53 protein-coding genes, 1 tRNA gene, 1 pseudogene and 1 riboswitch (1 of these 56 running past the window's edge) are annotated in these 57,671 nt (G+C 60.2%); of the genes and pseudogenes, 35 read left to right on the top strand and 20 right to left on the bottom strand.

Going from position 1 to position 57,671, the window contains the following annotated elements:
* Positions 1–1,159 carry the final stretch of a YhdP family protein gene (locus AC1D06_RS19865; RefSeq protein WP_477987574.1) on the top strand. Its footprint begins 2,231 nt before the window's first position, so only the last 1,159 of its 3,390 coding nucleotides appear in the window; the start codon falls outside the window, past its left edge; its stop codon occupies positions 1,157–1,159.
* Positions 1,160–1,188: 29 nt separating this feature from the next.
* Here AC1D06_RS19865 and tyrS read toward each other — a convergent pair whose 3' ends face one another.
* On the bottom strand, positions 1,189–2,442 hold the full coding sequence (gene tyrS / locus AC1D06_RS19860) for a tyrosine--tRNA ligase (RefSeq protein ID WP_477987573.1): 1,254 nt from the start codon (positions 2,440–2,442) through the stop codon (positions 1,189–1,191).
* A gap of 95 nt (positions 2,443–2,537) precedes the next feature.
* On the opposite strand from tyrS, the pseudogene AC1D06_RS19855 reads away from it, so the two are divergent.
* A pseudogene (locus AC1D06_RS19855) lies at positions 2,538–3,644 on the top strand (anhydro-N-acetylmuramic acid kinase); the annotation flags it as partial.
* Complete coding sequence (locus tag AC1D06_RS19850; protein ID WP_477876740.1) at positions 3,624–4,151, top strand: GNAT family N-acetyltransferase; 528 nt, start codon at positions 3,624–3,626, stop codon at positions 4,149–4,151. The pseudogene AC1D06_RS19855 and the gene AC1D06_RS19850, both read left to right, overlap by 21 nt.
* Positions 4,152–4,205: 54 nt before the next feature.
* On the opposite strand, the gene AC1D06_RS19845 is transcribed toward AC1D06_RS19850, so the two are convergent.
* Positions 4,206–4,364 carry a hypothetical protein gene (locus AC1D06_RS19845; protein WP_477876666.1) on the bottom strand — a complete coding sequence of 53 codons (159 nt, stop codon included), beginning with the start codon at positions 4,362–4,364 and terminating at the stop codon, positions 4,206–4,208.
* 133 nt (positions 4,365–4,497) lie between these two features.
* Entirely contained in the window at positions 4,498–5,175 is a 678-nt protein-coding gene (locus AC1D06_RS19840; RefSeq protein ID WP_477876665.1) for an alpha/beta hydrolase, read from the bottom strand.
* 213 nt (positions 5,176–5,388) lie between these two features.
* Here AC1D06_RS19840 and AC1D06_RS19835 point away from each other — a divergent pair, with 213 nt between their 5' ends.
* The 9 genes from AC1D06_RS19835 to sufA all read left to right on the top strand — a co-directional run bounded on the left by AC1D06_RS19835 (position 5,389) and on the right by sufA (position 13,176).
* Positions 5,389–6,552 carry a cysteine desulfurase family protein gene (locus AC1D06_RS19835; protein WP_477987572.1) on the top strand — a complete coding sequence of 388 codons (1,164 nt, stop codon included), beginning with the start codon at positions 5,389–5,391 and terminating at the stop codon, positions 6,550–6,552.
* Positions 6,553–6,705: 153 nt separating this feature from the next.
* Positions 6,706–8,175 (top strand): Fe-S cluster assembly protein SufB, encoded by a 1,470-nt coding sequence (sufB, locus tag AC1D06_RS19830; protein WP_477876663.1) that lies wholly within the window; start codon positions 6,706–6,708, stop codon positions 8,173–8,175.
* Between the two features lie 5 nt (positions 8,176–8,180).
* The gene (locus tag AC1D06_RS19825) at positions 8,181–8,465 is read left to right on the top strand and encodes a hypothetical protein (protein WP_477987571.1); all 285 of its coding nucleotides are present in this window, start codon (positions 8,181–8,183) and stop codon (positions 8,463–8,465) included.
* A 13-nt stretch (positions 8,466–8,478) separates the two neighbouring features.
* Complete coding sequence (locus AC1D06_RS19820; RefSeq protein ID WP_477987570.1) at positions 8,479–8,835, top strand: RNA-binding protein; 357 nt, start codon at positions 8,479–8,481, stop codon at positions 8,833–8,835.
* A 59-nt stretch (positions 8,836–8,894) separates the two neighbouring features.
* Complete coding sequence (gene sufC / locus AC1D06_RS19815; protein ID WP_477876660.1) at positions 8,895–9,650, top strand: Fe-S cluster assembly ATPase SufC; 756 nt, start codon at positions 8,895–8,897, stop codon at positions 9,648–9,650.
* Positions 9,651–10,925 carry a Fe-S cluster assembly protein SufD gene (gene sufD / locus AC1D06_RS19810; protein ID WP_477987569.1) on the top strand — a complete coding sequence of 425 codons (1,275 nt, stop codon included), beginning with the start codon at positions 9,651–9,653 and terminating at the stop codon, positions 10,923–10,925.
* 105 nt (positions 10,926–11,030) lie between these two features.
* Positions 11,031–12,263, top strand: coding sequence for a cysteine desulfurase (locus AC1D06_RS19805; RefSeq protein WP_477876658.1), 1,233 nt, complete (start codon positions 11,031–11,033; stop codon positions 12,261–12,263).
* A 12-nt stretch (positions 12,264–12,275) separates the two neighbouring features.
* Positions 12,276–12,653 (top strand): SUF system Fe-S cluster assembly protein, encoded by a 378-nt coding sequence (locus AC1D06_RS19800; protein WP_477876657.1) that lies wholly within the window; start codon positions 12,276–12,278, stop codon positions 12,651–12,653.
* Positions 12,654–12,783: 130 nt separating this feature from the next.
* Positions 12,784–13,176 (top strand): Fe-S cluster assembly scaffold SufA, encoded by a 393-nt coding sequence (sufA, locus tag AC1D06_RS19795; protein ID WP_477987568.1) that lies wholly within the window; start codon positions 12,784–12,786, stop codon positions 13,174–13,176.
* 15 nt (positions 13,177–13,191) lie between these two features.
* On the opposite strand, the gene AC1D06_RS19790 is transcribed toward sufA, so the two are convergent.
* On the bottom strand, positions 13,192–13,518 hold the full coding sequence (locus AC1D06_RS19790; RefSeq protein ID WP_477987566.1) for a flagellar basal body rod C-terminal domain-containing protein: 327 nt from the start codon (positions 13,516–13,518) through the stop codon (positions 13,192–13,194).
* A 378-nt stretch (positions 13,519–13,896) separates the two neighbouring features.
* Here AC1D06_RS19790 and AC1D06_RS19785 point away from each other — a divergent pair, with 378 nt between their 5' ends.
* On the top strand, positions 13,897–14,691 hold the full coding sequence (locus AC1D06_RS19785) for a class I SAM-dependent methyltransferase (protein ID WP_477987564.1): 795 nt from the start codon (positions 13,897–13,899) through the stop codon (positions 14,689–14,691).
* A 149-nt stretch (positions 14,692–14,840) separates the two neighbouring features.
* Here the strand turns inward: AC1D06_RS19785 and AC1D06_RS19780 are convergent, their stop codons facing one another.
* From AC1D06_RS19780 to gcvT, 4 genes are all read right to left on the bottom strand, one after another.
* A complete protein-coding gene (locus AC1D06_RS19780) occupies positions 14,841–16,724 on the bottom strand; it encodes an ABCB family ABC transporter ATP-binding protein/permease (RefSeq protein ID WP_477987562.1) in 1,884 nt (627 codons plus the stop codon).
* A 130-nt stretch (positions 16,725–16,854) separates the two neighbouring features.
* Entirely contained in the window at positions 16,855–19,719 is a 2,865-nt protein-coding gene (gcvP, locus tag AC1D06_RS19775; RefSeq protein ID WP_477876652.1) for an aminomethyl-transferring glycine dehydrogenase, read from the bottom strand.
* Complete coding sequence (gcvH, locus tag AC1D06_RS19770; protein WP_477987561.1) at positions 19,716–20,081, bottom strand: glycine cleavage system protein GcvH; 366 nt, start codon at positions 20,079–20,081, stop codon at positions 19,716–19,718. Before gcvH ends, gcvP begins: the two co-directional genes overlap by 4 nt.
* Positions 20,082–20,157: 76 nt before the next feature.
* On the bottom strand, positions 20,158–21,294 hold the full coding sequence (gene gcvT, locus AC1D06_RS19765) for a glycine cleavage system aminomethyltransferase GcvT (RefSeq protein ID WP_477987560.1): 1,137 nt from the start codon (positions 21,292–21,294) through the stop codon (positions 20,158–20,160).
* 156 nt (positions 21,295–21,450) lie between these two features.
* Positions 21,451–21,539: riboswitch (glycine riboswitch) on the bottom strand.
* Between the two features lie 2 nt (positions 21,540–21,541).
* On the opposite strand from gcvT, the gene AC1D06_RS19760 reads away from it, so the two are divergent.
* Together AC1D06_RS19760 and AC1D06_RS19755 are read left to right on the top strand one after the other, a co-directional pair.
* Positions 21,542–22,114: a hypothetical protein gene (locus AC1D06_RS19760; protein WP_477876649.1), complete on the top strand. Its 573-nt coding sequence runs from the start codon at positions 21,542–21,544 to the stop codon at positions 22,112–22,114.
* Positions 22,115–22,142: 28 nt separating this feature from the next.
* Positions 22,143–22,709, top strand: coding sequence for a copper chaperone PCu(A)C (locus AC1D06_RS19755; protein WP_477876648.1), 567 nt, complete (start codon positions 22,143–22,145; stop codon positions 22,707–22,709).
* Between the two features lie 24 nt (positions 22,710–22,733).
* On the opposite strand, the gene AC1D06_RS19750 is transcribed toward AC1D06_RS19755, so the two are convergent.
* From AC1D06_RS19750 to AC1D06_RS19730, 5 genes are all read right to left on the bottom strand, one after another.
* The gene (locus tag AC1D06_RS19750) at positions 22,734–23,168 is read right to left on the bottom strand and encodes a hypothetical protein (protein WP_477876647.1); all 435 of its coding nucleotides are present in this window, start codon (positions 23,166–23,168) and stop codon (positions 22,734–22,736) included.
* Between the two features lie 114 nt (positions 23,169–23,282).
* The gene (gene cueR, locus AC1D06_RS19745; RefSeq protein WP_477876646.1) at positions 23,283–23,741 is read right to left on the bottom strand and encodes a Cu(I)-responsive transcriptional regulator; all 459 of its coding nucleotides are present in this window, start codon (positions 23,739–23,741) and stop codon (positions 23,283–23,285) included.
* A 262-nt stretch (positions 23,742–24,003) separates the two neighbouring features.
* Entirely contained in the window at positions 24,004–26,277 is a 2,274-nt protein-coding gene (locus AC1D06_RS19740; RefSeq protein WP_477987558.1) for a heavy metal translocating P-type ATPase, read from the bottom strand.
* A gap of 190 nt (positions 26,278–26,467) precedes the next feature.
* Positions 26,468–26,824 carry a hypothetical protein gene (locus AC1D06_RS19735; protein ID WP_477987557.1) on the bottom strand — a complete coding sequence of 119 codons (357 nt, stop codon included), beginning with the start codon at positions 26,822–26,824 and terminating at the stop codon, positions 26,468–26,470.
* Between the two features lie 311 nt (positions 26,825–27,135).
* Positions 27,136–28,374 (bottom strand): YbfB/YjiJ family MFS transporter, encoded by a 1,239-nt coding sequence (locus tag AC1D06_RS19730; RefSeq protein ID WP_477987555.1) that lies wholly within the window; start codon positions 28,372–28,374, stop codon positions 27,136–27,138.
* Positions 28,375–28,443: 69 nt separating this feature from the next.
* Here AC1D06_RS19730 and AC1D06_RS19725 point away from each other — a divergent pair, with 69 nt between their 5' ends.
* Positions 28,444–29,406: a LysR substrate-binding domain-containing protein gene (locus tag AC1D06_RS19725; RefSeq protein WP_477987554.1), complete on the top strand. Its 963-nt coding sequence runs from the start codon at positions 28,444–28,446 to the stop codon at positions 29,404–29,406.
* Here the strand turns inward: AC1D06_RS19725 and AC1D06_RS19720 are convergent.
* Positions 29,366–30,601: an MFS transporter gene (locus tag AC1D06_RS19720; protein ID WP_477987553.1), complete on the bottom strand. Its 1,236-nt coding sequence runs from the start codon at positions 30,599–30,601 to the stop codon at positions 29,366–29,368. The two genes, AC1D06_RS19725 and AC1D06_RS19720, sit on opposite strands and share 41 nt — an antisense overlap.
* A gap of 115 nt (positions 30,602–30,716) precedes the next feature.
* Here AC1D06_RS19720 and AC1D06_RS19715 point away from each other — a divergent pair, with 115 nt between their 5' ends.
* The 3 genes from AC1D06_RS19715 (at position 30,717) to AC1D06_RS19705 (ending at position 34,033) form a co-directional block, all read left to right on the top strand.
* Positions 30,717–31,541, top strand: coding sequence for an AraC family transcriptional regulator (locus AC1D06_RS19715; protein ID WP_477987551.1), 825 nt, complete (start codon positions 30,717–30,719; stop codon positions 31,539–31,541).
* Positions 31,542–32,083: 542 nt separating this feature from the next.
* Entirely contained in the window at positions 32,084–32,662 is a 579-nt protein-coding gene (locus tag AC1D06_RS19710; RefSeq protein WP_477987550.1) for a class I SAM-dependent methyltransferase, read from the top strand.
* 507 nt (positions 32,663–33,169) lie between these two features.
* The gene (locus tag AC1D06_RS19705) at positions 33,170–34,033 is read left to right on the top strand and encodes a calcium-binding protein (RefSeq protein ID WP_477987549.1); all 864 of its coding nucleotides are present in this window, start codon (positions 33,170–33,172) and stop codon (positions 34,031–34,033) included.
* Here AC1D06_RS19705 and AC1D06_RS19700 read toward each other — a convergent pair.
* The 3 genes from AC1D06_RS19700 to AC1D06_RS19690 form a co-directional block, all read right to left on the bottom strand.
* Positions 34,030–34,275, bottom strand: coding sequence for a DUF982 domain-containing protein (locus tag AC1D06_RS19700; RefSeq protein WP_477987548.1), 246 nt, complete (start codon positions 34,273–34,275; stop codon positions 34,030–34,032). The two genes, AC1D06_RS19705 and AC1D06_RS19700, sit on opposite strands and share 4 nt — an antisense overlap.
* Positions 34,276–34,408: 133 nt before the next feature.
* Positions 34,409–35,758 (bottom strand): metallophosphoesterase family protein, encoded by a 1,350-nt coding sequence (locus AC1D06_RS19695; protein ID WP_477987547.1) that lies wholly within the window; start codon positions 35,756–35,758, stop codon positions 34,409–34,411.
* A gap of 146 nt (positions 35,759–35,904) precedes the next feature.
* Positions 35,905–36,099 (bottom strand): hypothetical protein, encoded by a 195-nt coding sequence (locus AC1D06_RS19690; protein WP_477987546.1) that lies wholly within the window; start codon positions 36,097–36,099, stop codon positions 35,905–35,907.
* Between the two features lie 242 nt (positions 36,100–36,341).
* On the opposite strand from AC1D06_RS19690, the gene AC1D06_RS19685 reads away from it, so the two are divergent.
* From AC1D06_RS19685 to AC1D06_RS19675, 3 genes are all read left to right on the top strand, one after another.
* Positions 36,342–36,791, top strand: a complete 450-nt coding sequence (locus AC1D06_RS19685; RefSeq protein ID WP_477876634.1) for a hypothetical protein — start codon at positions 36,342–36,344, stop codon at positions 36,789–36,791.
* Between the two features lie 317 nt (positions 36,792–37,108).
* Positions 37,109–37,990 (top strand): helix-turn-helix domain-containing protein, encoded by an 882-nt coding sequence (locus tag AC1D06_RS19680; protein ID WP_477987545.1) that lies wholly within the window; start codon positions 37,109–37,111, stop codon positions 37,988–37,990.
* A gap of 288 nt (positions 37,991–38,278) precedes the next feature.
* Positions 38,279–38,959, top strand: a complete 681-nt coding sequence (locus AC1D06_RS19675; protein ID WP_477987544.1) for an alpha/beta fold hydrolase — start codon at positions 38,279–38,281, stop codon at positions 38,957–38,959.
* A gap of 277 nt (positions 38,960–39,236) precedes the next feature.
* Here the strand turns inward: AC1D06_RS19675 and AC1D06_RS19670 are convergent.
* Positions 39,237–39,322 (bottom strand) — tRNA-Leu (locus AC1D06_RS19670).
* A 107-nt stretch (positions 39,323–39,429) separates the two neighbouring features.
* Entirely contained in the window at positions 39,430–40,029 is a 600-nt protein-coding gene (gene wrbA, locus AC1D06_RS19665) for an NAD(P)H:quinone oxidoreductase type IV (protein WP_477876616.1), read from the bottom strand.
* A 227-nt stretch (positions 40,030–40,256) separates the two neighbouring features.
* Here wrbA and AC1D06_RS19660 point away from each other — a divergent pair, with 227 nt between their 5' ends.
* From AC1D06_RS19660 to AC1D06_RS19600, 13 genes are all read left to right on the top strand, one after another.
* Positions 40,257–41,036: a competence/damage-inducible protein A gene (locus tag AC1D06_RS19660; RefSeq protein ID WP_477987542.1), complete on the top strand. Its 780-nt coding sequence runs from the start codon at positions 40,257–40,259 to the stop codon at positions 41,034–41,036.
* Positions 41,037–41,110: 74 nt separating this feature from the next.
* Positions 41,111–41,941: a universal stress protein gene (locus tag AC1D06_RS19655; RefSeq protein ID WP_477987541.1), complete on the top strand. Its 831-nt coding sequence runs from the start codon at positions 41,111–41,113 to the stop codon at positions 41,939–41,941.
* A 148-nt stretch (positions 41,942–42,089) separates the two neighbouring features.
* On the top strand, positions 42,090–42,587 hold the full coding sequence (gene gpt, locus AC1D06_RS19650; protein WP_477876613.1) for a xanthine phosphoribosyltransferase: 498 nt from the start codon (positions 42,090–42,092) through the stop codon (positions 42,585–42,587).
* Between the two features lie 203 nt (positions 42,588–42,790).
* Positions 42,791–44,671, top strand: coding sequence for a methyl-accepting chemotaxis protein (locus AC1D06_RS19645; RefSeq protein WP_477987539.1), 1,881 nt, complete (start codon positions 42,791–42,793; stop codon positions 44,669–44,671).
* A gap of 57 nt (positions 44,672–44,728) precedes the next feature.
* The gene (locus AC1D06_RS19640; RefSeq protein WP_477987538.1) at positions 44,729–45,310 is read left to right on the top strand and encodes a hypothetical protein; all 582 of its coding nucleotides are present in this window, start codon (positions 44,729–44,731) and stop codon (positions 45,308–45,310) included.
* A gap of 254 nt (positions 45,311–45,564) precedes the next feature.
* Positions 45,565–46,182 (top strand): cache domain-containing protein, encoded by a 618-nt coding sequence (locus AC1D06_RS19635; RefSeq protein WP_477987536.1) that lies wholly within the window; start codon positions 45,565–45,567, stop codon positions 46,180–46,182.
* 628 nt (positions 46,183–46,810) lie between these two features.
* Positions 46,811–50,581 carry a vitamin B12-dependent ribonucleotide reductase gene (locus tag AC1D06_RS19630; RefSeq protein ID WP_477987535.1) on the top strand — a complete coding sequence of 1,257 codons (3,771 nt, stop codon included), beginning with the start codon at positions 46,811–46,813 and terminating at the stop codon, positions 50,579–50,581.
* 398 nt (positions 50,582–50,979) lie between these two features.
* The gene (locus AC1D06_RS19625; protein WP_477876608.1) at positions 50,980–51,420 is read left to right on the top strand and encodes a helix-turn-helix domain-containing protein; all 441 of its coding nucleotides are present in this window, start codon (positions 50,980–50,982) and stop codon (positions 51,418–51,420) included.
* 24 nt (positions 51,421–51,444) lie between these two features.
* Positions 51,445–53,388, top strand: a complete 1,944-nt coding sequence (locus AC1D06_RS19620) for a tetratricopeptide repeat protein (RefSeq protein ID WP_477987534.1) — start codon at positions 51,445–51,447, stop codon at positions 53,386–53,388.
* Positions 53,389–53,427: 39 nt separating this feature from the next.
* Positions 53,428–53,673, top strand: coding sequence for a hypothetical protein (locus AC1D06_RS19615; protein WP_477987533.1), 246 nt, complete (start codon positions 53,428–53,430; stop codon positions 53,671–53,673).
* 2 nt (positions 53,674–53,675) lie between these two features.
* Entirely contained in the window at positions 53,676–54,917 is a 1,242-nt protein-coding gene (locus AC1D06_RS19610) for a YcaO-like family protein (RefSeq protein WP_477987532.1), read from the top strand.
* Positions 54,917–55,621, top strand: coding sequence for a TfuA-like protein (locus AC1D06_RS19605; RefSeq protein ID WP_477987531.1), 705 nt, complete (start codon positions 54,917–54,919; stop codon positions 55,619–55,621). The genes AC1D06_RS19610 and AC1D06_RS19605 overlap by 1 nt, the downstream gene beginning before the upstream one ends.
* Before the next feature lie 96 nt (positions 55,622–55,717).
* Positions 55,718–55,957 carry a hypothetical protein gene (locus AC1D06_RS19600; protein WP_477876603.1) on the top strand — a complete coding sequence of 80 codons (240 nt, stop codon included), beginning with the start codon at positions 55,718–55,720 and terminating at the stop codon, positions 55,955–55,957.
* A 155-nt stretch (positions 55,958–56,112) separates the two neighbouring features.
* On the opposite strand, the gene AC1D06_RS19595 is transcribed toward AC1D06_RS19600, so the two are convergent.
* The coding region (locus AC1D06_RS19595) for a COG3904 family protein (protein WP_477987530.1) at positions 56,113–57,671 on the bottom strand (1,559 nt) is incomplete at its 5' end.

Genomic DNA, 57,671 nt, shown 5'->3' with positions numbered 1-57,671 from the left:
CGGTGATGAAGGCCAGAAGGCAAAGATAGACCTGACGTCGGCCAGCCTGTCGATCCCGATCATCGGTTGGCGCAAGGGGCCGGGAATACCGGCGACCGCGGAGTTCACGCTGATCGAGCGTGACGGGCAGACCGATATCCGTGATCTTGAGTTCAATGGCGACGGTTTTGGCGCCAAGGGCAGTTTGACGGTGGACAAACGCGGCCTGGTGTCAGCGAAATTCTCTCGGGTGAAGCTTGCCAATTCCGACAGCTTTGCACTCAACCTGACGCGTAAATCCGGCGGGCTGTCGATCGAAGTCAGCGGGCAGTCGATCGATCTCAGGCCATTTCTCGACAAGATAAAATCGCCGGATTCGGCGACATCCACCTCGACCGACAGTGATTCGAAGACGACGACCACGATCGTCGCCACCATCGGCAAGGCAACCGGCTACAACCAGGAGAGCCTGTCGTCAGTCATCCTCAAGCTCTCGACTGCCAAAGGCAAGGTGCAGACGCTGAACTTCAGCGGCGTCACCCGATCCGGACAGGCCGTGGTCGTCAAACGCGACGAGTCCGCCGGTTCGATCGATATTACTGCGGGCGATGCCGGCGCGGTGGCGCGTTTCACGGATTTGTACCACAACATGGATGGCGGGTTGCTCAATCTCAGCCTGCGCCGTAGCAGCGCCACCTCCTGGCAGGGTTCGATCGATATTCATAATTTCGAGCTCATCAACGAGCAGCGGCTGAAGTCGATCGTGTCGGCACGGACCGGCTCCGACGGCCGCAGCCTTTCGGATGCGGTGAACACCGATATCGATACGAGCACGCAGAAATTTCGCCGCGGTTTTGCCCGCGTCCTGCTGGACGGCAAGATCGTCAAGGTCGACAATGGCATCGTCCGCGGCGATCAGGTCGGCGCCACTTTCCAGGGCACGGTCCGCGATGCAAGGGGACGCACCGACATGACCGGCACCTTCATGCCTGCCTATGGGCTCAACAGCCTGTTCGGCCAATTGCCGCTGATCGGCAATATCCTCGGCAATGGCCGCGACCGGGGACTGCTCGGCATCACCTTCAAGCTCGAAGGGCCGTTCGACCATCCGAAGCTGACGGTCAACCCGTTGTCGCTGATCGCGCCGGGGGTGTTTCGCAATATCTTCGAGTTTCAGTGACGGGTAGGTCTCTCCACCCGCCAAGCAGCTTACGCTGCTTTCACCAGCACATGCTTCTTCTTGCCGAGCGACAGCTTGATCACCTGGTCGGCGGTAAGATCGCCGCTGCCGATCACACGCTTCTCGTCGCTGACCGGCTGATCGTTGATCCGCACCGCGCCGCCCTGGACATGCCGGCGGGCTTCACCGTTCGACGCAGCCAGGCCGGCCTTGACGAACAGCGCCAGCAGGCCGATGCCGGCATCGAGTTCGCTGGCAGCCACTTCCACCGTCGGCAGGTTGCTGTCGAGCGCGCCTTCCTCGAACACTTTGCGTGCCGTCTCGGCAGCCTGTTCGGCCGCGGCGCGGCCATGCAGCATCGCCGTGACTTCGGTGGCGAGGATCTTCTTCACCTCGTTGAGCTCCGAGCCGCCGAGCGCCGAAAGCCTGATGATTTCATCCATCGGCAGCGACGTGTAGAGCTTTAGGAAGCGGCTGACATCGGCGTCTTCGGTGTTGCGCCAGTATTGCCAGAAGTCATAGGCCGAGAGCATGTCCGGGTTCAGCCAGATGGCACCGGTCGCCGACTTGCCCATCTTGGCGCCGGAAGACGTGGTCAGCAGCGGCGAGGTCAGCGCGAAGAGCTGCTTCGTCCCCATGCGGTGGCCGAGATCGATGCCGTTGACGATGTTGCCCCACTGATCCGAGCCACCCATCTGCAGACGGCAATCGTAGCGCTTGGCGAGTTCGACGAAATCGTAGGCCTGCAGGATCATGTAGTTGAATTCGAGGAAGCTGAGCGACTGCTCCCGATCGAGCCGCGTCTTGACGCTGTCGAAGGACAGCATGCGGTTGACCGAGAAGTAGCGGCCGACATCGCGCAGGAATTCGAGGTAATTGAGCGAACGCAGCCAGTCGGCATTGTTGATCATCAATGCGTCCTTGGCGCCTTCGCCATAGGCGAGGTAATTGGCAAAGACACGCTTGATCGAGGCGATGTTGCCCTCGATCGTGTCGACGGTCATCAGCTGCCGGGCTTCCTCCTTGAAAGAGGGGTCGCCAACCATGCCGGTGCCGCCACCCATTAGCGAGATCGGCCGGTGGCCGGTCTTCTGCAGCCAATGCAGCATCATGATCTGGATCAGCGAGCCGGCATGCAGCGAGGGTGCTGTCGGATCAAATCCGATATAGGCAGTCACCGTCTCCTTGCTCAGAGCTTCGTCAAGACCGGTCTCGTCGGAGATCTGATGGATAAAGCCGCGTTCGGAGAGCGTGTGCAGGAATTCGGATTTGAACTGGGACATGAGGATGGCCTTCGGATAATTTGACGGCGCCTTTAGCAAAGTTTTTCGCTATATGCATCCCTCTCAATGACCAATGTTTGGAATGAGATCGATCAATGGCAGACTTGAAGACCGCGATCGGGCTGATGAGCGGCACGTCGATGGACGGCATCGACGTTGCGCTGTTGAAGACGGATGGGGAGGGCAGGGTAGAGCGCGGGGCGTCGCTCGGCGTCGCCTACCCGCCGGAATTTCGCGAGGCGCTGGCTGAAACGCTCGAAACCGCAAAAGCAATCGAGCAGCGCGACCAGCGGTCGGGGAACATGGCGGACGTCGAGCGCGAGCTGACGCTACGGCATGCCGCAGCGGTAAAGGATTTTCTCGCCAGGGAGAAGCTTGGCTATCAGGATGTCGATCTTATCGGCTTTCACGGCCAGACGGTGCTGCACCGGCCGCATCAGGCGCTGACGGTGCAGATTGGCGATGGGCCGCTGCTTGCGCGTGAAACCGGCATTCCCGTCATCTACGACATGCGCGCCAACGACATGGCCCATGGCGGGCAGGGCGCACCGCTGGTGCCGGCCTATCATGCGGCGCTGGCGGCGGGGATTGCCGAATTTGCCGGGCGTCCGGCAATGTTCGTCAATATCGGCGGGATTTCCAATCTCACCTATATCGGTTCCGATGGTTGCATCGTCGCTTACGATTCTGGTCCGGGCAATACGCTGATCGACCAATGGGTGGAGGCCCAGGCTGGACTGGCGTTCGATGAGGGAGGCGCAATTGCTTCGCGTGGGAGGATGGTCACGGCAATGGCCGACCGTTACCTGGCGCATCCGTTCTTCACGTCGAATATGCGTATCTCGCTAGATCGCAACGATTTCCGGCCGCCTCAGCCGGACGAGGCCAGTCTCGAAGACGGCGCCCGGACATTGGCGCATGTGACGGCGGGGGCGATCGTCAAGTCGATGCGACACCTGCCAGAACCGCCGAAACTGATTGTCGTCTGCGGCGGCGGACGACTGAATGCTGCGATCATGGCTGATCTCGATCAACTCGCCAAGGGCGCAAAGGTCGTTCCGGCTGAGGCGCTCGACTTCAACGGCGACAGTATGGAAGCGGAAGCCTGGGCCTATCTGGCTGTTCGCGCAGTGAAAGGCCTGCCGCTGACCTTCCCCGGCACGACCGGTGTAGCCGAGCCAGTGAGCGGCGGCGTGCTGGCGAAGCCGGTGATCGTCGAAACGGAGCGGCTGCAACTCGTTCCCTGGCAGAAAGGCGATGCGCCGCTGATCCACCGCCTGCACGATACGCTGGAAACAGGACGCTTTGTCGGCGAAGGCCTGCCATGGACCTTGCCTTATGCAGAATACCGCATGGAGGGTTGGCTGGCCGATTTTGAACGGCAAGGCATGACCAAGCTCAAGCTGATCCACAAGAACGACGGCAGGTTCATGGGCCGGGCCGGCTTCTCGTTCTTTGCCGAGAGCGGTTGTTTCGAACTGGGCTATTCGATCCAGCGCGAGGAATGGGGCAAGGGCTATGCGACGGAAATCGCGACGGCCTTGGCGAAATGGTTCTTCGCCAATCGGCCCGAACGGCGTTTCGTCGCTTTCGCCTATGCGGAGAATACCGCGTCAATTCGCGTGCTGGAGAGGATCGGGATGAGCGATCAGGGCATAAAGCCCTTGCACGGCAAGCCAGCGCGGTTTTTTGAGTTGGTGGTGGAATAGGCGGAGCTAGCGGCGGAGAAATTCAAGCGCTGCCTCGACTTCGCCTTCGCCCTGTCATGCGATTTCGAGGAAAGCCTGCCGCGCTTCGAATTCTTTCACGGCACTGGCAGTCATTTCGCTCAGAAGCGTTTCGACCGTCACGCCCTTGTCTTCAGCGATCCTATCGATCTGCTCGTGGACTTCATCAGGGATATTAAAGGTTACGGCGTTCATCGGCTGAGTCCCTCGAGAAACTCTCTCGGCTCGGCGATCTCCGAGAGTTCCGGCGATCAGGTCCGACCCAGCACCGCGGCCGATACAAGCGCTAACGAAAACGTTCGTATCGACTACGATTCTCACCCAGCAACTATCTGATCCGCTTCGCCGCCGGCTCCGGCACCAGTTCGCCCGCCATCCGGCGGTCGAGATAGTCACCGCATTCGTCGATCAGCATTTCCATCTGGCCGGAGAAGAAGTGGTTGGCGTCCGGAACCACTTTGTGGGTGATCAGGATGCCCTTTTGCTGCTTGAGCTTGTCGACCAGGCCGGCGACATCCTTCTCGGGCGCCACCTTGTCGGAATCGCCGTTGATGATCAGGCCGGAGGACGGGCAGGGGGCGAGGAAGGAGAAGTCGTAGACATTCGGCTGCGGTGCCACCGAGATGAAGCCTTCGATTTCCGGCCGGCGCATCAGGAGCTGCATGCCGATCCAGGAGCCGAAGGAATAGCCCGCCACCCAACAGCTCTTGGAATCAGGATGCAGGCTCTGCACCCAGTCGAGCGCCGAGGCGGCGTCGGAGAGTTCGCCGGCGCCATGGTCGAATTCGCCCTGGCTGCGGCCAATCGAGCGGAAATTGAAGCGCAGCGTGGTGAAGCCGCGCTTCTGGAACATGTAGAACATCTGATAGACGATCTGATTGTTCATCGTTCCGCCAAATTGCGGATGCGGATGAAGAATGATCGCGATCGGGGCGCTTTTCTGTTTGGACGGCTGATAGCGGCCCTCCAGGCGTCCGGCGGGACCATTGAAGATGACTTCAGGCATTCTCACTCCAGGTGTTGAAAGTTCCAAAAACGGCTCGCAAGAGCCATTCCAGTCTTGACGAAACCAGTCAGCTTTTCTATGAGCTAGTTTAGAACCATTCGAAATTTTGGGCATCGCCCTATTCGTTGGAACGCTTCATAGGACAGGCGAGACCGAAATTTCAAGAAAAATGCGATTCGCCAACGGCGATCTCGCGATGGACGCTGTTTTAGCATGGTCGATAGGCGCATTTACATGGACTGGAATGCCACGGCGCCGCTTCTCGAAGAAGCGCGCGAGGCATTTCTGCGTGTAGCGCTGATGGAGGGCAATCCGTCCTCCGTGCATCGCGAGGGCCGGGCTGTCCGCGCGGAGATCGAAGCGGCGCGGCGAACGATTGCGACTGCGCTCAATACCAAGCCGGCGCATGTCACCTTCACCAGTGGCGCCACCGAGGCCGCCAATCTGGCGCTGACGCCGGATTACAGGATGGGCCGCGCAGTGCTGCCCATCGGGCGGCTCTATGTTTCGGCTATCGAGCACAAGGCTTTCTTCGAGGGCGGCAGGTTTGGCGCCGCACAGATGTCTGTCTATCCTGTCGGTGCCGATGGCGTCGCAGATCTGGCTGCGCTGGAAGCGATGCTGGCTGCGCATGACAAGGCAGAGGGCCTGCCGCTGGTCGCGCTGATGCTAGCGAACAATGAAACCGGTGTCATCCAGCCGGTGCGCGAAGCGGCGGCGCTGGTGCATGCTCAAGGCGGCATCCTGATCGTCGATGCGGTACAGGCTTTCGGCCGGCTGCCGGTCGATATCGAAGCGCTGGAAGCCGATTTTTTGGTCGTCTCGTCACATAAGATCGGCGGGCCGAAAGGGGCCGGTGCCTTGATCTCGCGCGGCGAGACGTTGATGCCGGTGCCGCTGATCCGCGGTGGAGGGCAAGAGAAGGGCCATCGCTCGGGCACGGAAAATGCAGCGGCGATCGCCGGGTTCGGCGTTGCGGCTGAGATCGCGGCGTCTGGCATTGGCATACGTTCGGCGGCAACAGCCGCCTTGCGCGACAGGATGGAGGCCGAGATGCTGGCGATCGTGCCGAAGACGGTGATCCATGGCCGTTGGTCCGGGCGGTTGCCGAATACCACTTTCTTCTCTGTGGAAGGCCTGAAATCCGAGACCGGCCAAATCGCCTTCGATCTCGAAGGTGTGGCGCTGTCTGCCGGTTCGGCCTGTTCGTCTGGGAAGGTGGGCGAAAGCCATGTGCTGAAGGGCATGGGCCTCGATCCGCGCATGGGAGCTTTGCGCATTTCCATCGGGCCTTCGACCACGGAAACGGATATGGAACGCACGATCGCGGCATTCCGTCGCATTACAGGCCGTATTGCCAAGGCGCATGCGGCATGAATTCTGGCGGCTGGGTAACTTCCGTCGGCTTGCCGGGATAACAATCCCGGCCGGGTAACACTATATAGGCAGCAAACGCATTGCACGACTGCAAGCAACGAAGCTGTCAGACAACAAGCCGCCGGCCTTGACCCGGCGAGATTGGAGATCGACATGGCTGCGGTCCAGGAGACCATAGACCAGGTTCGCGCGATTGACGTGGACCAATACAAATACGGGTTCGAGACAGAGATCGAATCCGACAAGCTGGCGCCCGGCCTCAACGAGGACGTCATCCGGCTGATTTCCGCCAAGAAGAACGAGCCCGATTGGATGCTCGAATGGCGACTCGACGCCTATCGCCGCTGGCTGACCATGGAAGAGCCGAGCTGGGCGCGCGTCGACTATCCGAAGATCGATTTCAACGCGATCAGCTACTATTCGGCGCCCAAGAGCGCATCGGGTCCGAAGTCGCTCGACGAGGTCGATCCGGAACTGCTCAAGACCTATGAGAAGCTCGGCATTCCGCTGAAGGAACAGGAAATCCTGGCGGGGGTCACGTCTTCCAGGATCGCCGTCGATGCGGTGTTCGACTCCGTCTCGGTGGTCACGACGTTCAAGGATGAGCTGAAGAAGGCCGGTGTGATCTTCATGTCGATCTCGGAAGCCTTGCGCGAGCATCCGGATCTGGTGCGTAAATATCTCGGTTCGGTCGTGCCGGTCACCGACAATTTCTATGCGACACTGAATACGGCCGTGTTTACCGACGGCTCGTTCGTCTACGTGCCGAAGGGCGTGCGCTGCCCGATGGAACTCTCCACCTATTTCCGCATCAACGAGAAGAATACCGGGCAGTTCGAGCGGACGCTGATCATCGCCGAGGAGGGCGCCTATGTGTCCTATCTCGAAGGCTGCACGGCGCCGCAGCGTGACGAGAACCAGCTGCATGCGGCGGTGGTCGAGCTGATCGCGCTCGATGATGCCGAGATCAAATATTCGACGGTACAGAACTGGTATCCGGGCGACAAGAACGGCAAGGGTGGCATCTACAATTTCGTCACCAAGCGTGGCGATTGCCGCGGCAAGAATTCCAAGATCTCCTGGACCCAGGTCGAAACCGGTTCGGCGATCACCTGGAAATATCCGTCATGCATCCTGCGTGGCGATGGTTCTCGCGGCGAGTTCTATTCGATCGCTGTGTCGAATGGCTATCAGCAGGTCGACAGCGGCACCAAGATGCTGCATCTCGGCAAGAACACGTCGAGCCGCATCATCTCCAAGGGCATTTCGGCCGGTCGGTCGAACAATACCTATCGCGGCCAGGTGTCGGTGCATCGCCGGGCGGAGAATGCGCGTAATTTCACCCAGTGCGATTCATTGCTGATCGGCGACAAATGCGGCGCGCATACGGTTCCCTATATCGAAGCGAAGAATGCCTCGGCACAGTTAGAGCATGAAGCGACGACGTCCAAGGTTTCCGAAGACCATCTCTTCTACTGCATGCAGCGCGGCATTCCCGAGGAGGCAGCGCTGGCGCTGATCGTCAACGGCTTCGTCCGCGATGTCATCCAGCAGCTCCCGATGGAATTTGCGGTGGAAGCGCAGAAGCTTATCGGCATTTCGCTGGAAGGCAGCGTCGGCTAGTTGCGATGACCGATCCGTTGCCGCCGCACATATGGTTTCTCGTGTGGCGAGGACGGTTCTGGGCGATTCKCAGGCAGGGCGACATCATGATTGCCAAGCTCGCGGTGAGCACTCTGGCGGTTGCGATTGTCGGATTGCTGCTCGCCGGTTTCGTTCACTGGACGGTTGGGGTGGCAGCCAGCGTCACCGGGATTGGCGCAACGCAATGGCGCTTAAACAGCGTCGGCAAGCAGCATACGGACTACACGACGACGTTGGAAGAGTGGAAGCGAAGGTTGGCCGAGGACTGAAGGGGTGGGGATGATGACCGGTGTGACCACGCCGTTTCGGCCAGTCGGCGCCGAAGAATTGAAGTTGATCGAGGCGAGCGGCTGGAAGGCATTTCCGCCGCGGCTGCCGGACCAGCCGATCTTCTATCCGGTGACGAATGAAGGCTACGCGGCGCAGATCGCCAGGGATTGGAATACCAAAGTCAGCTCGCGCCAAGGCTTTGTGACGAAATTCGATGTTGATGCGGCCTATGTGTCGAAATTCGATCGAAGGATCGTCGGTGGTCGGGAACATGAGGAATTGTGGGTCCCGGCCGAGGAATTGGAAGAGTTCAACCGGCATATCGTCGGCGAGATCGTGGTGACGCAGCGCTTCGTGCCGGAGGGCTGAGAGCGCAGGATATCAAATAGGCGGGTCCTTGAAACTCGTCATATGACAGGAAGAACAAAATGCTGGAAATCAGAAATCTGCATGCCCGGATCGCCGAGGACGGCACCGAGATCATCCGCGGCCTCAATCTCGCCGTGAAGGCCGGCGAAGTCGCGGCGATCATGGGTCCGAACGGCTCGGGAAAATCGACGCTCTCCTATATTCTCTCCGGCCGTGAGGATTATGAGGTCACCGAGGGCGACATCCTGTTTAATGGCGAGAGCATTCTGGAGCTCGACCCGGCCGAGCGTGCCGCCAAGGGTATCTTCCTCGCTTTCCAGTATCCGGTTGAAATCCCGGGCGTGGCCACCATGCAGTTCCTCAAGGTCGCCATGAACGAGCAGCGCAAGGCACGCGGCGAGGCGGAATTGACGACGCCGGACTTCATGCGGCTGGTCAAGGCTGCCGCCAGCGATCTGCAGATCAACCAGGATATGCTGCGCCGGCCGCTCAATGTCGGTTTCTCCGGCGGCGAGAAGAAGCGCGCGGAGATCCTGCAGATGGCGCTGCTGCAGCCGAAACTTTGCGTGCTCGACGAGACCGATTCCGGTCTCGATATCGACGCGCTGAAGATCGTCTCCGACGGCGTCAATGCGCTTCGTTCGCCCGACCGCGCCATCGTCGTGATCACCCACTACCAGCGCCTGCTCGATCATATCGTGCCGGATTCGGTGCATGTGCTTTACAAGGGCCAGATCATCAAGAGCGGTCCCAAGGAACTCGCGCATGAGCTCGAGGCCAATGGCTATGCCGATATCATCGGCGAGGCGGCGTAAATGACCATTCAGACTCCCATCAAGCTGACGGCGGCGGAAAGCGCGTTGCTGGATGCCTTCGGCGGCGCGATCGGCTCGCTGCCGGGTGATACTGCCGTCACGACGCAGCGCTCGACGCTGATCGGCGCCATCAAGTCCGCCGGCCTGCCGACCCGTCGCCGCGAAAGCTGGCATTATACTGATCTGCGCGCGATGATGACGGGCGTGCCGGCTGAGGCGCCGGTTTCCGTTTCGCCGATTGCAGCACTGGTTGAGGGCGCGCCGGTGCTGCCGGTTGTCAATGGTGTCGCCGAGAAGGGCGTGCAGGCCGCCGGCGTGACCGTGAAGCGCTACAGCGACAGCTTGCTCGACGGTTCGGCACTGAAGGGCTTGGCGGTCCGCGATGCGGACGACTTGATCGGCCGGCTGAACGGCAGCTTCGTTCGCGACGGCTATTCCGTCTATTTCCCCGATGGCTTCGACAGCGACAAGCCGGTCGAACTGCAGATCGTGCAGGGTGGCGGTTTCGTCAATACCCGCCTGCCTGTCGGCTTTGGTGCGGGCGCCAAGGCGACCGTTATCGAGCGTCATGTGGCCGGGAGCGGCGATCGGGCGCTTGTGTCTTCGGTCAGTGATATCACGCTGTCGCAAGGTGCTGATGTCGTCTGGATCATCGTGCAGCAGCAAGGCCCGGCCGATACCCATCTCGGACAGATCCGCGTGAAGTTCGGCAAGGACGCCAAGCTCAAGCTTTACGTCATCAATGCCGGCGGCAAGCTGGTGCGSCAGGAAATCCTTATCGATGTCGACGGCGAAGGCTCGGACCTGACGCTGCGCGGTATCAATCTGCTCGGCGGCGACAGCCATACCGACGTGACTTTGGTCCTCGGCCATAACGTCGAGAACACGACGTCGACCGAGATCATGCGCAATGTCGTCTTCGATCGTGCCAAGGGTATTTTCCAGGGCCAGATCCGTGTCGCCCCCGGCGCGCAAAAGACCGATGCGAAGATGTCCTGCAACACGCTGCTGCTCTCCGACGAGGCCGAATTTTCGACCAAGCCGGAACTGGAGATTTTTGCCGACGACGTGGTCTGTGGCCATGGCGCCACGGTTGCCGATATCGATCACAATCATCTCTTCTATCTCGCTTCGCGCGGCATTCCGGAGAAAAAGGCGCGGGGGCTGCTGGTACAGGCCTTCGTGCAGGAAACCGTCGAAGAGCTTGAAGACGAGGCGCTGATCGAGGCACTGGAAGGTGTCATCCAGGGTTGGTTGGAGAAGCACGCGGATTGAAGGGGATCGCCCCTCGCATAATCCTTTCCCGTTCGATGCGGGAGAGGAATACTCGTATTCGACCAGCTGCTGGGACCGCCTCAGCGATCGGAAAGATGGTTCAAAATGTCCGCCAATGGTACCTATGATGTCGAGGCGATTCGCAAGGATTTTCCCATCCTGTCGAAGACCGTCTATGGCAAGCCGCTCGTCTATCTCGACAATGGCGCCTCGGCGCAGAAGCCGCAGGTGGTGATCGACGCGGTCGCGCATGCCTATTCCTCAGAATATGCCAATGTGCATCGCGGCCTGCATTTCCTTTCCAATGCCGCGACCGACGCCTATGAGGCGGCGCGTGAAAAAGTGCGGCGCTTCCTGAACGCGCGGTCTGTCGACGACATCGTCTTCACCAAGAATTCGACCGAGGCGATCAACACGGTCGCCTATGGCTGGGGCATGCCGAATATCGGTGATGGCGACGAGATCGTCGTGTCGATCATGGAGCATCATTCCAATATCGTGCCCTGGCATTTCATCCGCGAGCGGCAGGGTGCCAAGCTTGTCTGGGCGCCGGTCGATGATGAGGGCGCTTTTCATCTCGACGATTTCGAGAAATGCCTGACCGACAAGACCAAACTGGTCGCCATCACCCATATGTCGAATGCATTGGGCACGGTGGTCAATGTCAAGGAGGTCTGCCGCATCGCCCACGAACGCGGCATTCCGGTGCTGATCGATGGCTCGCAGGGTGCGGTGCATATGCCGGTCGACGTTCGCGACATCGATTGCGACTGGTATGTGATGACCGGCCACAAGCTCTACGGTCCCTCCGGCATCGGCGTCCTCTATGGCAAACCCGAGCGGCTCGCTTCCATGCGGCCGTTCCAGGGCGGTGGCGAGATGATCGGCGAAGTCACGCTCGACGCGATCACCTACAATGATCCGCCGCATCGTTTCGAGGCCGGCACGCCGCCGATCGTGCAGGCGATCGGGTTGGGCTATGCGCTGGATTACATGGAGAAGATCGGCCGCGCGGCGATTGCCGAACATGAAGCCGGGCTGGCGGCCTATGCGGCGGAACGTCTCCGGTCGGTGAATTCGCTGAAAATCTTCGGCAATGCGCCGGGGAAGGGTGGCATCTTCTCTTTCGAACTCGAAGGCATCCACGCCCATGACGTGTCGATGGTGATCGACCGTGACGGCGTGGCGGTCAGGGCCGGCACGCATTGTGCGCAGCCGCTCTTGCAACGCTTCGGCGTCACCTCCACATGCAGGGCGTCGTTTGGGCTTTACAACACAAGGGCCGAGGTCGATGTTCTGGTCGACGCTCTCGAGCATGCCCGCAAATTCTTCGCATGAAAGTGCCGCGCCATGACCACGACTGAAGCCGAGAAGATCGATGTCCGCGACGGGCTGATCAAATCCACCATTGCGCCGGAGGAACTCGACCGGCTGACCGACGACATCATCGCCGCGCTGAAGACTGTTTACGATCCGGAAATTCCGGCTGATATCTATGAGCTCGGCCTGATCTATCGCGTCGACATCGAAGATGACCGCATGGTCAAGATCGTCATGACGCTGACCGCGCCGGGCTGCCCCGTGGCCGGCGAAATGCCGGGCTGGGTGGAAAATGCAGTGGGTGCGGTGGAAGGCGTTTCGGGCGTCGACGTGTCCATGACTTTTGATCCGCCCTGGTCGGCTGACCGCATGAGTGAAGAGGCGCAGGTTGCGCTTGGATGGTATTGAGGCGAGCTTGTCGCTCGCGATTGGCTGAAGCCGCTCCAATCCAACACTATTGAACCGTTAACCCGGCTCGACTACATTGGAATCGTGAAACATCGGGCCTTGAACCCGGTCGTTGAAGGAGAATGGGCCTATGGGCTTTGCAGTGATGACCATGACGGAGACGGCTGCGGCGCGCGTCCGCGAGATCGTGGGAAATTCGACGGGAGATGCCCGGGGCATTCGCGTCGGCATCAAGAAGGGCGGCTGTGCCGGGATGGAATATACCATCAACCTGGTGACTGAGCCGAATGCCAAGGACGACGTGATCGAGCGCGATGGCGCGAAAGTCTGGGTGGAGCCCGCGGCGGTGCTCTATCTGCTCGGCACCGAGATGGGCTTCGAGACCACGACCTTGCGTTCCGGCTTCACATTCACCAATCCGAACCAGACCTCGGCCTGCGGCTGCGGCGAATCCGTCGAGCTCAAGCCAGCCGACCTCGCTGCCTTGGCCGCGCGCGGCGACGCTGTGGTCCGTGCCGGCTGACGCCTGGCGGCGTCCTTAATCGCGCTTGATGCTTGCCAGAACCTGCCAGAGATCGGCAGCGGTCTCGAAAGCGGCTGCGTTGGCGTCGAAGCCCGCCTCCGACTCTATCATGTCGGTGATTTCCGTGGTCGGATCCACGTCTGATGCACCGGGGACGGTCGCTGGCGTGTCCTGCGTGACCGTCGCCTGGACGCCGGTTGGCGAAAAACTGGAAAAATTCGTCACCTCGCGGCCGTAGCCGGGCGTCTGCAGGTTGGCGATGTTGTTTGCGACGGCGCCGAGGAGCGTGTCCTGCGCCAGCAGGCCGGAAGCGGCGGTGTTCATGATCGTCGAGATGCTCATCGCTTCGTCCTTGGCTGAGTACATCCTGTGTAGGCTCATTGTTTTAGAAAAGCCTGAACCAGCAGGGTTCACGCGTCGCTAAGGCTTTCCAAAAACCGTGCCATAACGGGATTGAGCACAAAATGCCGCAGCTCTATGCCAATGCGGCAAGCCCGCACCTCCTCAGACGGTCAGTAGAGTCTCCGAGAGGCGCGGCCGCGGATGATACATGTCCCGCGTTCCTAAAAAGCACAGCCTGTGTCGCGGCAAAGCAGAAATCGGGCCGAAACACGGCAATTAACCTTGTCGGAGCCCCGTAAGCGGCTGGATTTTGCGCGGGGATCGCAACGGAGTACCGTGCAATCAACGAACTAACCTCCTTCGACAAGAGATGCCGCAATGCATGCGATGGAAGAGATCAATCGTGAGACCTGGAGCGCTCCCCTGTCGCTGCGCGGCTATCGGCATATCCACGGCCATATCGACGCCGGCGAAAGGCGCATCTTCGGCATGGCGTTGAACCGCTTTGGCGGCGGGCGCTTCCTCGACATCGGCGTAGGCGGTGGGCGGACTGCGGCGCTGCTCTCCGGCCGGGCCGGTTCCTATCTCGGCATCGACTATACGCCGGAAATGGTCGAAGTCGCGCGCGCCAACCATACCCACCTGAATTTCCAGCTCATGGATGCGCGCGACATGCGTGCGCTCGATGACAATAGCTTCGACCTCGTCGTCTTCAGTTACAACGGCATCGACTCCGTCGATCCGCAGGGGCGGCTGGCAATCCTCAGGGAGGTCAACCGCGTGCTGGCGCCGGGCGGAGCCTTTGTGTTCTCGACCTTTCATCGCGACTGGGATGGCTTCAAGCAGGCGCCGTCCCGCGCCAGCGTCATGCCGCCAAGCTCCAATCCATTGAAGCTTGGGTTGCGGTATTACCGATACCTCATCGGCATGTTGAGAGCCAGGCAGCGGCGGCGCCACGAGGTGCGTGACGGCGAGCACGCCATCCTGCTGCACCATGCGCATTATTTCGGCATCATGGTCTATGCGACGACGATCGCACAGATCCGCAACCAGCTGCTGAATGCCGGCTTTACAGCTCGGCCGATGATTTTTGACGAACACGGTGCCGAGGTCGGCGGGCAGGCCTCGGGATCAACGCAGTACGTTCACGTATTTGCGGAAAAGCCCGCCTAAGGCCGAGTAGCCCTCGTACCCCCTTGTGATACTCGGTTTTGGAGCGCCGGTGCCTTTGGCCCGGCGCTTCCATTCTTTTGATGGCCGCCTGATCTCGCCGTCACGGCTCGACCTCGTCTTGGCCGTCAATTCTACGGTGGTTGGTGGATTTATCGTGCCATGCCGTTCTTGGCTGCGCCGAGATCACTTTCTTCGCGCACCTTCTTCAGGTGCTCCTCAGCCTCTGTCGCCTCGAGCTGGCGGTCCCACATGGAGGCATAGAGGCCGTCCTGGACCAGCAGTTCGGCATGCTTGCCACGCTCAGCGATGACACCATCCTTCAGCACGATGATCTCGTCTGCTTTCACAACAGTCGAGAGACGATGGGCGATTACCAGCGTTGTGCGATCTCTCGAGACTTCATCAAGAGCTGACTGGATCTCATGCTCCGTGCGCGTGTCGAGTGCCGATGTAGCTTCATCGAGGATCAGGATCGGAGGCGATTTCAAAATGGTGCGGGCAATGGCGACGCGCTGCTTCTCCCCACCCGAGAGCTTCAGGCCGCGCTCGCCGACCGTGGCTTCGTAGCCTTCCGGCAGCGATTTGATGAAGCGATCGACCTGGGCGACTTCGGCGGCATGTTCGATCTCGCCTTGAGTGGCGGAGGGGCGGCCGTAACCGATATTGTAGGCAATCGTGTCGTTGAACAGTACGGTGTCCTGCGGCACCATGCCGATGGCGCTCCGCAGGCTCTTCTGGGTGACCTCGCGGACATCCTGGCCATCTATTGTGATCGCGCCCTGTTGGACGTCATAGAAGCGGTAGAGCAGCCTGGAGATCGTCGACTTGCCGGCGCCGGAGGGGCCGACGACGGCGACGGTGTGACCCGCGGGCACATCGAAGGATACGCCCTTCAGGATCGGCCGGTTCGGATCATAGGCAAAATGGACGCCCTTGAAGGAAATCGCGCCGGCGGCAACGATCAGATCCTTGGCGCCCGGCCTGTCTGTGACCTCGGCATCCATGTCGAGCAGGTCGAACATCTGCTCGATATTGGCGATGCCGTTGCGCACCTCGTTATAGACGAAGCCGATGACCTGCAGTGGTGCCGAAAGCTGCATCAGCAGCACATTGATGAAGACGAAGTCGCCGACCGTCTGATTTCCCGTGCGGATCGCCAGCGCTGACATGCTCATCATCGCCAGCATGCCGATGCTGAAAATGACGATCTGGCCGAAGTTCAGCAGGCCCTGCGATGTCGTGACTTTGAGAGCGGCTCTCTCATAGCCGGCCATGGACTGGTCGAAGCGTCGCGCCTCCATGTCCTCATTGCCGAAATACTTGACCGTCTCGAAATTCAACAGCGAGTCGATCGCCTTGGAATTGGCGTCGGCATCGGCAGTGTTCATGTTGCGGTGGATGTCGATCCGCCAATTGCTGGCCTTGACGGTGAACCAGAGATAGCTCGCGACCATCAGCGCTGTGACGGCGAAATAGCTCGGGCCATAGGTCCAGGTGAGGATCACCGCCGTCAGCGTGAATTCGATGATCGTCGGCATTGTGTTGAGGATGATGACGCGGACGATCGTCTCGATGCCCTTCGTGCCGCGCTCGATCACCCGCGAAAGCCCGCCCGTGCGGCGTTCGATGTGAAAGCGCAGCGACAGCCGGTGCAGATGCTCGAAGGTTTCGAGCGCCAGCGTGCGCACGGCATGCTGGCCGACGCGGGCAAACAGCGAGCCCGTCAGCTGGTTGAAGCCGGCCTGGATGATCCGCGCGAGATTATAGGCGGCCACCAGTGACAGCACGCCGATGGCGAACGAGGCGAGATCGCCGGTTCTGCCGGCGTCGCCGCTCAACGCGTTGGTCGACCATTTGAAGAAATAGGAAACCGACAGCAGGAAGACCTTGGCGACCAGCAGCAGGATCAGGGCGAGGATCACCCGCATCCTGAGATCCGGTCGCCCTTCCGGCCACATATAGATCCAGAGATTGGCCAGTGTCTGGAGAGTGCCTCCCGATTCCGTTGAGACGGTCTTTTTGCCGGATGCCATTCAACTCACCATCTGCCGAAACGACAATGTCGCTATCCGACTTGCCGCATAGGCGTCGCAGATAGCGATGAGGTCGGCAGTCTGCAACTGCCGACCTCCCGCGATCCACTTTGCGGCGATGTTTCGCCTCTCACTCCGCCGCTAGCGCATAATCCTCCACCGGCGGGCAAGCGCAGACGAGGTTGCGGTCGCCATAGACATTGTCGACGCGGTTGACCGGTGGCCAGTATTTGTCGACCTTGAAGGCGCCGGGCGGGAAGCAGGCCTGTTCGCGGCTATAGGGTCGGTTCCATTCGCCGACGAGATCCTGCACCGTGTGCGGTGCATTCTTGAGCGGGTTGTTCGCCCGGTCCATGCGGCCGTCCTCGATGGAGCGGGCCTCCTCGCGGATTGCCAGCATGGCGTCGCAGAAGCGGTCGAGTTCGGCCTTGGTTTCGCTTTCTGTCGGTTCGATCATCAAGGTGCCGGCGACGGGCCAACTCATGGTGGGGGCGTGAAAGCCGCAGTCGATCAGCCGCTTGGCGATATCCTCGACCGTGACGCCCGAGCTTGCCTGCAGCGGCCGCGTGTCGATGATGCATTCATGCGCGACACGGCCGGAGGCGGATTTGTAGAGCACATCATAGGCGCCCTTGAGCCGCGCGGCGATATAGTTGGCGTTGAGGATCGCCACCTTGGTCGCCTGGGTCAGGCCTTCGCCGCCCATCATCAGGATATAGCTCCAGGAGATCGGCAGGATGGAGGCCGAGCCGAAGGCGGCCGCGGAGACAGCGCCCGGCTTGCCGTCGGTTTCGGGATGGCCTGGCAGGTAGGGCGCGAGATGCGCCTTGACGCCGATCGGTCCCATGCCAGGCCCGCCGCCGCCATGCGGAATGCAGAACGTCTTGTGCAGGTTGAGATGGCTGACGTCTGAGCCGATATCGCCGGGGCGGGCGAGGCCGACCATGGCATTCATGTTGGCGCCGTCGAGATAGACCTGGCCGCCATAGGCATGTGTCATCTCGCAGATCTCGCGCACCGTCTCCTCGAACACGCCATGGGTCGAGGGATAGGTGATCATGATCGCGGCGAGATTGGCGGCATGCTTTTCCGCCAGCGTGCGGAAATCGTCGAGATCGATATCGCCGTTCTCCGAGACTTTGACGGGGACGACCTGCATGCCGACCATATGCGCCGAGGCAGGGTTGGTGCCATGTGCCGAGGTCGGGATCAGGCAGACGTCGCGATGGCCTTCGCCACGGGCGATGTGATAGCTGCGGATGGTCAGCAGTCCGGCATATTCGCCCTGCGCGCCGGAATTGGGCTGCATCGAAAAGGCGTCATAGCCGGTGATGTCGCAGAGCTTCTTCGTCAGGTCATCGAGAAGAACGCGATAGCCCTCGGCCTGGTGCGGCGGCACGTAAGGATGGATTTCCGAAAATTCCGGCCAGGTGATCGGCAGCATTTCCGCCGTGGCATTGAGCTTCATCGTGCAGGAGCCGAGCGGGATCATCGAACGGTCTAGGGCCAGATCACGGTCGGAGAGCCGGCGGATATAGCGGGTCATCTCGCTTTCGGCGCGGTTCATGTGGAAGATCGGATGCGTCAGGTATTCGCTGGTGCGGAGCATGTCCTCCGGCAGCCGATAATCCGCCTCGAACTCGTAGGCGTGGAAATCGCCGCCGAAGGCGCGCCAGACAGCTTCGAGCGTCACCGGCCGCGAGCGTTCGTCGAGCGAAATACCGATGCGATCGTGGCCGATCTTGCGCAGATTGACCTCTTCGGCTTCTGCCGCCTTGAGGATGACGCCCTGCAGCTTGCCCACTTCGACGGTGATCGTGTCGAAGAACCTGTCCGGCTGGACGGTGTAGCCGAGCTTTTCCAGGCCCTTGGCGAGCCGCACCGTCTTCTGGTGGACGCTCTGTGCGATCGCTTTCAAGCCCTTTGGGCCGTGAAAGACAGCATACATCGAGGCCATGACGGCGAGCAGGACCTGGGCGGTGCAGATATTGGACGTCGCCTTTTCGCGGCGGATGTGCTGTTCGCGGGTTTGCAGCGCCAGCCGATAGGCGCGGTTGCCGCGCGCATCCACCGAAACCCCGACCAAGCGTCCGGGCATGGAGCGCTTCCACTCGTCGCGGACGGCCATATAGGCCGCATGCGGGCCCCCATAGCCGACCGGCACGCCGAAACGCTGGGTCGAGCCAACAGCGATGTCGGCGCCCATGTCGCCGGGCGATTTCAGCAAGCAGAGGGCAAGCGGATCGGCGATGACGACGCCGATGGCGCCGGCGGCATGCAGCTTGCCGATGATATCGGTGAAATCATGCACATGGCCGTAAGTGCCGGGATACTGGAAAATGGCGCCGAAGACATTGTTGGCGTCGAGATCGCGGAAGGGATTGCCGACCACGACCGTCAGGCCGAGCGGTTCGGCGCGGGTGCGCAGCAGTGCGATATTCTGCGGATGGCAATTCTCGTCAGCGAAGAAAGTGGTGGATTTGGTTTTCGCCACGCGCGCAGCCATGGCCATGGCTTCGGCGGCGGCGGTTGACTCATCCAGCAGCGAGGCGTTGGCGATGTCGAGGCCGGTCAGGTCGCTGACCATGGTCTGGTAGTTGAGCAGCGCTTCCAGCCGGCCCTGGCTGATCTCCGGCTGGTAGGGCGTATAGGCCGTGTACCAGGCCGGATTTTCTAGGATGGTGCGCTGGATCACCGGCGGGGTGATCGTGCCGTGATAGCCCTGGCCAATCAGCGAGACGAGCTTTTTGTTCTTGTTGGCCGTCTCGCGCATCTTGTCGAGCGCTTCGCGCTCGGTGAGCGGCTTGTCCCATTGGAGCGGGGTTTTCAGCCGGATCGCAGCCGGCACGGTGTCGTCGATCAGCGCGTCCAAGTTTTTGTAGCCGATCACCTGCAGCATCGCCGCCATCTCGTCGGGCGAGGGGCCGATATGGCGGCGATCGGCGAAATTGTAGGGATCGTAGTCGGTGAAGGCGAAGTCTTTGGGCAGGGTCATGATTCAATCATCCGCTTGTAGGCATCCTCATCCATCAGGCCATCGGCCTCGGAGGGATTGGCGAGCCGGATACGGAAGAACCAGCCATTGCCCTGGGGATCGGAATTGACCAGCGATGGATCGGCGACGATGGCGTCATTGGTGTCGACGATCACGCCGCTCAATGGGCAGAAGACATCGGAGGCAGCCTTGACGCTCTCGACGGTGGCTGCCGTGGCACCCTTGTCGAACTTGGCGTCGATCTGCGGCAACTCGACGAAAACGAGATCGCCCAACTGGTCGGCGGCGTGGGCGGTAATGCCGACCGTCGCCATGTCGCCTTCGATTTCCAGCCATTCATGATCTTCAGTGAATTTCGGCATGTATCGCTCCTTGGGGAAGGTTGGGTCGTTCAAATAGGTGAGAGGGGGTGATCGTGGAAATGCAGGCGTTCATTGGCTAGCGCTTGTAGCTTGGGCTAAGGAAGGGTAGCTCCGTCACAGTGACTGGCAGAAACTTGCCGCGCACCTCCGCATAGACGCGCGTTCCAGCGCCGGCGAGGTCGATCGGTACATAGCCCATCGCCACCGGCCCATCGACGCTCGGACCGAAACTGCCGGAGGTGACTTCCCCGATCGGTGACTCCAGCGAATCCGTCGCATAAAGCCCGGCATGCGCCCTGACCGGCGCCTTGCCCTCGGGCTTCAGGCCGACACGCCTGCGGGCGGTGCCATTTTCCAACTCGTCGAGGATGCGGTCGGCGCCTGGGAAGCCTCCGGCGCGAGCGCCGCCCTTGCGGCGGGCCTTCTGGATCGCCCATTCGAGGGCGGCCTCGACGGGGCTGGTGGTGGTGTCAATGTCGTTGCCATAGAGGCAGAGGCCGGCTTCCAGTCGAAGGCTGTCGCGCGCGCCAAGGCCCACCGGCTCGCAATCGGGATGGTCGAGCAGGCGATGCGCAACGAGTTCGGCCTTGTCGGCGGGGATCGAGATCTCAAAACCGTCCTCGCCGGAATAGCCGGAGCGGGAAATGATGCAGTCGATGTCATGCAGGTCGTCCTCCTCGACGTCCATGAACTTCATCGAGGTGATTTCCGGACAGAACTCCGCCAGCACATGCTCTGCATGCGGGCCTTGCAGTGCGATCAGCGCCCGGTCGTCGAGCATGTCGATGTCGCAGGCGTCCGAGAGATGTTCTTGCATATGGGCGAGATCGGCATGCTTACAGGACGCGTTGACCACCATGTAGAAATGATCGCCGCGGTTGGACACCATCAGATCGTCGAGAATGCCGCCGCGGCCATTGGTGAAGACGCCGTAGCGCTGCCGGCCGGGCTTGAGGCCGAGGATATCGACCGGGATCAGCCGCTCGAGCGCCAGTGCGGCATCCTCCATCCTTCCCGACTTCGGCCGGATCATCACCTGGCCCATATGCGAGACGTCGAACAGGCCGCAGAGCTTGCGGGTCGCCAGGTGCTCTTTGAGGATGCCGGTGGGATATTGCACAGGCATGTCATATCCGGCAAACGGCACCATGCGGGCGCCAAGCGACAGATGCAGCATGTGGAGGGGTGTTTTCAGAAGCGGTGTGTCATCCACGAACGGTCTCCCGGGTTCGGCGCTCAGAGCACCAGCTCAAGAACGGGCGTGCCGTCGGGCAACCCGCAATCCTCAAGCCCCCTCTGTCCCTTTGCCTGAGATTGCTATCCCTTCGGCAGGCTATCCGGCTGGCCGGCGCCGTTCTCCAGAGTTCGTATATGCCCGCTGGTCCTTTGGCCTGAGAGTTTCCGGGGCGGTTGCTCCTTCGGCACTGCGGCTGTCGCAGATTCTCCCAGCAGGTAGAGAATTGATAGCCGTGACAGCCCGCGGCTGGCAAGAGGGAAATGACGCGATCGCGCAAGTTTCTGTCGTTCTGCTTCATGGCGATGGCCGTGCCGGCTGCGGGGCGTGGCTAGCCACGGCGGCAAGAACTGTCTATGGAACTGATGAAAAAAGGAGTTCGGGCATGGGAGATCGGTGGATCAGGGCCGTTTCTGCGCGCATCGTCTGCGCGCTCGCCCTGATCATGCTCGGCTTCACAGGACACGGGCTGGCGATGCCCGACGACGGCAGTTTGGCTGCCCGATACCGCTTACCGGATGGCAGCTATCCCTCGCTTTGCAAGACGGGCGACAACACAGGCGGGGTGCCGCATGACATGCGTCATTGCGACCTGTGTTTTGCCGCGGCCGGACATGCTTTCGTGCCATCGCCTTCGATTTTTGCCGGTTTCTTCACAGAGGCAGAAAAAAACCTTTGCCCGCGGGCTTCCCTGATTGGATTGAAACGCCGTGCTCTTGGGCACGGGCTTTGTCGCGGACCACCTTTGCTTGATGCCTCGTCCATTCGAGCGCCGCAGCCGGCAAACGGCAGCGGCTGACATGCAGTTTCATTGAAAGAACCGATCCATGCTGCGGACCAGAATTCTCGCTTCCTTCCTGCTTTCCACTCTTCCGGCCATGGCCTTTGCCTATCCGGCGGTACGCGCCGTTCCGCATATTCAGCCCGGACACCCCGTGCTGTTCTTCGCTGCCCAAATGCAGGGCGACATGGCCGGCATGTTCATGCCGGTCAAAATCGGCGACCTTGAAATCACCGCCGCGGCGGTCAAGGCGATGACGCCCGGCCAACCGGTCGGCGGCGGTTTCCTCACCATCGTCAATCACGGCAGCCAGGACGACCGGCTGGTTTCCGTGTCGCTCTCTGCTGACGTGAGAACCGTCGAAATGCATGAAATGGCGATGAACAACGACGTCATGACCATGCGCAAGCTCACCGATGGTTTGCCGCTTCCCGCTGGTCAGACGGTGGAGATGAAGCCTGGTGGCCTGCATATGATGATCATGGGCGTGAAAGCGCCGTTCAAGGCAGGCGACATGGTGCATGCCGTGCTTGATTTCGAGAAAGCCGGCAAGGTCGAGATTGATATCCCGGTCAAGGACATGCGGCCGGGCATGGGCAACATGAAGATGTGATCCGACCGGGAGTATAGGGGCGCTTTACTCGTCGATCGATTGCAGCAACTGTTCAGGTGAGGGCAGGGCCAGCATTTCGGGAGCGCCCTCTTCTTGTGGCTGATCCTCGCCTGTGTCGTGATCCCGCGCTTGCTGCTCGGGGTTCTGATCGACATTGCCGGCATCCGCTTCCTCGACGTCCTCCTTGCCGAAGAAATAGGCTTCCTGAGCCTCGCGTAGCGTGGTCTGTACAAGTTGGCGGCCGCGCTCGCCGGCGCCGACGAAGAAGGCGGTGATGGAGGCGGCCCCAACCACTTCGCGCATTTGCACCTGTTGCAGATTGTCGGCGCGGCGCACTTCCTGGATCTGGGCGTTGACCGCCTCCGACGTCTGCGTCGAACCGTTCACGCGGGCGCTCGGCTTGAGCCCCTCTGTGGCATAGGCCGCGGTGACCGCGGATACGGTGACGATCTGGGTCATGGCGAATTTCCGTTGTGCATTGTAACGGACTGTAACGCGCAACCCTAGAAGTTCGGTTTCAGGCTTTGTTCCATTTTTAACGATTCTGCAATTTCTGCGGGGCTTTCGCGCCCGTCAGCGCGTCTGGTTTGCGATTCCCGTGCGGCCGAATTTGCCGATATCTGTCTGATGCATATCCGGCGGATTGGCCTGTGCAAGGTCTTCGAGGATCGGGCATTCCGGTCGGCCATCGCCGTTGCAGTGATTGGCAAGATGACGCAACGTTTCGGTCATCGCCTTGAGTTCGGCGACTTTGCGCTCGAGGATGGCGATATGGCCGAGCGCGATCTTCTTGACCTCGGCGCTGGCCCGGGAGCGATCCTTCCAGAGCGCGAGCAGATCGCCCATCTGCTCGACGGTGAATCCGAGATCGCGGGCGCGGCGGATGAAGCGCAGCGTGTGGACGTCGTTCATGCCGTAATTGCGGTAGCCTGCCTCGCTGCGGTCAGCAGCGGCGATCAGGCCGATGCTCTCATAGTAGCGGATCATCTTGGCCGAAACGCCGGACTGCTTTGCGACTTCACCGATATTCATCAGGTACCTCTTCAGATTGTTTTCAGCGTCCGTCGATCGCGTGGCGAGAAGACGCAGCGCAAATTGCCGTTTGCGCTGATATAGGTTACTTTGGGCGCATTTTCAGGGAGCGCGAATGGGTAACCTGATCGTAGCATTCGGTCTCATGGGCGGTTTGGGCTTTGGTATCGGAGGGCACAGCGGCCACAGCGGCGGAGGCCATCGAAGATGTTCCTGAGCCTGCCCATCCCCCTGACGTGGGGAAGAGCCAAGCTCGATCATGTCACTCGACCCAGCGCCGTAGCCTCAGCGCATTGCCGACCACGAAGACGCTGGAGAGCGCCATGGCGCCGGCAGCGAAAACCGGCGACAGCAGCACGCCATAGGCCGGATAGAGCGCTCCGGCTGCCACCGGGATCAGCACGGCATTGTAGACGAAGGCCCAGAACAGGTTCTGTTTGATGTTGCGCATCGTCGCGCTCGAAAGCCCGATGGCCCGCGCCACAGCCGCCAGATCGCCGCCCATCAGCACCACGTCGGCGCTTTCGATGGCGATGTCCGTGCCGGTGCCGATGGCGATGCCGATATCAGCGGCGGCGAGTGCCGGTGCGTCGTTGATGCCGTCGCCGACAAAGGCGATGGTCTTGCCGCCGGCGCGCAGCTTTTGCAGCGCCGCCACCTTGCCGTCCGGCAGCACCTCGGCCACGATCGTGTCGATGCCGATCTCACGGGCGATGGCTTCCGCCGTGCGGCGGTTGTCGCCGGAGATCATCGCGACGGTGAGGCCGCGCTGCTTGAGCACCCGGATGGCGGCGGGCGTGTTTGGCTTGACCGGATCGGCGACCGCGATCATGGCCGCGGGCGCGCCGTCGACCACGAGATAGAGCGGCGTCCGTCCCAGCGATGCCAATCGCGCCGCATCGCTGGCAAAGCCTGAAATGTCCTTGCCGACAAACATCCGATCGGCGCCGATCTCGACCATGCGCTCACCGACCTTCGCCTTGACACCGAAGCCTGGCAGGGCTTCGAAATTGCGAACTGTCGGCAAGGTCAGGCCCTCCGACCTCGCCGCGGCGACGATTGCCTGGGCCACCGGATGTTCCGAGTTTGCCTCGATCGCGGCGGCCTGGGCCAGTAACTCGGCGCGGTCAAAACCCTTTGCGACGGCAAAGTCTGTTAGAGCCGGCTTACCTTCTGTAAGCGTACCGGTCTTGTCGAAGGCAATCACAGTCGCCTCGCCAAGTGCCTGCAGCGCATCACCCTTGCGGAACAGGATGCCGAGTTCGGCGGCGCGGCCGGAGCCGACCATGATCGAGGTCGGCGTGGCGAGCCCCATGGCGCATGGGCAGGCGATGATCAGCACCGCGACGCCGTTGATCAGCGCGAATGTCAGCGCCGGATCCGGGCCAAATATCTGCCAGACAAGCACCGTCAGAGCCGCAATACCCATCACCGCCGGCACGAACAAGGCCGTGATCGTATCGACCAGTGACTGGATCGGCAGCTTGGCGCCCTGCGCCTGCTCGACCATGCGGATGATCTGCGCGAGCACAGTATCCGCGCCGATCTTTTCGGCGCGGAAGATGAAGCTACCTGTGCGGTTGACCGTGCCGCCGATCACCGAGCCTCCTGCGGTTTTCTCGACTGGCATCGGCTCGCCCGAAATCATCGACTCGTCGACGAAGGAATGACCATCCTCGACCACGCCATCGACCGCGATCTTCTCGCCGGGCCGGACCTGTATGCGATCGCCGATGCGAATCTCCGCGAGCGGGATCTCCGCCGATTGTCCGTTGTGGATGACGATTGCCGTCTTCGGCTGCAGGCCGATGAGATGCCGGATGGCATCCGAGGTGCGGCCCTTGGCGCGCGCTTCCATGCTGCGGCCTGCAAGCACCAGCGTCACGATCACTCCTGCCGCTTCGTAATAGACATTGGCGGTGCCGGGCGGCAGCACGCCGGGGGCAAAAGTCGCGATGACGGAATAGGACCAGGCGGCGAGCGTGCCGACCGCGACCAGCGAATTCATGTTCGGCGCACCGTGCAGCAATGCCGGAATGCCAGCGCGGTAGAAGCGCAGGCCGGGGCCGAGAAGCACTGCGGTTGCCAGAACGAACTGCAAGATGCGGCTCACGCCCATGCCGATATGCAGCATGATGAAGTCATCCACCGCGGGAATGAAATGCGCCCCCATTTCCAGCACGAAGACCGGAGCGGTGAAAACCGCGGCGAGGATCAGTGCCCGGTCCAGGTTGCGGCTTTCTGCGTCGCGACGCGCGGACTGATCCTCCGGCGGCGCGACAAAATCAAAAGGGCGGGCGGCATACCCCGCATCCTCGACGGCGGCTTCCAGCGTCCTTTCATCGGCCTGGCCGACGACCCGGGTCACCTCGGCACGCTCGGTGGCGAGATTGACATTGGCGGCGATCACGCCGGGTACGTTTTTCAGCGCCTTCTCGACATGCCGGACGCAGGAGGCGCAGGTCATGCCCTCGATGGCGAGCGTGACACTCTCCTCGCCGCCATGCCTCGTTGCAGTATCAGTCAGTGAAACCACGATTCTTCTCCTTATTCTGACTGCAGAAGAAGATGGGGCTTCCAACGATGGGAAGGTCAAGAGGATGAAAGAAAAAAGTCGGCGGGTTGGTTGAGATCGGCGCGGGGCTCGTATGCGCGACGCAACGATCCTTGCTTGTCTTTCATAAAAGAAGATTCCCTGAAGGCACCCGGCGATGAAAGCTATTCTGTCACTTTCCAGGGTGGTCGGCGCCGAGTTCGTATGGACGCGTGAAGCGTTTTCCGTTGAACGTGTGCGTGCAGCATTCACATGTGGGGTTTAGATCGTTCTCGGTGACACAGGGATCGACTGCTGCCAACATATTGCTCTCGTCGACGTAAAGAACGCTGTAGTAGGTGTTCTCACCAACCCGGACGACGGCATTCTTGTCGAGTTCGTTTTCAGCTACGATCCAAAAGATGGCGTCGGGGCGGTCTAATCTTGCGACCGCCTCACTATAAGTTTTTGCCCAGTCTTCTCCGACCCTGGAGGGAAGAAATTTGAACAGCGGTGTGTAATCGAGTCCTCGCTGCTTCTTGCCATGCATCGAGCCAAGCGCCGATTGGTTTTCTTGTTGGCGCTTCGTGTTTCTTTCCCAGGCAAAGTCGCCACGGGTGTGATGGCAAACGCCATGCGTCCGAGTGTTTACGGTTCGATATAGGGGCTTTTTGCGTTCCAGGACTTGCTCCTCTCAGGCAAATCAATTCCCCGATTGCATGCAAGCTATGACTATCGATTTCGAATGTCGGCGGCGATGGCAAGCTTAGCAACCCATGAGCAAATTCGGTAAAGTTTTCCCTTCCGATTATGCTTGTCCCCGGGATAACCCGAGGGCGGCTCCTTCAGGGAGGCCAGCGCTCATCTCTTGTGGCGATAGCGCGCCAGCAGAAGTCCATAGAGCAAGGCGCCGAAGACCAGCGAACCAGACGCCACCGACAATGCCAACGAAAATCCCGCTGCATGGCTGGCGCTATGGGCGAGGATGGCGGCGGCGAGCGGCGGGCCGGCGATCTGGCCGATGCCGTAGAGCGCTGTCATCAGGCCGATGAAGCTCGTTGCATCGACGGGTCTCAGCCGCCGGGCCTCGTGCATGGCGTAAAGCGTGATCACGGTAAACGGCAGGCCGACCAGTACGCTGCCGAGCATGAAGCCCATGACCGAGGGCAGGAGCAAAGCGAAGACGACGCCGACCGATTGCACGATGTAGGACAGGATCAGCACTAGGCGGCCGTCGAGCCTGCGCGGGAAGAAGCGCGTCAGCAATGCCCCGACCGCCACGCCGATGCCGAAGACCGGCCAGAATAGATTGATCCAATGCGTCTCGCCCAATGTCTCCCGCGCGATGACCGGCAGATAGGTGGCGGTGATGATGTAGCCGAAGCCAGCCAGTCCGTAGGCGACCGCCAGGATCATCTGCTCGACCGTCCAACGGTCGCGGCGCCTGTCGGCGGAGGCGTGCCCCGCCGTTACCGTGCTGCCGGTCAACTCGTCCGGCCGATAGACCGGCCAGACGATCAACGACAGGAGCGCGGCCAGTATACCGAAGACCAGCCAGCCTGAGGCCGCGGAACCGCCAACCGAGGAGACGCTGGAGGCCGCTGCCCCCGAGAGCGCGATGCCGATGCCGGGACCGGTATAGATGATGCCGGCGAGATGCGAGGCGCTACGGTCGGAAAGCCGCTTCAGGCTCCAACTGGCCATGAAGACGAAAACGACAGCGGAGATGATGCCGGAAAGCAGGCGCAGGGTGGGCCAAGCCCACGGAATATGGGCGGCCATGGCCACCGTCAACAACACTGTCATCACCAGACCGAAGCGCACCATGACCGCATCGCTGAAGCCAAAGCCGAGCCGGCGGATCAAAGCGGGCAGAGGCATGCACAGCAGCGCGCCGATCAAGTAGCCGACATAATTGGCGGTGGCGAGCAGGCTGCCGCCGCCGATATCGATCGTGCCGTCGTGCAGCATCATCGGCAGGAGGGGCGTGAAGGCGAAGCGGCCGATGCCCATCGCAACGGCAAGCGAGATCGCGCCGGCAAGCGCGACGGCAATCGGAGAGGCTTCAAGCCGGGTGGATTGGATTGCAGTGTCGGACATTGGAATTGATCCGGTTGGGTTTCTTCCTATATCGTGCCGCCAGAACTATCGATCAAATTGCATTTTTGAATGAGCAATATCAATCTGAATGATATTAGCCGGCTCGACTTCAATCTCGCGGTCACCTTCCTCGCCATCTGGCAGGAACGCAGCGTGTCGAAGGCGGCGCAGCGCCTGTCGCTCAGCCAGTCGGCTGTGAGCGCAGCACTGGCGCGTCTCCGGCTGGCGGCGGACGATCCCTTGTTCTTGCGCAGCCGCTTGGGCATGGAGCCGACGCCGAGGGCTGTCGCCATGGCGGCGCAGATCGGCGAAGGCATCGATCTCCTGCGGCAGGCGCTGGTGGTCGACCGGGGGTTCGATCCAGCAAGCAGTGCGCGGCATTTCTCTGTTGGCATGTCCGACGATTTCGAAGTGGCGATCGGACCGGCGCTCTCGACTGCGCTGCTTGCCTCGGCGCCGCGGGTGTCCATCGTCTTCCGGCAGGCAAACCGGCACACGGCGACCGAGATGCTGCTGAGCCGCGAGATCGATCTCGCCGTGGCAGCCGGCGTGCCGGCGTGGACAGGATTGGTGGCCGAGGATATCGGCCGCTCCGGCTATCTGACCATCCTCAACAACAATCTCTGCCAACTCGACCTGCCGCTGACGCTCGACGCGTTCCTGTCGCTGCCGCACCTGCTCATCTCGTTCACCGGCCGCGAAGGGATCGTCGACGAGACGCTGAAAACCATCGGCCGGACGCGCCGCATCCACACGGCGCTGACACATTTCTCGTCGCTGCCGGCCTATCTCGCGACCATGCCGGTTATTGCCAGCCTGCCGGCGCATGCGGCGCGGGTGCTGGCCAAGAATGCCGGCCTGTCGCTGTCGACCATGCCGATCAACATGGGCACCTACATGGTTTCGGTGATCTGCCGGCGCGAGATCGCCGAAGATCCGGCGACCCGCTGGTTGATCGGCATCATTCGCGAGGCTTTCGCGGCGGCCATTCTCAGTGATGCGCCCTCGGAATCCGCGGCAGGAACACTGTGAACAGGCCGAGCAGCGGCAGGTACGAGCAGACCTTGTAGACAAGCACGATGCCATCCTGGCCGTGCTTGTCGGCGAGCAGGCCGAGCAGCGCCGCACCCAATCCGCCGGCGCCGAAGGCGAAGCCGAAGAAGATGCCGGCGATCAGGCCTACCCGGCCGGGAATCAGTTCCTGAGCGAAGACGACGATCGCCGAGAAAGCAGAAGCGAAGATCAGGCCGATCACCACCGACAGAACGCAGCTCCAGAACAGGTTTGCGTATGGCAACAGCAGCGCGAACGGGATAACGCCGAGGATCGAAAACCAAATGACGAAGCGCGCGCCAAAACGGTCGCCGATCGGGCCGCCGAGGAAAGTGCCGACCGCCACCGATCCAAGGAACAGGAACAGCATCAGCTGCGACGCCTGCACGCTCATGCCGAAGCGTTGGATGACGTAGAAAGTGAAATAGCTGGAAATGCTCGACATGTAGACATTTTTGGTCGCCGTCAGCAGGACGAGAATCAGGAAGGCCCAGAGCACCTTGTTCTGTGGCAGCGGTAGCGTACGGCTGGCCGGCGCCTTCGAGACCTGTTGCCGGCGATGGCTGACATACCAGCGGCCGACAAATGAGAGCAGCACCATGCCGACCATGGCGATGACGGAGAGCCAGGCAACACTGCCCTGGCCACGCGGAAGAACGATGAAGGCAGCGATCAACGGGCCGATTGCCTGTCCGGCATTGCCGCCCACCTGGAACAGCGATTGTGCCAGGCCGTGGCGGCCGCCGGAGGCCAGCCGGGCGATGCGCGACGATTCGGGGTGGAAGACGGCCGAACCGAAGCCGATCATGCTGGCGCCGATGAGCAGCATGGTGAAATTATGCGCGTTGCCGAGCGTGATCAGGCCGCAGAAGGTGCTCGCCATGCCGACGGGCAGGGCATAGGGCATTGCCTTCTTGTCAGTGACGATGCCGACCACCGGTTGCAAGAGTGAAGCGGTGATCTGGAAGGTCGCGGTCAACAGGCCGATCTGGATGAAATCGAGGTCGTAATTGGCTTTGAACAGCGGATAGAGCGAGGCCAGCAACGACTGCATGATGTCGTTGAGCAGGTGACCGAAGCTCACCGCAAACAGGATGGAAAGGGTTGCCTTTTGAAACCGGGGAACGGCCGATGCCGTCGACGGCACCGGTTGCGCGTCCGTGACCACTGCCATGGAAATGTCTCCTGAACCGACCCGCTCTTGCGTCGGGATCGTAAGGCTTACTTACATGTCTTGCGGTTGACCTGCTTTTGTGTTTTGGTCGAATTGTTTTGCGATTGGGCCAAACATGAACCGACATGTGCGAGAGCCATCTAAAGACGCCGTTGAGAAGCATGACCGTGCCCTTGCCAGGATCGAGGGAGCGAACGGCGATATCTACGTCCATGCCAACAGCTATCCGACCGGCTATCTGGTGCCGCGGCACATCCATAGCCGCACGCAATTGCTTTGCGCCTTTGCTGGCGTGGCGCTGGTCGAGACCGATCGTGGCCGCTTCATGATCCCGCCGGGGCATGCGCTGCTCATCCCGCCGCGCTTTCCGCATGCGGTGGAAATGCTGAGCGGCATGGAGATGAAATCGGTCTATGTGACGCCGTCGCTGGAGGTCCTGGTCAAGGACCGGCCGCTGGTGCTCGAAGTCACCGACCTGGCGCGGAGCCTGCTTCTGGAGGCCATTCGGCTGCAGGAGGCAATGACCGGTGGCCGCAAGGCCGAGCTGGTCCAGACATTGCTGGTGGAAGAGATCATGGCGTTGCGCGAGCGGCCGCTGGGTCTGCCGTTTCCGCTCGACGGGCGGCTGTCGGCGCTTTGCGCGGCCTTCGTCGCCAATCCGTCGCCGAATGCCCGGCTCGACGATTGGGCGCATGAGCTCGCCATGAGCCGCCGCACCTTCACGCGCTTCTTCCGCCAGGAAACAGGCGTCAGTTTCGTCACCTGGCGCCAGCAGGCAAGCGTCTTTGCCTGCTTGCCGAAGCTGTCGGATGGCCTTTCGGTCACGGAAGTGGCGCTGGAGGCTGGCTATGAGAACGCCGCGGCCTTTACCACCATGTTCCGCCGTGTGCTGGGCTCGCCGCCGCGCAGCTATCTGGGCAGCGGGATCGCAAAACAGTAACGCAGGTGGAATCGCCTCAAACAGCGGCGATAAGACTGACGGTGAGGAGCAGGCTGGCGCTGTTCGACAGCACCACGGGCAGCAGGAAGATGGATCCGGTCAGGATGATCATTGCTCTGCGTCAGGACGGAGCCKGCGGCTCAGCGGTGGAAGATGTCGAGCGGCCGGAACGACACCGGCAGCGTGCCGACGGCGAGAACAGCGAGAAAGGCGAAGGTCATCAGCATGGTCATGGCGGTCACTCCCGTTCGTTGATGAGCGTCTTGTGCCATGCCGTGATCGCATCGGCTGTTCCTTTTGGAACAAGCAGCGCGAGGGTTCGTTGCCCGTCGAAGCGCTAACCAGCACAACCGCTCGGAGTTTCCAATTAAGCGAAAATTTACCATAACTCGTTAGCTTCGTTTTCGTCAGGGCGATCCCCTGGCGCCACCCTTACGGAGCGAATTTCAATGGCCGTCACTGCCCTGYGCGAAGATCTAGCGTCTGCCCTCAAGCCCGAGTATCAGCCCCTCGAACAGAAATACGCCCGTTTTGATGCGTTCTTGAAGACACTCTGGTCGGACGTCTACCCGGAATATACGTCGAGCCTGCACGACTATATCACTGCCAGTGTCTGGCAGCGTGTCAAGGAAGCCCATCCGCTGCCGGCCGGCGCCAAGGTGCTCGACATCGGTTGCGGCCAGGGTGTGGCGCTGAAACATTTCGCCGCCGACAAGCTCGATGCGATCGGCATCGCCATCGGCGAAGATATCGACATCTGCCGCCAGAAGGGTTTCAACGCGGTGGAGATGGATCTTTCCTTCCTCGAATTCCCCGACCAGACATTTGATCTCGTCTGGTGCCGGCATGTGCTGGAACATTCGGTGTTTCCGTTGTTCTCGCTCAACGAGACCTGCCGCGTGCTGAAGCCGGGCGGCGTGCTCTATATGGAAGTGCCGGCCCCGGACACGGCCTGCCGCCACCAGAACAATCCGAACCATTATTCCGTGCTGGGTAAGTCGATGTGGCTGCAGCTGATCAAGCGCGCCGGCTATTCCACGGTCACCGTCTCCGACGTCAATTTCAATGTCCCGGCCGGCCCCGACACCTATTGGAGCTTCATCGTCCAGAAGGCTGGTTAACGCTCGTTTCTCTCATGTAAATGGCCGCTTGCGCTCCGGTGCAGGCGGCCTTTCCATGTCTTTAGAAGGTTTCGTCTTGTCACACGAGACGAGCTACGATGGCCTCTTCCTCCGGGCGGCTGCCATTGCGGAGCCGTCTTTCGCGTTGCGCGCCATGCTCATTTGCCCGCGACAAAATGACCTCGCCAAATGAGAGAGCATGGGGCTAATGTTTTCGGTCAGCGGCTTCGCGCCATTTTCCGGAGATAACCGGCTGCCTGAATCGCGCGTCTTACGAAGCTGGTAAGTCTCGCTTCCTGTTCAATCGCGATGGAGAGCCTAATGCCTTTCTCGACATACATCACTATCGATAAAGCAACCGGTTCATTTAACACGGCGGGGACCGATATCAGATACCTTGTCACCACTGCTGGTCTCATCGACGCGGGTCCAGGGGATGCTGCAGAAATTCAAGGGTCCGATGACTCGTTCATCATAGAGGGAGAAATCAGCGCCGCCGGGATCGGTATGAACTTTACCCCCTTGACGGGAGATAGCCTCAGCGACGAGCTAGTTGTCATCGGCAAAACCGGCAGCGTGACGGGAGCCGGCACTGGCTATGGCGCGATTGCGATGGGCGCCACCCACAGCATCGTCGAGAATTCCGGGTCGGTCTGGGGTGATACCTATGGCGTCTATTTCAACGGCGTCACAGATGACGGCAAGGTCTCGCGCATCGACAATTTCGGCAGCATGACATCGCAGGGATACGGTATCGACGCGCTCGGCGCCGAGGAACTGATCGTCCGCAATAGCGGGACGATCTCCGGGCCGAATGGGAGCTTTTTTGAAGCGTCCGGCGGTGCGATCGACAGGGTGATCAATACCGGCGAAATGCTTGGTAATGTCGTGCTCGGCGGCGGCAACGATTACTATGATGGCCGCAAGGGCGACGTGGATGGGACCGTCTTCGGTGGAGATGGAAACGACGTCCTCTATGGTGGTGCGGAGGACAATATCATCGAGGGCGATGCGGGCAAGAATACCCTGATGGGCGGCCAGGGCAATGACAGTTTCGTGTTCGCGGCGACACTGGCAAAAGGCAATGTCGATACGATCCTCGATTTCAGCCACTCTGACGATACGTTCATGCTGGACAGCAGCATGTTCACCGGCCTGAAGGCCGGCAATCTGCCAACCTCGGCCTTCAAGGAGATCTCAAGCCCGACCTCCACGGCAGGAGTCGACGGCAGCGACCGCATTCTCTACGACAAGGCGGATGGCAACCTCTATTTCGACCAGGATGGCTCGGGGACGCATTTTGATCGGATATTGTTCGCGCATGTGACGGATGGCACCATCCTCGACAATACCGATTTTCAGATCTTCTAGAGCCGCTCCTGCGGAAACATGCCGATCTCGCAGACGGCGGCATGAAAGGCGAGGCGGGCCGATTTCGACGCCTCGGGAGCATCGAGATTGGCCTGACAGCGCCGCCGTGCGAGGCTGTAAAGATAGCCCCGCTCTGTCGGCGTGCGACCATCGAGAAAATGGATGGCCTCGCGCGCATTGCGGATGATGGTCGTCTCGTCGCCCCATTTCATGATAACCGGCGAATCCCATTCTGTGTTCATGTTCGTTCCCTAGACTAAAAGGCAGGCGATATGCCGCGGCCTATAGTTAACGCAGGGAAAACATGAATGGTTTCGGTGCGGTAGCGCACAAATACGAAGAACCGGCAATGCCGGCTCTTCGGCTTGCTTCGTCCTAATTGGCGATTATTTTGTGTGAGGCGATATCAACCGTGATCTTGTCAAATCGCGATTGCGCCAGGGTTACTCTGTCGCTTACGAGGTGAAAGCCGATCGCGATCTTTTCCTTGTCGGCGCTGACGCGCAGATAGCCATATCCGCTGTCGTTGTATTTCTCCATCGACAGGCCATCGGTGGTGATTGCGGGTTTTGCATCGAGATAGTCTACGGGAATGCCGAAATGCGGCACATCGGCAGGATGGCCGTGCGATGCGCGCACGATGGCATTGACGTGATGGCCGCCATCGCCGCAGACGATGAACGGGACTTCACAGGCTTGCCCGCCCATGGTTACCCTGCGCGTATAGCGCTGGTAGTTGTGTGCGTGCCCCGAAATGAAGGCATGGGGATAGACGCCGATTTCTGCGCAAATGGTATCGATCTCGGCCAGCATTTCGATGCTGCCGCTGTGCGAGCCACCGGTGCCGCGGTGATTCTTGGGCGGGGCATAGCTGAAAGGCGGGTGATGCACGGCAATGAGCACGGCACCCTGATAGTTCTCTTGCTTGATCTTCGTCAGTTGGGCCCTGAGGAAGTCCAGTTGGACATCGGTGACAGCAGGCCATTTGCCGCCCTCGGTGGAGATCACGCCCGGATCCTCGAGTGCATTGCTGAACAGACAGAGTATCCGGACGAAGGGGACGTCCAATGCGTAATAGACACCCGGTTGCGTCATCGCCGTGCGGTGCAGCGAGCGGGCCTCGGGCGTGATGACGAAGCTTTGCGAACAAAAGTTTCGTGAAAAGACGGCCAATGCAGTCTGAGCAGGCGGCGTATTCGGCAGGACGAAAGAGTCGTGGTTGCCCGGTATCGCGAAGATCGGCGCGGGATAGTCGCGGAACGGTGCGTAGAACTGATCATAATAATATTGCGACTCGCCGAAGCTGTAGACCAGATCACCCATGTGCAGCAGGAATGCGGGGCGATTGGTGGTGTCCGTGACATTGCAGTCCATGGTGAGCTGATCAGCGACGCTCAGTTCATCGGCATATTGCTTGCCTTCCTCCGTCGCGCCCGAGTCGCCGATGGCATGGAAGACGATGCGCCCCGCCGCTGTAATTTGGTTGACGACGTCAGGACCGCGCTGGCCGAGAGCGGCTGCCAGACTGAACATCTCGTCTGCCGCCGCCCGTGACGGCGGCACGGCAACGACCTGCGTCTTCAGGAGATCGTGAACCTCGTCATAGAGCGGCCCGTCAGACGGATGTTTGGTGAGAAAACCGGCGGGATCATGGCTTGGTTTTCCCTCGGAAAACACCGGTTCATGGAATAGTGGGGCTGAAAATGCGGGGCTAGGTGCTGCCATTTCAAATCCTCCCTCGTCGCGTCCACAGTGGATCGCGCTGACGCGGGAGATACTGCGTCATTTGCAATTCTACGGTAAAGCAACGTTTATTTATGATTGTCTTAACTTGCATTACACAATTCAATCTATGGAGCGCATGGAGGCTTTCAAAACTTGGCCGCGCGGCGCATTTGTTTGGCAAGAGCGGACGGGCCTGGCTTCTCGCCATGAAGCTTTTCAAACGGTTGTATCTGTTTTTTGTTTTCTATCAGTTTGCCGTCGCCACGCGCGTCGGCGGCTGCTTCGATCGCCTGCGAAGAGGGACAGATATGCGGCGTATTGACGCGGGTCTGCGGCGGCATGTTTCGTATCGCGAGCCTGCATCGGAGAAAGGCAGTCGGGATGCCGCAGCCTGATCGGTGGTGCGGCGCAGCCGAGCCGGAGGACGCGATGACCGTCATCTCTCGCCAAGATGGCTTGACATTCCGGGTGATCGAGGATTGATCGGGCGGGCGACTGCGAACCTGATCAGTTCATCGACGTTGTGGATCGCCACAATCTCCGCTCACTTATGCTGCCCTGCAGACATCCATGGAGGTGCGCCATGACGCTCCAGCCTGCCACGATCGACAAGTTGAGCAAGCTCTTTCCCCGGCTTGCCAGCAACCATGACGGCGAAGTGGTGGCAACAGCCAGGGCCATCGTCCGCACGCTGGAATCGGTCGGCAGCTCACTCCACGATCTGAGCGCCGCCATGACCCCAAAAACGGAGCAGAAAATCGTCTATCGAGACAAGGCGGTCTATCGCGATCGTCCAGGGGCGCCGGAGGCAAAGCCCCAACCAGACTATATCGCCATGTCGAGCGAGCGAACCATCCGACTCGCCAAAATCCTGCTCGCGGAAAATCATCTCAAAGAGCGGCAGGAAAAGTTTGTCCAGCATATGCTCAAGGCGGCAGCACTGAGCAAGAACAAATTCCCGGTGACGGTCAAGCAGTGGAAAAGGTGGCAATCGATCCTCGTCGATAACGACATCTTCGAGGAAGAAGCGTGATCCCGCTTATTCAGCCTCCGACATGGATCCCGGCTTCCGCCGCAGCCAGTCGCGGTCAGGGGAGAACCGGTGTCGGGCTCTACTCTGTTTGAGGCTTGGCTACAGGGCTGGAACCGCCCCGTAGGTTTGGTATATACAGCCCGATTGGCGACACCGGCGACGCCGTTGTTTGGCCGAATCATTGAGAAAGGCCTCGTGAGGCAAGGCGTTGCCGTCGATGCAATGCCATAGTAAATTCCCCTCGGTGCGAGCTCTCCGCATAAAGACTTTACAGGCGTCCAATCGGCTAGGGCTGCCGRCGCTCCCCGGAGTCGATCATGGTTCTGAATTCGCACAGCGAGGCTAAATATCAGGCGAGCAGCCAGCTCAGGGCGGCCATACAGCTTCCCAATTTGCGCGTCGAGCGACGCCGACTGGAGGCCGGCCATCACGTGCCAGGCGTACGATCCTCAACCGAGCTTGCCTTCGTCATTGCTGGCCGTGCATTTGCTCAGCAAAACACCAACGGCGCGACCGGCCGATATTTCATTCAACCAGGTATCGCATGCATTCTGCCGAAGGGAGTCGAAGAGAGCGAAAGTGCGAATACATCGCCCATCGAATGCCTGCACGTCTATTTGCCCGAGACGCTGATCGCGCACAGCGCCCTGGCCGACTATGATATTGATCCTGCTAAGGCAGAATTGTCCTATGTTGGCGGCCTGAGAGATTCGACGCTCTATCAGATAGCAATCGCGTTCAACGAAATTTTAGGTCGAGCGGGTGAGCCGGCCGACCGCCTTTTTCTGGATGGCATGCAGGCGGCACTCGCGGGATACCTGTTGGGTACTTATGCGATAGACCGTTGGCAGCGCCCCGCCAGATCGCCCGATTTTGACAGCAAGCGGTTCAAGCGCGTACTCGAATATATCGAATCCCATCTCACCGGCGACATCAGGCTGGGCGATCTGGCACAAGAAGCCTGTCTCAGCCAGTTTCACTTCTCGCGCCTGTTCCGGGAGGCGACCGGCCTTTCGCCTCACGGCTACGTGACCTTTCGTCGGGTGCAGGAGGCGCAAAAGCGGCTCGAACTTGGCGAATCCTCGCTGATTGAGATCGCTCTGGAAGCGGGTTTCGGGTCTCAGGCCAATTTCATCCGGGTTTCCCGCAAGGCGACTGGACTTACGCCCGGCCAATATCGCGAGCTACGCAGGCGTTAGGGCAGACCGCCATCACCTTTCCAATAGCAAGAATTGCCCATGGCTCCGCAAGAATCGGAAATACCGCGACCCTTTTGCGCTCTAGGCTTGGGTCACGGTGCTGAACAGCGTGGGAGAGAAGTGTCGGAGCACGATTGAGGCGTGAGGTTGGGCGTGCGCTTCGTCCGGCTCGATAATGTCGTGATCGAACGTCTGCGACATCGTGACGCCAGCCGACATCCTTCGCACATATGGCTGGGGCAGCGTCCAGAAAGTTGAAAAGTATTTTCAATGATTTAGGAGAAAAAGATGGCAATCGGTACGATCGTTCTCGTTCATGGTGCATTTGCTGACGGATCTTGCTGGACGAAGGTAATTTCCCTTCTGACCGCGAAAGGTCTGAGAGCTGTTGCCGTTCAAAACCCGCTCAGTTCGCTCGGCGACGATGTCAAGGCAGCGCACCGCGTCATCGAAATGCAGGACGGCCCGGTCCTTCTCGTGGGGCATTCGTGGGGCGGTGCCGTCATCACGGAAGCGGGCAACCACGACCGGGTGAAGGGTCTCGTTTATGTCGCGGCGGGCGCTCCGGACACAGATCAGTCTTTCAGTGATTGGTGGAAGAATTATGCGCCGGTGGCCGGCGAGGCGATAGCTCCCTACGGCGACGGCTATGTTGCGTTGAAGGCAGAGGGCACCCGAAAGCACTTCGTGCAGGATATTCCCTCCGCCGAGGCAGATATCGTCTATGCCACTCAGGGGCCGCTTGCGGTGCGTTGCTTTGGCGACAAGATCAGCCACGCCGCATGGCGTTCCAAGCCGTCGTGGTACATCGTCGCTGCCAACGACCGGACTATCCCTCCCGATGTCGAACGCGACTCTGCGGCGCGGATGGGTGCCCAGACGCTGGTGCTCGAAAGCTCACATGTGCCGATGCTTTCCCAGCCCGCGGCGGTAGCCGATTTCATCGCCGGCGCCGCTGCTGCCCTGTAGCCCCGGCTTTCGCTTTTACTTTCCGATTTCGAATAGAAAAGGACGTTCGTTATCCGTAGGAGGTAAAATGTACGGGATGCGAAGCTCTCAGTGCCAGAGCGTAGAAGTGTATTGCTCCGATCCTGCGCAGGAACAGCGACGCGGCGTTACCTTATTTGTCTGGCACCGGGTGTATTCTGCATCGGCACGTCGACACTGTTCGGCGTCAACGTCCCATACACCCAACCCGGCAAGCCGGCTTGCCTGAAAAATGGATATTTATTCAGTAAAATCAACTTGGTGCGGACGACGGGAATCGAACCCGTACGATCGAGGATCGAGGGATTTTAAGTCCCTTGCGTCTACCAGTTCCGCCACGTCCGCTTATCCCACCTCCGGTAGCCCAGAGCCCGGATTCGATCAAGCGTAAATGGCAGATAAAGCAAAGGCGGCGCTTGGGGCGCCGCCTCGAATGTCAAGCGTACACCTGATCAGCCGGCCTGCTTGGCCGCGATCTTGGCGACATGGGCGCCCTGGTAGCGGGCGGCCTCGAGTTCGATGGCCGAAGGCTGGCGCGCGCCGTCGCCGCCGGTGATCGTGGAGGCGCCGTAGGGCGAGCCGCCCTTGATTTCTTCGAGGCCCATCTGGCCCTGGAAGGCATAGGGCAGGCCGACGACGATCAGGCCGTGATGCAGCAGCGTCGGGATGAAGCCGAGGATGGTCGATTCCTGGCCGCCATGCTGGGTGGCGGAGCTGGTGAAGGCGGAGCCCACCTTGCCGACCAACTTGCCCTGCGCCCAGAGACCGCCGGTCTGGTCCCAGAAATTGCGCATCTGCGAAGCCATCGTGCCGAACCGCGTGCCGGCGCCGACGATGATCGCGTCATATTGATCGAGTTCGTTCGGATCGGCGATCGGTGCTTCCTGATCGACCTTGTAATAGGAAGCCTTGGCGACTTCGGGCGAAACCAGTTCCGGCACGCGCTTGACGGTGACCTCGGCGCCAGCCGACCGGGCGCCTTCGGCAACCGCATTCGCCATGGTTTCGATATGGCCGTAAGCCGAATAATAGAGAACGAGAACCTTTGCCATCGTATGTTCTTTCCCCGCGTAGGAGCGGACGTTTCGAATTGGACGGCTTCTATATATTCTGCGGCAGGGCGGCTGGCAGGATAGCAAATTGCGGCTGTAGTGTTCGATCTCAGTGAACAATGGAATTTCAATGATCGCTAAGATGACGACAAAACCACGCGTGGCCAACCTTGACAGTTGTCATGGCCGGGACCAACTTCAATTGTGACCGGGCAAGGAAGATATGCATGAACACGGATAATCTGGTGACCGCCGCAATGCTCGCCATCGGCGACGAACTGTTGTCGGGGCGGACAAAGGACAAGAATATCGGCCATCTCGCGGATATGCTGACGCTGTCGGGCATCGACCTCAAGGAAGTTCGAATCGTCGGCGACGACCATGACGAGATTGTTGCCGCACTCAACGCATTGAGGCCGCGTTACGATTACGTCTTCACGTCCGGCGGCATCGGGCCGACACATGACGATATCACCGCCGATGCGGTCGGTGGCGCCTTCGGCTTGCCTGTCATCCATGACGAAAAGGCCGTGCAGATGCTCGGCGCCATGTATGAGCGGCGCGGCATCGAATTCAACGATGCGCGCAAGCGCATGGCGCGCATGCCCGAAGGCAGTCTGCATATCGATAATCCTGTCTCGACGGCGCCGGGCTTCAACATCGGCAATGTCTATGTCATGGCCGGCGTGCCGAATATTTTCCAAGCGATGCTCGACAATGTCCTGCCGACGCTGCGCAGCGGTGCGAAGACGCTGTCGCGGACGGTCAAATGCCCGTTCGGCGAGGGCGATATCGGCGCGCCGCTGGCCGCGGTGCAGAAAGCGCATCCTCAGACCGTGATCGGCTCCTATCCGAAATTCGACGGCATGTATTTTTCGACCGACCTGGTCATCCGTGCCCGCGACGAGGCAGTGCTCGATGCCGCCGAGGCTGCGGTGCGCGCCATGGTCGACGAGGTCGCGGCACTGAAGAAGGATACCGGCAGCGCAAAATCCGGCCAGGATTGAACTAGATCAAAACGCCACGCGTTTCTTCCTTGTTTTATAGTCTTATTGGAAGCCTAACATTCAGGGAGATTGCCATGCCCATCAAGACCATCGCCGTGGTTCTCAACGACCCGGAAACGGCAAAGATCGTTATCGACACCGCCATCTGCCTCGCCCAGGGCCATGAGGCGCATCTGGTGGGGCTGCATGGCGAGGCGATCGATCCGCCGCCGGTCCTGTCGCCCTTCGACCTGCCGGACGCGACTGTGATCGCGACACTCTACGAAGCCGCGGCCCGGCGCAGCAAGGACATCGAAAATCGTTTCAACGAGATGACCCAGCGCGCCGGCGTGTCGGCCGGCTGGCGGACGCTCAGGGGCACGAGCGGGCTTGCCGCCCATAGCGTGGTGGAGAGCTGCCGCGCCGCCGATCTGGTCGTCGCCTCGCAGCCGGCGGCCGGCCGGGTAGGGGAGATGGACGACGTGTTGTTCGAAAGCGGCCGCCCGGTGCTGTTCGTTCCGTGGATCCAGCGTGACTGCAAGCCGTTTACCCGCATCCTGGTCGCCTGGGATGGGTCGCGCGAATCGACACGGGCGATCTTCGATTCGATCCCGCTGCTGCGCGCTGCCGCCGAAGTGGAAGTGTTCTCGATCGACGCGCCCGACAGCCGGGTGCAGAGTTCCGTGCTGGCGGGCGCCGACATTGCCGAGACACTGGCGCGCCGTGGCCTCAAGGTGACGGTCAATTCGCAGGAATCGCAGAAACTGCCGATTTCCGCTGTCATCGAGAACCGCTGCAGCGATTTCTCTGCCGATCTCCTGGTCATGGGCGCCTATAGCCATGCCCGTATCCGGGAGCGGCTGTTCGGCGGTGTGACGCAGACGCTGCTCGAATCGATGACCGTGCCGGTGCTGATGTCGCGGTGATGGCGTAACGGGTCCGTGCCATGGGACAGGCGATTGTGCAAACGCGACAGGTTTGATCTGGACGGATGGTGCCGTTTTATCATAATGACGGCTCTCGAATCGCTGGAAATCTCTCGCGTTTTCATCCTTTTTAGAAAGAAAACCCGCCATGTCCCTGCCCGACAAAGCCTTTCCTGTATCCTGGGATCAGTTTCATCGCGATGCACGGGCGCTTGCGTGGCGGTTATCGGGGATGAAGCGCGAGTTCAAGGCGATCGTCTGCATCACCCGCGGCGGTCTGGTGCCGGCGGCGATCATTTCACGCGAGCTCAATATCCGGCTTATCGAAACCGTGTGCATCGCCTCCTATCACGATTATCTCAACCAGGGCGACATGAGCGTGCTTAAGGGCATTGCGCCGCAACTGCTGGAAAATGAGGGCGTGGACATCCTTGTCGTCGACGACCTGACCGACACCGGCAAGACCGCGTTGGAAGTGCGCGCCATACTGCCGAAAGCGCATTTCGCCACCGTCTATGCCAAGCCGAAGGGCGTGCCCACCATCGATACTTTCATCACCGAGGTGTCGCAGGATACCTGGATCTATTTCCCCTGGGACATGGGCTTCACCTACCAGGAGCCGATCGCCAAGGACCATCGCGGCTGAGCGGTGCCGGCTTCCTTGTTTGATCCATCGCAAGAATTGCGGGGATTTCAGACCCGAATATGCGGATATTGTTCAATTTAAACAAAATTTAATGAGCTGTCCCTAAGTTCAACCCTGCGGGTGTAATCTGGTTTCCGCCTCGGCTCGGCCGGGACGCGATGGTGATCAGTATTGCAGCGCGCGTTCGACATAGGGGGCCGGATTTGACGCTATTTTCCAGATTGTCGCTAACGGCGAAAGTCGCCGTCGTGATTGTCGGCGCCAATTTGGCGGGCCTGGCGATTACGACCTGGCTCTCATGGTCCGCTGATTATTCGGCTGGAATGGAACGCGCGAAACGCGAATGGCAGCAGGCGACGCAGCAGATCGGCGCGACAGCAGAGGGCGCCGTCAAGTGGAAGAAGGCCGCTGTTGTTCAAGATGCCTACAAGACCTATCGCGGCAATTCGGATCTCGGGCTGCGATATTTCGTAGCCATGAGCGGCAAGGGCGACGTCATCGACGCCTGGACGGCGCAGGAGGGCGACAAGCCATCTTCCGAGGCGCTGGTGAAATCGATCATTGCCGGCAATCCGGACAAGCCGGTTGTCGATGAATCGCTTGGCGATCGCATCGTGGTCGTGGCGCCGCTGAGCCTGGACAAGAAGGGCAATCGCATCGGCTATATCGCGACATCCTGGTCGCCTGAAAAAGTGGTTTCGAATTCGCGTTTGCAGGCTGGCATGTTTGCGGGCAAACAGGCACTGGTCCTTGCGTTTGTGATTGCTGCGTTCATGCTGGCGATGCGTCGGTTCGTGGGCAGGCCGCTCGCCACGTTGGCAGGCCGCATTGCCGGTATCGCCGAGGGAGATCTCGACAGCGCGGTGCCGCTGATGGAGCGCGGCGACGCCGTTGGGGTGATTGCCCGGGCTGTCAGCGATTCCGTCCAGTCGATGAAGGATCGTGCAGAGCAGGAGCGCGTGGCGCAACAGCGGCAGCGGGAAATTGAGCTCGAGCGCGGCAAGTTTGCGCAGCAGACGCGTGACGCCGCCGACAGGCAGGCCGCAACGATCGCACTGCTGGGCGCGGCGCTGGAGACGGTCGCCGCAGGGGATTTCTCTTCGCGTCTCGGTGACGTGGATGAGGACTTCGAAAAACTGCGGCGAGATTTCAACACCATGGTTTCAGCCGTTGCCGCAGCGCTGTCGGACATAGCCGATACCGCCACGGTGCTCGATGGAGGCGCGATCGATCTTGCCGGTTCGGCGGATCAACTTGCGCGGCGCACCGAATCCCAGGCTGCCGTGCTTGAGGAGACCGCCGCGGCGCTGGACGAGATCACCACGACCGTTGGTCAATCGACGAACGAAGCGGTGGAAGCCAGTCGGCTGGTTGCCGCGGCGAAGGAAAGTGCGAAAGGCTCGTCTGTCGTCGTTCGCGATGCGATTGCCGCAATGGACCGCATCGAGGAATCATCGAGCCAGATCGGCAAGATCATTGGCGTGATCGACGAGATCGCATTTCAGACCAATCTGCTGGCGCTCAATGCCGGCGTCGAAGCGGCGCGTGCAGGCGAAGCGGGCAAGGGTTTCGCTGTCGTGGCCCAGGAAGTGCGTGAACTGGCTCAACGTTCCGCTTCCGCTGCCAAGGAAATCAAGCAACTCGTCACCAATTCCGGCACCGAAGTGGGAGCGGGCGTCACGCTCGTGGACACGATGGGCAAGTCCTTGCTGACGATCGAAGGGCAAATCCGCGATATCGATCGCTCGATCAACTCCATCGTCTCCTCCGCGCAGCAGCAGTCTACGGCTCTCAGCGAAGTCAACGACGCCATCCGTCGTATGGACCAGAACACCCAGCAGAATGCGGCCATGGTCGAGGAGACCAATGCCGCCTGCCAGGAATTGCAGACGCAGAGCAACCATCTCAAGGCGGCGCTGGGGAATTTCCGCTTTGCCGGCAGTCATGCAGCGACCGCTCCGCATCAGCCGAACCGGCCAATTGCGCAGCCTGCCGTGGCAATCGCTCGCTCGGCACCCAAGCGCGCCATGCCGGTCTCGAGGACCGCCACGGCAGCAGTTGCGAACGAGTGGCAAGAATTTTGAGTGTAAGCGTGCGTGGTTAACCTTGCGTCTTGAAGAACGCGATCAGGAGGACATTCTATGAAATACTCATTCATTACCGGCGCGATCGTTGCGCTTGCCATGGCCATTGCATTGCCCGTCAGGGCAGACGAGGCTGCGCATGTTGGGCCGGTCAAGGACTATATTGCTGCCAATGTCAAGGGTTGGATCAATGATCCGGTGATCATCAACGCCATCAAGGCTCAGAACRCCGAGCATGAGAAGTTGCAGCAGGCCGATATCGACAAGCTTGACAAGCAATGGCGTGCCGAGGTGGATGCAGACAGCCATCCCATGATCGACAAGGTGATGGGCAATCAACTGTCCGATTTCCTGAAAGCCAAGCAGGGTGCATCGGATGGCACGATCACCGAGATGTTCGTCATGGACAACAAGGGTCTGAATGTCGGCCAGTCCTCAATCACGTCCGACTACTGGCAGGGAGACGAGGGCAAGTTCCAGAAATCGTTCGGCAAGGGCGCGGACGCCATATTCGTCGATGATGCGGAGAAGGATGAGTCGACGCAGATGCTGCAGTCGCAGGCGTCGATGACCATTTCCGACGAGACCGGCAAGCCGATCGGAGCAATCACCATCGGCATCAATCTCGACAAGCTTTGATCCTCCGGCGGAACGATGTCTTTTCATCCTTTAGAGGGGCCTTAGGGCCCCTCTGTCTTTTCGGCGAAAGGCGAGCGCTAAGATAATTGTTAAATTTGGCGTGAATAATAGTATTATTTTTCGATCATTTGACAGGCTATACTTTGCGTGTCGAGTTTGGGGTGCATTTAACTTTATTTAATTAGCGTGCCGTAATGTATATTGGCTCCAGGGCGCGTCCGCCCATTTGCCCTGGACCAGAATGGAGATTGGCGATGCTTGCCCGTGAAGGCGTTGCGCGGTCCTGGCGATCGCGGCATGCGAAGGTCTGCGCCATGACGGTGATTGCAGCGATCGTGTCTGTCGCAGTTCCTGGCCGTGCCCAGGACATTCACGTGGCACCGGTGCTCGCTTTCTTCGACGCCAATGTTCGTGGCTGGGTTTCCGATCCGATCATCATAGCCGCGATCAAGGCGCAGAACGCGATCGATGCACGTCTGACCGGCACCGAGATCAACGCACTGGACGAAGAATGGCGGCAGGAGGTCAATCGACCGAGTCGGCCGCTGATCGATCGGGTTTTGGCCACGCCGGTATCTGCCTTCCTGAGGCACAAGGAAGACCAGGCCTCCGGCGCCATCACGGAAATCTTCGTCATGGACGCCAAGGGCCTCAATGTCGGCCAGAGCGGCATCACTTCCGATTATTGGCAGGGTGACGAGGCCAAATTCCAAAAGACGTTCGACAAGGGACCATCCGCCGTTTTCGTCGACGACGCGCGCAAGGACGAATCGACCCAGATGCTGCAGTCGCAGGTGTCGATGACCATTGTCGACGAACATGGCAAGCCGATCGGCGCGATCACGGTCGGCGTTAATCTCGACCAGCTTTAGCCACGTCGATCCGCTGTTTTTACGGTCCGAATCGCTTTGGTTTGCCGCTGCCACAACAGTCCTTGAAATAAAACAATTGGGGGGCTCTGTGGAGAAAAATAAATCTCGAAAGGGCTGCTCTGTGTACAAAGTCCCGCCCAGACCGACCGCGGGATCACCCAAAGCCTTGCATTTTATGGCGTTGGACGCCGTCCACACTATCCACAAGCTGTGCATACTAGATGTGGTGTTAATATTTCTGTCACAGACCACCTCTTGACGGAATCAGCCACCTGATCTCTATTGGGGAGGTTGCGGCGGCGACAGGGTCAGAAGGTAACGAGGTCTGGCCCTTCCCAGTGGAAAAATGAGCGGGTGAAGGGGCGTTTTGCGCCACGGCGAAGCTGTGTCTGCGCGTGTAAAAAGCCACCTGTCATTTTTCTGTCGCAGTGGGAAGAAAAGCTGGAATAAATCTGTTGTTAACACTATATTTAGTGTTGCCGATCATTCTAGCCACCATATACAGCATGAGCTGGAACGGGTTTCCCAAAACTGATGAGGGAACACTGGCTGATCGAGCGGAAGTTCGCACAGCTTGATAGGACAGTTTGCGCCTAAAATGGCGCGACGCTTAGGCAAGGGGATTGAGATGCGCATTGAACGGAAATTCACCGAGGCAGGCAAGTCGGCCTACGACAGCGTCGCCTTCCGCACCGCCACCAGCGAGATCCGCAACCCGGACGGCTCGATCGTCTTCCGGCTGGCCGATATCCAGGTGCCGGAGCAGTTTTCCCAGGTCGCGGCCGATATCCTTGCCCAGAAATATTTCCGCAAGGCCGGTGTGCCGACAGTTTTGAAGAAGGTCGAGGAAAACGACGTGCCGTCGTGGCTCTGGCGTTCCGAGGCCGACAAGGATGCGCTCGCCAAGCTGCCCAAGGACGAACAGCTCGGCTCCGAGATCGATGCGCGCCAGGTGTTCGACCGCCTTGCCGGCACCTGGACCTATTGGGGCTGGAAGGGCGGCTATTTCTCGTCGGAGGAAGATGCGCGCACTTTCCGCGACGAGCTTGCCTATATGCTCGCCACCCAGCGCGTTGCGCCGAATTCGCCGCAATGGTTCAACACCGGCCTGCATTGGGCCTATGGCATCGATGGACCGGGGCAGGGCCATTTCTATGTCGACCCATTCACCGGCAAGCTGACCAAGTCCAAGTCGGCCTATGAGCATCCGCAACCGCATGCCTGCTTCATCCAGTCCGTCGAGGACGACCTCGTCAACGAGGGCGGCATCATGGACCTCTGGGTGCGCGAGGCGCGCCTGTTCAAGTACGGTTCGGGCACCGGTTCGAACTTCTCCAACCTGCGCGGCGAGGGTGAAAAGCTCTCCGGCGGCGGCCGTTCGTCCGGCCTGATGAGCTTCCTCAAGATCGGTGACCGCGCCGCCGGCGCCATCAAGTCGGGCGGCACGACGCGCCGCGCCGCCAAGATGGTGATCGTCGACATCGACCATCCCGATATCGAGTCCTATATCGACTGGAAGGTCAAGGAAGAGCAGAAGGTGGCCGCACTCGTCACCGGCTCGAAGATCGTCTCCAAGCACCTCAAGGCGATCATGAAGGCCTGCGTCAATTGCGACGGCACGGATGACGCCTGYTTCGACCCCAAGCAGAACCCGGCGCTGAAGCGCGAAATCAAGGCCGCCAAGGCATCCATGGTGCCGGAAAACTATATCGGCCGCGTCATCCAGTTCGCCCGCCAGGGCTATACGGATATGGAATTCAAGACCTATGACACGGATTGGGATAGCGAAGCCTATCTGACCGTGGCCGGCCAGAACTCCAACAATTCCGTCTCGATCAAGGACGATTTCCTTCGCGCCGTCGAGCGCGACGACGTCTGGAACCTGACCGCCCGCAAGGACGGCAAGGTGGTCAAGACGCTGAAAGCCCGCGACCTCTGGGAGTCGATCTCCTACGCTGCCTGGGCTTCGGCCGATCCGGGCCTGCATTTCAACACGACGATGAACGACTGGCATACGAGCCCGGCGGCGGGCCCGATCCGTGCCTCCAACCCGTGCTCGGAATATATGTTCCTCGACGACACGGCCTGCAATCTCGCCTCGCTCAACCTGATGCAGTTCAAGGCCGCATCCGGCCAGATCGACATTGCCGACTATGAACATGCCGTGCGGCTCTGGACCGTCGTTCTCGAAATCTCGGTGATGATGGCGCAGTTCCCGTCGCGGCGCATTGCCGAGCTCTCCTATGAATACCGCACGCTCGGCCTCGGCTATGCCAATATCGGCGGCCTGTTGATGTCTTCCGGCATTCCCTATGACTCCAAGGAAGGCCGGGCAATCGCCGGTGCGCTGACAGCCATCATGACCGGCGTCTGCTATGCCACCTCGGCCGAGATGGCCGCCGAACTCGGCGCCTTCCCGATGTACGAGCCGAACCGCGAGCACATGCTGCGCGTCATCCGCAACCATCGCCGTGCGGCGCATGGCGAGCGTTCGGGCTATGAAAAGCTCTCGGTCGAGCCGGTGGCGCTGATCCACAAGGAATGCCCCGACCAGGGGCTGATCGCGCATGCCACCGCGGCATGGGACAAGGCCCTGGCACTCGGCGAGCAGTACGGCTACCGCAACGCCCAGGTCTCGGTCATCGCTCCGACCGGCACGATCGGCCTGGTCATGGATTGCGACACGACCGGCATCGAGCCAGACTTTGCCCTGGTGAAGTTCAAGAAGCTCGCCGGCGGCGGCTATTTCAAGATCATCAACCGCGCCGTTCCGGATGCGCTGCGTGCGCTCGRCTATCCGGAGAGCCAGATTGCCGAGATCGAGGCCTATGCTGTCGGTCATGGCAATCTCAACCAGGCGCCGGGCGTCAACCCGTCGACGCTCAGGGCACGCGGCTTCACCGATGACAAGGTCGAGGCGGTCAACGCCGCGCTCAAGCAGGCCTTCGACATCAAGTTCGTCTTCAACCAATGGACGCTCGGTGCCGATTTCCTCCGCGACACGCTTGGCGTCACCGACGAGCAGATGGCGGCGATTGATTTCAACCTGCTCGACCATCTTGGCTTCTCAAGGAAGGAGATCGAGGCCGCCAACATTCATGTCTGCGGTGCGATGACGCTCGAAGGCGCCCCCTTCCTTAGGAAGGAGCATCTGGCGGTGTTCGATTGCGCCAATCCCTGCGGCAAGATCGGCAAGCGCTATCTCTCGGTCGAGAGCCATATCCGCATGATGGCGGCGGCACAGCCGTTCATCTCCGGTGCTATCTCGAAGACCATCAACATGGCCAACGACGCCACTGTCGAGGATTGCAAGAACGCCTATATGCTCAGCTGGAAGCTCGGCCTGAAGGCAAATGCGCTCTATCGCGACGGCTCGAAACTGTCCCAGCCGCTCAATGCCTCGCTGATCGAGGACGAGGCGGACGAGGACGCGATGGAAGAACTGCTGGCCATGCCGCAGGCGGCGCAGGCCGTTACCATCACGGAAAAGATCGTCGAGCGCGTCATCGAACGCGTGGTGCGCGAACAGGAAAAGCTGCCGACCCGCCGCAAGGGCTATACCCAGAAGGCCAAGATCGGCGGCCACACCATCTTCCTGCGCACCGGCGAATATGACGACGGCCGCTTGGGCGAAATCTTCCTCGACATGAACAAGGAAGGCTCGGCCCTGCGCGCGCTGATCAACAACTTTGCCATCTCGGTGTCGCTCGGCCTGCAATATGGCGTGCCGCTCGAAGAATATGTCGAGGCCTTCACCTTCACCAAGTTCGAGCCGGCCGGCATGGTCATCGGCAACGACGCGATCAAGAACGCCACGTCGATCCTCGACTACGTCTTCCGCGAACTCGCCGTCTCCTATCTCGACCGCAAGGACCTGGCGCATGTCGACCAGTCGGATTTCTCCAATACGTCGCTGGGCCGGAACATCAACGAGGGTAAGGGCGAGGCAGTCTCCAAGGGCCTGACGCGCGGCGCCTACAAGCCGGTCCTGGTGTCGAGCCACGGCGGTGCCGAGCCCAAGGGGGCCGCAACTGCCGCTCCCGCCAAGGCTTCTGCCGGCGTCAGCTACAGTGGCAGCGCGGTGCGCCGCCTGGAGCCGGTCACGGCCATTTCGACGTCAGAAGTCGTCTCCTTCCGCCGCGATTATGAGGAACGGCAGAACGAGCTGCGCGAAGTGATCGCYGAGGAAGTGGCAAGCGAACTGTTCTCGGAACAGGCCGCCGCGGAGGCGGATACCGCCAAGTCGGATGCGAAGGCGATCGCGAGTGAGCGGCGCGCGCGGTCGATCATGCAGGGCTATACGGGGAATATGTGCTCGGAGTGCCAGAATTTCACGATGGTGCGGAATGGCACGTGTGAGAAATGCGACACGTGCGGCGCGACGAGTGGGTGCAGCTGATCGGACTAGATGCCGCACCAGGCAAACGATATAGAACATTTGTAACCCTCTCCCCGCGGTGATCGACTTTGCCGCGGGGGTTTCTGTTATGGAAATAAGTTTTGCTGTTAGAGCAAAAGCAACATCATATATTCCGAAGCGTAGTCAAAAAATTGGGCGCCGCATATTCAACGTCCTTACTCATGCTGAATTTATTGCTTACTCAAACTGCAGGAATCAAAACCTCTTTATTTAAGCGACGTTTCTTCAAAAACTGCGGCGGAAAAGCATCGCTCGCATTCGGTTGTCGCATTTTTATTTTCCACCTACACAGGCGCCGATATTTAGTCTAAATATGGGTGTGATGGTCAGACGCACAACTTTCGGTGCCGCCGACCTTCCTGTGTTTCGGGGGAACAATGAAGAAGCCAGCTGACAATATGGACGCATTTGTCGGCGCGCGCATCAGGGTGCGGCGCGTCATGATCGGCATGTCGCAGGAGAGGCTGGCGCAGCTGCTGGGTATCACGTTTCAGCAGGTCCAGAAATACGAGAAGGGTGCCAACAGAGTCGGAGCTTCGCGACTCCAGGCAATTTCTACGGCGCTGGGCGTGCCCATCAGCTTCTTCTTCGAGCAAGGTGACGGTCCGCTCGATCTGTCCGCCATCGATCACGGTGACGACCCGGATATCAATCCGCTCATGACCAGGCAGGCGTTGGAACTGAACCAAACCTTCATGAAGATCAAAGACCCAAAGATCAGGAAATGCGTCATCGCGCTGACCAAGTCGTTGGCGGAGCAGGACAGAATGGGGTCTCACGAACTTGATGACGACGACGAAGATAGCATTCAACTCTAGCTCGTTGTGAAGGGGCGGCGAGGGGTGGCAGTTAGACTGACGACATTTGCTGAACCTCGGCTCGTTGGCGAGAACGGCAAGCCGTTGGCATTACCCGAGAAGGCGATTTTCGCGCTGGTCTACATGGCTGTCCAGGGGACGCCCAGGATATCGCGTTCGGAGCTGGCGGAATTCCTCTGGGATCCGGAGAAAACGGATAGTTCGGCCAATCTCCGGCAGCTCCTGGTGAGATCCAGATCCCGATTGCCGGCTGCCGGCGACGCTTTGCTCCGCAGCGAAGGCGGCGACATTGTCGCTGCCCTCGAGAGCATCGATTTCGATTTCATGAGCTTTCTTCCGGAGAGCGGACCGGACGACATCAACGCCCTTCGCAAGCGCATCGAAATTCAGAAGGGTGTGTTCCTGGCGGGAGTCGACGTTTCATCCGAGAGGTCGAGCCAATGGCTCTATATGCAGCGTGACAGACATGTCTCGGCTTTATCAAAAGCCGTCGACAGCATTGCCGCAACAGAGGACTTTCTGGCTGTGTCGGAGCTGATCGCCGAGGCGAGTGCTCGATTGCTGGAGATGGACGCCTACAACGAGGTGGCGGTTCGCGCCTTGATGCGATGTCATTTCGTGGCGGGCAAGCACCTTCAAGCGCAGGTTCTTTTTCGGCGGCACGCAGAGCGGCTGAGAAAGGAGTTGGGAACCCGTCCGGATGCGCAGACCTCTGCGCTGGCGGAAGACCTCTATCCGGATAGGCTGCGAGCCGCGGTTCAGGTTCGCGAAATCGGCGCTGGTAAAAATCTTTCATCGCTTGGTCCCGAAAGGAGCATCCTGCCGCGTGTCATCCTGCTTCCTCCGTCCAATGCGACCGGCGAAGCCGGCAATCTGGCGATGGCGCTGATTGAAGACGTCACCATCGGGCTATGCCGGGCTCGTACGATGGCTGTCGTGGCTCATCATACGGCGTCGCTGATCGCCATGTCCCCCGCACCGCGCGCCGAAGCATTTACGCGACATACCGTGTCCTACGCGTTTGAAACCAGACTACGGATCCAAGGCGGCGAATTCGAACTTTTCGGCGGGCTGGTTGACGTAACGAACGACAGATACGTCTGGGCGGACAGGTTCGATGTCAGGGCCGGCAAGCTTGGCAATGCGTACAAGGACATCGTCAATGTTATCGTTTCCACGCTGACGCATAAGATCGAGCACAATGAACTGCGCCAGATAGGCAGTCATGAACCAACCGCCTATCAAAGTTATCTGCTCGGACAGCACTATCTCCGAAACATACGCCTTGCGGAACTTCGCCGCGCTCGGAAAATGTTCAGGAATTCGCTTCACTCGGAGCCGCGGTTCGCCCAGGCGCTCGGCGGTCTTGCACGCGCGGAACACCTGGAGTGGCTCGTCACCGCGCGCGGCGACCACGACCTGCTGATGTCGGCGGAGCGGCACGCTCGCGAGGCGATCGATGCCGATACGGCACATCCCAGCGGCTATCACCAACTGGGCGTAGTCCGCCTTTACAACAGCGCGTTCGACGAGAGCGTGGCCGCTTTCGAGCAGGCGGTCAATATCGCCCCCTCGCATGCGGACCTGATTGCGGACTATGCCGACACGCTGGTCCACGCCTCCGAACCGGAGCGTGCGCTGGAAACCATCGAAAGGGCGATCGAACTTAATCCTCTGTGCCCAGACGTCTACTGGTGGACTGCGGCAGGGGCGAATTATTGTCTCGAGCGCTTCGATGTCGCGCTCGATTGCATCGGCAAGATGACGGACAAGTCGACGACCGGCCGTCTGGCGGCGGCCTGCTGGGGCATGCTCGGCGACGTCAAGAAGGCGCGGTCGTTCATGCGAAGCACGATGAAAACCTATCCGGATTTCAGCATCGACAAATGGTTGTCGATCATGCCCGTGAAGGAGAATTGGCAGAAGGAACAGTATAGGGAGGGCCTGAAGAGGGCCGGATTTCAGTAGCAACCGCAACATTTCAGTAGCAACTGCAGAGGAGATAAAATGGCAAAGTTTACAGTTCTGGGTCTGTCGGGCGAGACAGGTTTCTGGTTGGTGGATTTCGACAACGGCACGGTCACGGCCATGCCGGACACGGTCACCGAGCCGTTTGGATACAGCACCGATGCCCGGTCACATGGTGYGGTCCTGACGGCAGGGGTGGATCTCGCTGTCACTGTCAGCGACCGCAACGACGCGTTCGCCGGGCGCTATGACACCGTCGTGTTCGCGGCGAGGTACGATGGCTAGATATGACTGAGCCTTCGGTGGCGCGATTGGAAAGGCCATCCGGTCGATCCGAGGATCTGGCTTCCGATCCGGGCGCGCTTGTCGACAGGATATGCGCGCCGAGCGAGACCTTGGAGAAGGTGAGCACTGCTCTCGGGACATATGGCGTGACGCGGCTGGCACGGATCACGGGCCTCGATCGCATCGGAATTCCCGTGTGGAACGCGATACGCCCCAATGCACGTTCGATCGCCGTTCACCAGGGCAAAGGACTGACCGACGCCGACGCCAAGGCGTCGGCATGCATGGAAGCTCTCGAGCGCGCGGTTGCCGAAGCGCCACCGCTCGAGAGCGTGACACGCAGCAGCGACGAACTGTCGACCAGAGGCGCGCACTTTGATCCCGTCGAGGAATTCCTCGCCGCACGGCAGTCTTTATCAGGATCGACGCCGATCGCCTGGGTCGAGGGAAGCAACCTGTCGACCGGACGAGCCGCTTTCGTGCCGCTCGAAGCCGTGACGATCGACAGAACACAACCCCGACGTTACTGGCAGTCTTCGGATGGGCTGGCATCCGGCAATACCTGGGAGGAAGCCGTGCTGCACGGCGTGCTCGAGCGGATCGAGCGTGATGCCGACGTGCTGTTCCGGCTCTCCAAACCGGCGATCCGGGCGCAAGCTTGCTTCGATCCGCTTGCGCTCGGCTGCCCCTCGGTAGACCGGCTGCTGGGGCTGATTTCGGCGGCAGGCTTTGCCGTCGTCACGCTTGATATCACCAGCGACGTCGGCGTCCCATCGGTTCTTGCCTACCTTTATCCACGCAACGGGAAAACGACCGGCTTGCGCTACATTGACGTCACCCTCGGCAGCGGCACGCATTTCARCGCCGCCAGGGCGACGGTCCGCGCCTTGACGGAGGCAGTGCAATCGCGCCTCACGCTTATCAGCGGGGCGAGGGATGACGTCGAACCCTCGCTTTTCTCCGTGCCGCTGCACCCCGCCATAGCCGCCGATCTGGTACTGGCGCCTACCGCCCGCCCGCCGGGCGATATCGAGGTGGCAGGCAGAACGATTTCCGAACGCATCACGCTCCTCCTTTCCATGCTTGAAGAGCGGCGCGTCAGCCGGGTGTTGGCCGTGGATCTTGCACCGGGCGAAACGCGGTTTTCCGTCGTCAAGCTTTTGATCCCGGAGCTCGAAAGCCCCGATGGTAATCGCAAACGCAGGTTTGGTGCCAGGGCATTGCCGAAAATGATGGTCTTCTGATGAAAGTGGTGTTTGCCGGTCCCTCGCTGCATGGCAGTATCAGGCCCGTCCCCTCCGACATTGTCCTGCTGCCCCCTTCCGGCCAAGGCGACGTCTATCGACAGGTCAAGAGCGGCGCAAACGTGATCGGCCTCGTGGACGGGGTGTTCGAGGATTGTGCCAGCGTCTGGCACAAGGAGATCCTCCATTCCCTGTCACTGGGTGTCCAGATTTACGGTGCCGCGAGCATGGGCGCTCTCCGCGCCGCAGAATGCGCCGATTTCGGCATGATCGGGGTAGGGCAGATTTTTGCCTCCTATCGCGACGGCGATCTTGTCGACGACGCCGACGTCGCGCTCAGCCATGGCCCGAAAGAGCTGGGATATGCGCCGCTGAGCGTGCCGCTGGTCAATGTCCGTGCCACTGTCGGCGCTTTGATGGAAGAAGCGCTGCTCACTCGCGGGGAAGCCGCTGCATTGGTGGAAGGGGCTTCTGCCGTTTTCTTCAAGGATCGGACGTGGGCGGTCGTGGCCGCGTCCGCCGGGCTGCAGGCCATGCGAGAGCGAGAGGTGCGAACCCTTCTTTCTCGTCACAGCCGCAGCCCGAAACGGGAAGACGCCGAGGCCCTGATCGAGGCTGTGGCTTGCACTGAAGACCGGCGAAGCGAGCCGCCCGCCTGGACCTTGCAGCGAACGAGTCTGTTTGACCGTTTCATCGTCGACTGACTCCGGCTCAACATCCTGTCACGGTCGTGTCACGGCGCGGAATGGTATCGTTTGATCTTGAGATAGGATTGATGAGCCACCGGAAGGGTAACTTTAATGACGCTTGAACTCGTCGCGGCAGTCTCGCTCGAACGTCAGAAGGAACTGGCATCTCTCGCCCGGATGGTCGCCTTCGTTCGCCGAACCGCCCAGGAACTGAATGTGCAACTGCCGACTTATTGTCTGGGGATGGCCCTGGATGCCGTCATCGATGAAATGAAGATCGCCGGCATCGACGTCGCCTCCATTGTTGGCGCCGACAGCGATCCGACGCTGATCGTCACGGGATATCATTGAGCGAMCTACTCGGCGGAGAGCCGGTCGGGGTGTGCGTTTATTTGAGCTATTTCAGGTATTTATGCCGTCTCGGAATATCTCGGTGAAACTCATTTGAATTCGTTTGCAGCGCGATCTGCAGCTAAGATACAGTCTGAATCGCTGCTCGCAACCGCTCAATGCAGGTTGTCGTCGATGTTTCGATAGCAAGAATCCTGCGATCCGATGTTGATTTTCTTGAGTGATTTCCAACCCTGTCCATCGAAATTCAAGAACTCGACGTAGCATTTCCCTCCATCGCCAAACCATTGAGTGGTGAGCAGGCGGCTGTTCAGCTGGAATTTCAGCTGGAGGTCCAAGTTGTCTTCGCCGCCGAGTGGGAAATTCCAAAGCTTGCCGGTCTTATTGTCGCTGAAGATAACGAGCGAACAGTCCGTTCCGCAGCCAATCTGGATCAGCGAATAGTGACCGGCAAAATTAGGTCCGTCGTGCATACCTTCCCGGATACGGGTCCGGTAGATATTGAATTGACGGTCTCGCCTTTTGAAGTCCGGGAACTTGGTTTTTCCGTGAAAAGCAATCTGCACCGGGAAGTCGCTGGGCTTGGGGTTGTTGACGACATTGGAGACCGACACGTCATTATTGCTCGCCATCGTGTCGGTATCTGTGTGATCACGCTCGTCGCATTGGTGCCAGTTCATTTCAGCGCCGGCTTCCCCGGGTCGCCCGTAACACCACCCGACCGCCTCCAATTTCGCACCGATGGCCTCGCGACGTTTGCAAGCTTTCAATATCTCGGGAGAATCGCCTGAGACACCGCGGCAATTGCCGTCCTCTTGCTGCCATTGCGAGATTATCCGAAACGGCTCCGATGCATTCTTGTCGATGGCGATCACCCTGCCGATCTCCGAGAGGATTTTTCCGCTCGAAGCATTCCAAACCAGGGTAAACTCCGCGGCGCCGGACGATATCCGACCTCGTTCAGGGCTTTCGGCGAACCATTCAACTGTACCGCTGACCGTGCAATCGCCGGAACAGGAGACCTGTTCTGAACCGTGTCTCACGCTGTAAGCGCGCCTCGGCCATCTGTCTGCGAATTTCCGCTTGTCCGCCAGCACTTCGGCCTTGCTCACCAGCTTGCCGTAGAAGGAGATCGTATCCGCATAGGCGCCGTCCATGAATGCGAGCGCTTGCGGGTTTTGCTCTGACCACGCAGCGTGATATCTCGCCATGAACAACAGCGCGCGTTCCTCGACACTTGGTGTCTCCGGCCTGCTCGTTATCCGCGCCGACGACGCCGATGGCATCGCCTGAACATTGGCTGACGCGCTTGGGAATCCCAGTTCACCCTCGGTCGTCACCTTGTATTCATCCATCTCCTGGGTGGTCAGGTATCGCATGTCGCTGGCGGCGACCGACAAACTGAGTTGGAGCAGTTTAGGATCTACGCCCATCTCGACGAGATAGCCCATGATTGTGGCGGTCATGGATTGAACTGCCGCGGCAGCGGCTTGCCCGTCGAGTTCTCCGCCCGAGAACGACGCCTGGTGCACGCCAATCGATCCAGGCTCGGCCTTTCGAACAGTGCCACCGACGAAGGCGAGGGCGCATGCCGAAGCGCATTGGGTCGATCTCAGTTCGAGAGTCGAGAGACCCAACGACCGGATCATCCGTCCATAGGCGATGGCGGTCAGGATGTTGCCGCCATTGCTGTTGAATGTCACGACTTTGGCCC

Source organism: Rhizobium sp. P2_G2 (assembly GCF_056403555.1).
Note: the sequence above shows the minus strand (reverse complement) of the source record. Positions and strands in the feature narration are given on the sequence as shown.

Excerpts from the sequence above, each read along its gene's own strand:
- tyrS (WP_477987573.1), bottom strand. The coding sequence starts at position 2,442 with ATGTCCCAGTTCAAATCCGAATTCCTGCACACGCTCTCCGAACGCGGC.
- AC1D06_RS19845 (WP_477876666.1), bottom strand. The coding sequence starts at position 4,364 with ATGAACGCCGTAACCTTTAATATCCCTGATGAAGTCCACGAGCAGATC.
- AC1D06_RS19840 (WP_477876665.1), bottom strand. The coding sequence starts at position 5,175 with ATGCCTGAAGTCATCTTCAATGGTCCCGCCGGACGCCTGGAGGGCCGC.
- AC1D06_RS19835 (WP_477987572.1), top strand. The coding sequence starts at position 5,389 with ATGGTCGATAGGCGCATTTACATGGACTGGAATGCCACGGCGCCGCTT.
- sufB (WP_477876663.1), top strand. The coding sequence starts at position 6,706 with ATGGCTGCGGTCCAGGAGACCATAGACCAGGTTCGCGCGATTGACGTG.
- AC1D06_RS19820 (WP_477987570.1), top strand. The coding sequence starts at position 8,479 with ATGACCGGTGTGACCACGCCGTTTCGGCCAGTCGGCGCCGAAGAATTG.
- sufC (WP_477876660.1), top strand. The coding sequence starts at position 8,895 with ATGCTGGAAATCAGAAATCTGCATGCCCGGATCGCCGAGGACGGCACC.
- AC1D06_RS19805 (WP_477876658.1), top strand. The coding sequence starts at position 11,031 with ATGTCCGCCAATGGTACCTATGATGTCGAGGCGATTCGCAAGGATTTT.
- AC1D06_RS19800 (WP_477876657.1), top strand. The coding sequence starts at position 12,276 with ATGACCACGACTGAAGCCGAGAAGATCGATGTCCGCGACGGGCTGATC.
- sufA (WP_477987568.1), top strand. The coding sequence starts at position 12,784 with ATGGGCTTTGCAGTGATGACCATGACGGAGACGGCTGCGGCGCGCGTC.
- AC1D06_RS19790 (WP_477987566.1), bottom strand. The coding sequence starts at position 13,518 with ATGAGCATCTCGACGATCATGAACACCGCCGCTTCCGGCCTGCTGGCG.
- AC1D06_RS19785 (WP_477987564.1), top strand. The coding sequence starts at position 13,897 with ATGCATGCGATGGAAGAGATCAATCGTGAGACCTGGAGCGCTCCCCTG.
- AC1D06_RS19780 (WP_477987562.1), bottom strand. The coding sequence starts at position 16,724 with ATGGCATCCGGCAAAAAGACCGTCTCAACGGAATCGGGAGGCACTCTC.
- gcvP (WP_477876652.1), bottom strand. The coding sequence starts at position 19,719 with ATGACCCTGCCCAAAGACTTCGCCTTCACCGACTACGATCCCTACAAT.
- gcvH (WP_477987561.1), bottom strand. The coding sequence starts at position 20,081 with ATGCCGAAATTCACTGAAGATCATGAATGGCTGGAAATCGAAGGCGAC.
- AC1D06_RS19755 (WP_477876648.1), top strand. The coding sequence starts at position 22,143 with ATGCTGCGGACCAGAATTCTCGCTTCCTTCCTGCTTTCCACTCTTCCG.
- AC1D06_RS19750 (WP_477876647.1), bottom strand. The coding sequence starts at position 23,168 with ATGACCCAGATCGTCACCGTATCCGCGGTCACCGCGGCCTATGCCACA.
- cueR (WP_477876646.1), bottom strand. The coding sequence starts at position 23,741 with ATGAATATCGGTGAAGTCGCAAAGCAGTCCGGCGTTTCGGCCAAGATG.
- AC1D06_RS19735 (WP_477987557.1), bottom strand. The coding sequence starts at position 26,824 with ATGCATGGCAAGAAGCAGCGAGGACTCGATTACACACCGCTGTTCAAA.
- AC1D06_RS19730 (WP_477987555.1), bottom strand. The coding sequence starts at position 28,374 with ATGTCCGACACTGCAATCCAATCCACCCGGCTTGAAGCCTCTCCGATT.
- AC1D06_RS19725 (WP_477987554.1), top strand. The coding sequence starts at position 28,444 with ATGAGCAATATCAATCTGAATGATATTAGCCGGCTCGACTTCAATCTC.
- AC1D06_RS19720 (WP_477987553.1), bottom strand. The coding sequence starts at position 30,601 with ATGGCAGTGGTCACGGACGCGCAACCGGTGCCGTCGACGGCATCGGCC.
- AC1D06_RS19715 (WP_477987551.1), top strand. The coding sequence starts at position 30,717 with ATGAACCGACATGTGCGAGAGCCATCTAAAGACGCCGTTGAGAAGCAT.
- AC1D06_RS19705 (WP_477987549.1), top strand. The coding sequence starts at position 33,170 with ATGAACTTTACCCCCTTGACGGGAGATAGCCTCAGCGACGAGCTAGTT.
- AC1D06_RS19700 (WP_477987548.1), bottom strand. The coding sequence starts at position 34,275 with ATGAACACAGAATGGGATTCGCCGGTTATCATGAAATGGGGCGACGAG.
- AC1D06_RS19695 (WP_477987547.1), bottom strand. The coding sequence starts at position 35,758 with ATGGCAGCACCTAGCCCCGCATTTTCAGCCCCACTATTCCATGAACCG.
- AC1D06_RS19690 (WP_477987546.1), bottom strand. The coding sequence starts at position 36,099 with ATGCCGCCGCAGACCCGCGTCAATACGCCGCATATCTGTCCCTCTTCG.
- AC1D06_RS19685 (WP_477876634.1), top strand. The coding sequence starts at position 36,342 with ATGACGCTCCAGCCTGCCACGATCGACAAGTTGAGCAAGCTCTTTCCC.
- AC1D06_RS19680 (WP_477987545.1), top strand. The coding sequence starts at position 37,109 with ATGGTTCTGAATTCGCACAGCGAGGCTAAATATCAGGCGAGCAGCCAG.
- AC1D06_RS19675 (WP_477987544.1), top strand. The coding sequence starts at position 38,279 with ATGGCAATCGGTACGATCGTTCTCGTTCATGGTGCATTTGCTGACGGA.
- wrbA (WP_477876616.1), bottom strand. The coding sequence starts at position 40,029 with ATGGCAAAGGTTCTCGTTCTCTATTATTCGGCTTACGGCCATATCGAA.
- AC1D06_RS19660 (WP_477987542.1), top strand. The coding sequence starts at position 40,257 with ATGAACACGGATAATCTGGTGACCGCCGCAATGCTCGCCATCGGCGAC.
- AC1D06_RS19655 (WP_477987541.1), top strand. The coding sequence starts at position 41,111 with ATGCCCATCAAGACCATCGCCGTGGTTCTCAACGACCCGGAAACGGCA.
- gpt (WP_477876613.1), top strand. The coding sequence starts at position 42,090 with ATGTCCCTGCCCGACAAAGCCTTTCCTGTATCCTGGGATCAGTTTCAT.
- AC1D06_RS19635 (WP_477987536.1), top strand. The coding sequence starts at position 45,565 with ATGCTTGCCCGTGAAGGCGTTGCGCGGTCCTGGCGATCGCGGCATGCG.
- AC1D06_RS19625 (WP_477876608.1), top strand. The coding sequence starts at position 50,980 with ATGAAGAAGCCAGCTGACAATATGGACGCATTTGTCGGCGCGCGCATC.
- AC1D06_RS19605 (WP_477987531.1), top strand. The coding sequence starts at position 54,917 with ATGAAAGTGGTGTTTGCCGGTCCCTCGCTGCATGGCAGTATCAGGCCC.
- AC1D06_RS19600 (WP_477876603.1), top strand. The coding sequence starts at position 55,718 with ATGACGCTTGAACTCGTCGCGGCAGTCTCGCTCGAACGTCAGAAGGAA.